We start from the raw sequence: 57671 nt of genomic DNA on the forward strand, positions 1-57671 counted from the left end.
CATCCGATTCGTCATCGGACTGGTCTGGCTCCTCGGCCCGCCCTGCACTAACGCCAGCATTGCTTTCCGGCTCAACCTTCAGAGCACGCTCGAACTGCGCGAGCGCTTTCCGGACGTGAGCCGGTAAATCGTCCTCTTCAACTGTGACCTTCTGGATGCCGATGTCGGCAACCTGCAGCAACGTCTCGATGTCGAGCGGCGACACGGAGCCGTCAACGAGCGACTCGGCGATGCTCCTCAGCCGATTCTCGCGGTGCACGTCTTTCACTGAAACGATGTCAAACGACTCGGTAAGGTCGCGCGCGATCGGTGCAAGAACGTCGTCTCCAATCACTAAGGCGCGGCTGAGTGCGAGCTCCCGATCACTCACGCTGCCGAGCGCCAGGAGCGCACGTTGACTCTTGACGGGCTTCTCACCACGGTGACGCTCAAGCAACGTCCGCCAGCGGAGGGGCGCATCACGGAGCCACTCGCTCACGACGCCCTTGGCATCGACCTCAAAGCCGTACTCATAACGACGTTCCTCGTGGACGAACTGGAGCACGTAAAGGCTCGACTCCTGCCCGGAGTGAGCATCGAGCCGGAACGGTTCTCGCGTGAACGACGACCGGGCTTGCCACAAGGTTGACGAATACTCGATTGCGGCCATGGCGTAGAAGAGTGCATCCAGCACAGCTGACTTACCGGAAGCGTTGGGTCCGAAGATGCCCACGAGGGGGTAAACGTAATCGACCCAGTCCCCACCCTTCACGGCGAGAGTGCGTAGCGACGGCTTGATGAAGTCAATGGTGATCTCGTCACGAATGCTCTTGTGGTTGCGCACAGTGAAGCTCAGAAGGATCATGAAACCATCATAGGGCTCTGAACATCGAACTCTGCACGATTTTCGCTCTGGGCGAGTAGCTCAGCGGTGAGACGTGAAGCCGCTGTGATCGTTCGCGCCCGTTGGCGGGAGAGAGTGCAGGGAGGGAGACAGCGGGGTCGCCAAGGCTGACAGACACGAATCGTCGTGCTCGTGCGCGCCGACTGAGTCCGGAACGCAGCGTCGACGGCGAGCGGCGGCCGCCACGCCGGAGGGCCCGACCGACGGGTTGCGGCGTCGCCTGACCGAAGCCCGATCCACGCCAATGTATGGATGATCGGCCGCTGGTAGCACCGATCACTCGAAACCCATCAACATCGAGCGCCATCCGCCGTCTCACCGTCGGAGAGTTCACCGAGATTAACGCAACGGAACGAGCAACCGTTGCGTCTCCGCACTCGTCCTGAATCGGCCCCGCCCAGTCGTGAACGAAACGCTACCGAGACCGCCTCTGACACCGGGGGCAGAAAAAGCTCGAGCGGTTCATGAACTTCACTCGCACGATCGGTGCCCCGCACCGCTCGCACGGCACGCCCTCACGACCATATGAACGTAGACTCCTCGCGAAGTACCCCGCCTGCCCGTTGACGTTGACGTACTGCGCGTCGAAGCTCGTCCCGCCCTCGGCCAGTGCCTTCGCGAGCACGATCCGCACCTCCGCCAACAGGCGATGGACCGCCCGGGAGGACAGGTGATTCGCGGGTGTCTCCGGATGGATGCGGGCCGCCCAGAGGGACTCGTCCGCGTAGATGTTCCCGATTCCGCTCACCACCCCCTGATCCAGGAGCACGCGTTTGATCGCGCTGCCGCGTCGGGCGAGAGCCGCGCGGAACGCCGCGTCGTCGAACTCCTCGTCCAGGGGATCACGCGCGATGTGCGCGACCTGCGTCGGGATTGGCGACTCCCCGTCGTCGATCAGAGCGTCGACGGCGAGGGATCCGAAGGTGCGCTGATCGGAGAACACGATCGCGAGTTCGCCGTGCGCGGGGTGCTCGATGCCGATGCGCACGCGTTCGTGCCGTTCCGCACCGGCGCCAGGTGCCCGAAGCAGCATCTGCCCGCTCATGCCGAGATGTGCGATCAATGCCGACCGGGAATCGTCGAGCGGGAGCCAGAGGAACTTGCCGCGGCGGGAGGCCGCGGTGAAGCTCCTCCCCTCCAGCCTGCCGACGAAATCGACGACACCGGCCGTGTGGCGGGTGAGCGCACGCTCATCGAAGACGCTGACCGACGTGATCAGAGAACCGACCGCGGCCGGCTCGAGGCCGGCGCGGACGACCTCGACCTCGGGAAGCTCAGGCACGCTCGCTGAGCGTGCGCCAGGCGCTGAGGGCCGCCGCCATCTCAGCCGTCTTCTTGCTGCTGCCGCGGCCGGTCATGCTGACGTCGCCGACAGACACCGTGGCGGTGAAACGGCGGTCGTGATCCGGGCCGCTCGCCTCCACCGAATACTGCGGCGGCGTCGCGCCGACGCGAGCGGCGAGCTCTTGCAGGCTGGTCTTCGGGTCCATGGCCGCGCCGTAGCGTTCCGGATCTGCGAGCAGGGGCTTCGTCAGACGCAGAACGAGTGCGGTGGCAGCCTCCGGGCCGGCCGACAGATACGTGGCGCCGATCACGGCTTCCATCGTGTCGGCCAAGATCGAATCCTTATCCCGACCGCCGGTCTGCTCCTCGCCGCGTCCCAGCAGCAGATGACTGCCGAGTTCGATGCCGCGAGCGACCTCCGCGAGAGCGACGGTGGAGACGACGCTCGCGCGCCGCTTCGCCAGTTCCCCCTCGTCGAGGTCGGGGTGCGTGGTGAAGAGCATCACCGTCACGGCCTGACCCAGCACCGAGTCGCCGAGGAACTCCAGGCGCTCGTTGTGCGGGATCCCGCCGTGCTCGTACGCGTAGGAGCGGTGGGTGAGGGCCAACTCCAGAAGCTCCGCGTCGATATCGACGCGGAGCTTATCTGGGAGAGGTCTCCTCCCCCCGGGGACCTCCGTCACGGTACGCGACTCAGACGTCGGCGACCTTGCGGCCCTTGTACTCGAGGAAGAGCTCGGTGCCCTGCGAGTCGGTGACGACCTTCGCCTGGTGGGGACGGCTGTAGACGACCTGGCCGTTCTCGATGGTCTTCACAAGGGCGACCGGAGCCGCCTTCCACTGCGCGCGGCGCGAGCGGGTGTTCGAACGGGAAACCTTGCGCTTCGGGGGGTTACCAGCCATGACTAGCTCTCTTCTTTCTCGGCGGCACGAGATTCTTCCGTGCCGTCTTGGTCTGTGATGTTCTGGAGCGCGCTCCACCGAGGATCGATGGGAGCCACCTGCTCCGTTCCGGTGCTCATGGCCAGTCGTTCACCCGTTTTCGGGTCGAGACCCGGGCAATCCGGCTGACACACCGGCTGAAAAGGAAGCGACAATACGGCCGCATCCCTGACGAGAGTTTCAAGATCCACGTGGTCGTCTTGAACCTCGAAGTCAGTTTCTTCCTCACCAGGATACGCGAAAAGCTCCTGGAACTCGACTTCGACGGGCCGGGCGATGTCGATCAGGCATCTGCCGCACACTCCGACGTATTCCGCATCGGCGGTTCCGGACACCAGGATGCCCTCGTGGACCGACTCCAGGCGCACATCGAGATCGATGTCGGAGCCCGCTTCGAAGGTGACGATTCCTTCCCCCCACGTCTCTTTGAGAGCCACGGTGAACTCGTGTTCCCGCATCTCTCCCGGACGTCGGACGATGTCACGGACGGGGAGCACGAAAGGGCCGTTCATTCGAGAGCGCACTGTTCCATGCTACTCGGCTGCACCTGCGGCCGGGCTGACCGTCGTCCTCGAGGAGAACTCAGATGCCGCGCCCACCGGTGTCGAGGAAGTCTGCCACCGCGGGAGGAACGAACGGTGTCACGTCGCCGCCGAGCGAGGCGACCTGACGCACCAGCGAGCTCGAGACCATCGCATGAGACGGATCCGGCAGGAGGAACACGGTCTCGATGTCGGCGAGATGGCGGTTGACGATCGCCATCGGCGATTCGTAGGCGACGTCGATCTGCGAGCGGATGCCCTTCACGAGAACGCCAGCGTCGACATCGCGCGCGTAGTCGACGAGGAGACCCATGCTCCACGAACCGATCACGATGTTGCCCGGCATGCCGTCCTCGGCGATCGACCGCTCGAGGAGAGAAAGCCGCTGCGCGATCGGGAGCATCGCCTCTTTGCCGGGGTTGTGCACCACCAGCACGTGCAGTTCGTCATACAGGGCTGCTGCCCGGCGGATCACATCGAGATGACCCAGGGTCGGCGGATCGAAGGAACCCGGGACGACGGCGATCCGGCTGCTCATGCCACCAGCCTAGGGCAGGAACGGAAGTCAGTTCTTCGCGAGCGCCGCACGATCTTCATCGGTCACCCGCCGCGCGATGGCGTCACGAAGACCCGGGTGCTGCTGGAGCGTCGGGTCGGCCGCGAGGATCGTCTCGGCCACCTCACGGGCGCGGGTGATGAGACCCGCATCCTTGACCACGCGCAGCAGCTTGAGCGACGAGCGGACGCCGGCCTGCGCCGCACCGAGCACGTCGCCCTCGCCCCGCAGCTCGAGATCGACCTCGGCGAGAGCGAAACCGTCGAGCGTCGCCGCGACGGCGTCCACACGATCTCGCGCGAGCGAGCCCGACTCGGCCTCGGTGACCAGCAGGCAGAGCCCGGGAACACCGCCTCGACCCACGCGCCCCCGCAACTGGTGCAGCTGGGAGACGCCGAATCGGTCGGCGTCGAGCACGATCATCGTGGACGCGTTCGGGACATCGACGCCGACCTCGATCACCGTGGTGGCCAGCAGCAGGTCGATGTCTCCCCGGGCGAAGGCCTGCATCACGGCATCCTTCTCATCGGACGGCATCCGGCCGTGGAGCACGGCGCGACGGATGCCGCCGAGAGTGGGATGGGTCGCGAGCGCCTCGTCGAGTTGCACCACACCCCAACGGGGACCGGATGCACCCTCCGGCACCAGCGCGGAGGGCTCAGCCGGCTCCGCGGTCTTCTTCGTCGTGTCGATCGCCGCACACACGGCGAACACCTGCCGCCCCTGGGCGATCTCCTCTGCGGCGCGTTCCCAGACGCGGTTGAACCATCCGGGGTGCTCGGCCAGCGGGGCGACGAACGACTCGATGCCCGCGCGACCGGCCGGCATCGTGCGGATGACGGAGGTGTCGAGGTCGCCGAACACGGTCATCGCCACCGTCCGCGGGATGGGGGTCGCCGTGAGCACCAGCGCGTGGGGGCTCGACCCCTTCGCGCGCAGGGCCTCCCGCTGCTCGACGCCGAACCGGTGCTGCTCGTCGACCACGACGAGGCCGAGGTCGGCGAAGGTCGTCTTCTCGCCGAGCAGCGCATGCGTGCCGACGACGATGAGCGCTTGACCGGAGGCGACCCGGAGCGCAGCCTTGCGTCGCTCCGCGGCCGGGAGCTGGCCCGTGAGCAGTGTCGGCATCAGCTGTGGGGCGAGGTCGGGACCGAGCATCTTCGCGATCGAGCGCAGGTGCTGGCCGGCCAGCACCTCTGTCGGAGCGATCAGCGCCGCCTGCCCGCCGCTCTCGGCCACTTGCAGCATCGCCCGCAGCGCGACCAGCGTCTTGCCGGAACCGACCTCACCCTGAACCAGCCGATTCATCGGCCATGAGCCCACGAGATCTGCGGCGATCTGCGCCCCGACGGTCTCCTGATCCGGCGTGAGCGTGTAGGGCATCGCGGCGTCGAACCGCTCGAGAAGGCCGCCCGGCCGAGCGGGCCTCGACGTCGCGGAGAGCGCGCGCACCGCATCGCGCTGCTGCAGGAGCGCCGTCTGCAGCGTGAGCGCCTCGTGCATGCGGAGGGTGCGAACCGCCGGATCGATGTCATTGCGCGTGCGTGGGCGATGGATCCGCTCGAGTGCCTCGTCGGCGGTGAGCAGCTCTTCCTGTTCCCTGATCTCGGCCGTGAGCGGGTCGGGCACCCTCTCGAGATCGTCCAGCACCCGACCGATGAGTCGAGCGATCTGCCATGTCTGGATCGCCGAGGTCGCGGGATAGATCGGAATCGGAACCGCCGCACGCGCATCAGCGCTCCGTCGGGCGGAATCCTCATCGTCGAACAGCTCGTACTCGGGGTGCGCGAACTGGGTGACGCCGTTGAACTCCCCCACCTTGCCGGAGAACACGCCGCGGCGCCCGACGGCGAGGTCTTTGGAACGCCACTCCGCCGCCCCGACGTTCTTCGCGAAGAACGTGAGGGACATCCGCCCGATGCCATCGCCGATGACCACGTCGACCATCGCCCCCGGCCGATTGCGCATGCGTCGGAAGCTCGACGACAGGACCTCGGCGACGATGGTCACCGTCTCGCCGAGGGGAAGGTCGCGGATCGGGGTCAGCTCACCCGGATCGGCGTAGCGCCGCGGGTAGTGCGAGAGCAGGTCGCCCACGTTCTGCATGCCGAAAGCGCGTCCGAGCGTCTTGGCAGACGCCGCACCGAGCGCATCCTCCAACGAGGAATCGAGCGTGAGCGACATGCTCCGAGTCTAGGGAACGCGACCGACACCGCCGGGCACTCGCGCTGTCGTATCGTGAAGTGGTGACGAGGATCATCGCAGGGGCTGCCAGGGGCGCCCGGCTGGAAGTACCGGGGGCCGGCACGCGACCGACCAGCGACCGCGTCCGGGAGTCGCTCTTCGGGGCGCTGGGGGCGCTGAGCGCCATCAGCGGCGCACGCGTCCTCGACCTGTATGCCGGCTCCGGCGCCCTGGGCCTCGAGGCGCTCAGCAGGGGTGCCGTCAGCGCGGACCTCGTCGAGCGCGGCCGTCCGGCTGCGGCCATCGTCCGCCGCAACGCCGCCGTCGTCGCCAAGGCCGGTGGCGTTTCAACCGGTCGGGTGCATGAGGGCACGGTCCATGCGTTCCTGCAGCGCGCGACCGGCCCCTTTGATCTGGTCTTCACCGACCCGCCATACGACCTCGACGACGCGACCATGACGGCCGACCTCGTCGCCCTCGCCCCGCTGCTGTCCGCGGACGCGGTCGTCGTCGTGGAACGAGCACGCCGCTCGACGCCTCCGGACTTCGGCACCGCGGGTCTGGAGCTGTTCCGGGAAAAGTCCTACGGCGACACCACACTCTGGTGGGCGGAGCCCGCGGCGGACGAGAGCTCGTCAGCGGATGGTCAGCCGGAGACCGAGTCCCAGTCCCGATAGGGATCCCATCCGCTGAGGTCGACGGGAAGTCCGTCGCACAGCAGATCGTCGTCGCCGCTCGGGATGACCCGGCCGATCACGCGGAACCCGGGCGGGAGCAGTCCCTCGGGGAACGTCGCGAGCAGTGCATGGTCTTCTCCCCCGGCGATCGCCCGCTCCGGATCTGTGCCCAGCGCCGCCCGGTCGAGAGCGATCGTGACTCCGGATGCCGCCGCCATCCGGCGCGCATCGAGAGCGAGCCCGTCGGAGATGTCCATCATCGCCGTGGCGCCGACCGTCGCCGCCACCGTGCCGAGACCGATCGGGGGCGAGGGGCGCAGCTGCGCGGCCACAGCAGCGGACTCCCCCGCGGCCAGCTGCGCGACATCGACCGGTACCGGGACGTCGCCGTCGCGGAATCGTCCGAACAGCACGGCGAGCCCGCGTGCAGCGTGGCCCAGCTCGCCGGCGACGGCGACGACGTCACCGGGACGAGCGCCGCTGCGGGTGACCGGAGCGCGACCCTCGAGATCCCCGAGTGCCGTCACCGCGATGGTCAGCACATCGGACACCGTGAGGTCTCCGCCGACCACGGCACAGCCCGGCGCCAAAGCGTCACACGCGTCACGGAAGCCGTCGGCGAGACGCTCGACGAACGAGAGACGCAGATCCCGCGGAACAGCCAGCGCGACCAGAAGAGCCGTCGGCCGGGCCCCCATCGCCGCGACATCCGCCAGGTTCACGGCTGCGGCCTTCCAGCCGAGGTCGTACCCACTGGACCACGCGAGGCGGAAGTCGGGTCCGTGCACGAGGGTGTCGGTCGTTGCCACCACGCTGCCCGACGGCGTCGCGATCACGGCCGCATCATCACCCGGCCCGATCAAGGTGTGCGCGGCCGGTGCGGTGCGGGTCAGGATCGCCTGCAGGATGCGTCCTTCGGAGACATCGCCCAGGCGCGGATCATCGGCATCGGGTCGGGAGGGCATGCTGTCAAAGGTAGCCTGGAAGCATGCTCCGTTCCCGTCGCCTCGCTGCCCTCGCAGGCGCGGTGATCCTCTCCGCCGCCCTCGCCGGATGCTCCACGACCGTGCACCTCGAGCCGGCCGATGATGCGAACGATCCGGCCTGCGCCTCGGTCTCGGTGCTGCTGCCGGACAGCGTCGGCGGCTTCGACCGGGTCTGGACGGATGCTCAGGCCACCGGAGCGTGGGGAGAGCCCACCACGGTCGCGCTGCGCTGCGGCGTCGAGCCGCCCGCCCCCTCCGCACTCGTCTGCACGACACTCGGGGGTGTGGACTGGCTGGTCCTCGAGCAGGAGGAGGAGCGGCAGCGCCTGGTCACCTACGGGCGCGAGCCCGCCGTCGAGGTCAACATCCGTCGCGGCGAGCAGGTCGACTTCCAGTCCATCGTGGACTCCATCTCCACGAGCATCCAGTCCGGACTGGCGCCGGCGACGGCGAAGTGCACCGACCGCGTCGAGTTCCCCGCGAGCTGACCGCGGGCGGAGGCGCCGACGTCAGCGGCGCAGACCCGCCTCGATGAGCTCGGTGATCAGTTCGCCGTAGCTCAGGCCGGATGCCACCCAGCACTTCGGGAACATCGAGATCGGCGTGAAGCCCGGCATCGTGTTGAGCTCGTTGACGACCAGCTCGCCCTCGGGCGTCAGGAACATGTCGACGCGGGCGAGTCCCCGGCCGTCGACAGCCTCGAACGCGCGCAGGCCCGCCTCCTGGATGGCCGCGGTCTCGTCTGGACTCACCTCGGCCGGGCAGACGACGTCGACGCCGTCACCGCCGAGGTACTTGCCCTCGAAGTCGTAGAACCCGCGCGAGGTGAGCACGACCTCCCCCGGAAGAGAGGCACGCACGCCTTCGGCGGTCTCCAGCACGGCGACCTCGATCTCGCGGCCGCTCACACCGGTCTCGATGAGCACCTTGTCGTCTTCGGCGAACGCCACAGCCAGTGCCGCATCGAGTTCCTCGGCGACGTCGACCTTGGACACGCCGACGCTCGAGCCCGCACGAGCCGGCTTCACGAACAGCGGCAGGCCGAGGACGGCGGCACGCGCGCGGATGTCCGCTGAATCGCGATCCCAGTCCGCGCGGCGCACGGTCACCCAGGGCGCCACCGAGATGCCCGCGGCCTGAAGGGCGATCTTCATGAAGTGCTTGTCCATGCACAGGGCGGAGTCGAGGACACCGCCGCCGGCGTACGGCACCTCGAGTGTGTCGAAGTACCCCTGGATGGTGCCGTCCTCGCCGTGCTGCCCGTGCAGGATCGGGAGCACGACATCGACGGCGCCGAAGCCCTCGACGGAGCCGTCGACCTGCACGACGCGCAGTGTGCGGTCGCCACCGGGCTCGGGCCACAACACGCGGGTGCCGTTGTCGACGACCTCGGGAAGGTGTGCGGCGTCCAGCGGGAACTTCGCGGGATCGTCGTCTTCCAGGACGAAGGCTCCCTCGCGGGTGATCCCCACCGGGATCACCGTGTAGCGGTCGCGATCAATCGCGCCCAGCACGCCCCCCGCCGTTGCGGAACTGATCGAATGCTCGCTGGAGCGCCCGCCGAAGAGCACCACCACCGTCTGCTTGTCCATGGTTGGTCCTCTCACCCTGCGGGGTGTCGTCGTCCGTCGTCAGGTGGGGTGCGATGTCTCGCGGATCCATCTTGCCGTCGAGCACCATCTTCACCTGCTCGACGATGGGCATGTCGACCTCGGCCTCGCGTGCGAGCTGCAGGATCGGCGCGACCGATGCCAGCCCCTCCGCCGTCTGCTGCATCTGCTTCACGACGTCCTGGAAGCTGTATCCCTGACCGAGCAGGCGCCCGGCCGTGTTGTTGCGGCTCAGCGGCGACTGGCAGGTGGCGATCAGGTCACCGAGGCCGGCGAGCCCCTGCAGCGTCTCCGGATGCGCGCCGTTCGCCACGGCGAAGTCCGTCATCTCGACGAGACCTCTCGTGATGATCGACGCCTTGGTGTTCTCGCCGTAGCCGACGCCATCGACGATGCCGATGGCGACCGCGATCAGGTTCTTGAGCACTCCACCGAACTCGGTGCCGATCACGTCGGTGTTCACGAACGTACGGAAATAGGTGTTGCGAGCGGCACGTGCGACGATCTCGGCCGTCTCCTGGCTGCGCGACGAGATCACGGCAGCGGTCGGCTGCTCGCGGGCGATCTCCAGCGCGAGGTTCGGGCCGGACGCCACGGCGATGCGGTCAGGGTCGCAGCGGAGCTCCTGCTGGATCACCTGACTCATCCGCAGCCCCGTGCCGCGCTCGACGCCCTTCATGAGGCTGATGATCTTCGTGTCGCTGTCGGCGAGCAGCGGACGCAGCGCCTTCAGGTTCTCGCGGAGCGACTGGCTCGGTACCGACAGGTACACCTGTTCGACGCCGTCGAGCGATGTCGCGAGCTCATGAGTGGCGGCCATAGTGCGGGGAAGATTGATGCCGGGCAGGTAGCGGGAGTTGCGCTTGGCCTCGTTGATCTCCTGCGCGAGCTCGGCGCGGCGGGCCCACATCGTCACCTGGGCGCCGCCGTCGGCGAGGATCTTGCCGAAAGTCGTCCCCCAGCTGCCGGCTCCGATGACGGTGACGCGCGGCCCGACAGGCGCTGTTCTCTTAGGAGTCAAGGCGTCCGGTCTCCTTCTGCCCATGGCTTGCCGGGTTCCAGCGCTCGGCCGGCGCCTTCTCGTCACGCAGCTCTTCCAGGAGCGCCGTGATCGCGTTCATCAGCCGGTTCGTCGCCTCGGTGAGCGCCGCCGGTTCGCCCGCGCGTCCGCGCAGGTCCGACACGTCGACAGGATCGCCGACGAGCACTCGCACGGGCTTGCGCAGCGGCCAGAGGCTCAGGCCCTTCTGGTAGCGCCCCATGATCTCCTGGGTACCCCACTGCGCCATCGGGATCAGGGGGATTCCGTCGGCGAGGGCCAGACGCACCGCACCGGACTTGCCGCGCATCGGCCACAGGTCGGGGTCGCGAGTGAGGGTTCCCTCGGGATAGACGATCACTCCGCGACCGTGCTCCACCAGCTCCTCGGACTGCTTCATCGTCTGCCGCGCAGATGCCGCGGAAGAGGCGCGTGCCACCGGGATCATGCCCGTACGACGCAGGAACCAGCCGAGGACGGGGACCTTGAAAAGGCTCTCCTTAGCCATGAACCGCGGCGCACGACCGATCCGCCACACGGCGACCGCCACGATGAGCGGATCGAACTCCGAATAGTGGTTCGGCGCGAGGATGAACGACCCCTCCTGCGGGAGCTTCTCGCCGCCGGAGACGCGGATCTTCGCGATCAGCGCGACCGGCGGGATCACCAGTGCCGCGAGCGGCCAGAAGACGCTCGGTCGCGTCGTCTCCGCCGACCGTCGTGCCATCCGGCTCACCGGATGACGTCGAAGTCGGCGCCGAGCGCGTCGAGCTTGGCGAGGAACTTCTCGTAGCCGCGGCTGAGGATGTCGACTCCCGACACCTGCGACTCGCCGGTGGCCGTGAGGGCCGCGATCACGTGGCTGTAACCGCCACGAAGGTCGGGAACCACGATCTCGGCTCCGTGCAGCGGCGTCGGACCGGTGATGACAGCGGCCTGCTCGAGCTCGCGGCGCGGAACGCGACGCGGTCCCGCCTGCAGTCCGTGCGGGTGCACGACGATGTCGGCGCCCATCTTGACCAGCGCGTCGGTGAAACCCATCCGGTTCTCGTACACCGTCTCGTGCACCACCGAACGCCCGTGGGCCTGCGTCAGCGCCACCACGAGCGGCTGCTGCCAGTCGGTCATGAAGCCGGGGTGCACGTCGGTCTCGACGACGACGGGCTTGATCTCGCCGTCACGGCGGAAGAGGATGCCGTCCTCCTGGATGTCGAACCAGCCGCCCGCCTTGCGGAAGACGTTGAGGAACGTCAGCATCTCCTGCTGCTTGGCTCCGCCGACGAAGATCTCGCCGTCGGTCGCCAGAGCTGCAGATGCCCAGGACGCCGCCTCGTTGCGGTCGAAGATCGACCGGTGGTCGTAGCCGCGGAGCTTCTCGACGCCCTCGATGACGATGACGCGATTCGGCTCGTAGGAGATGATCGCGCCCATCTTCTGGAGGACCGCGATCAGGTCCATGATCTCGGGCTCGATGGCGGCGTTGCGCAGCTCCGTGACGCCCTCGGCTCGGACGGCGGTGAGCAGCACCTGCTCGGTCGCACCGACACTCGGGTAGGGGAGGTGGATGTTCGCCCCGTGCAGTCGGCCTCCGCCGGTGGAGAGGCGGATGCCGCTGGGAAGCTTCTCGACGATGGCGCCGAACTTGCGGAGGGCGTCCAGGTGGAAGTCGATCGGACGGTCTCCGATGCGGCATCCGCCGAGGTCGGGGATGAACGCCTGACCGAGACGGTGCAGGAGCGGTCCGCAGAACAGGATCGGAATGCGCGATGCACCGGCATGCGCGTCGATCTCCTCGAAGTGGGCGGATTCGACGTCGCTCGGGTCGAAGACGAGGGAGCCGGGCTCATCGCCCTCGCTGACACGGACGCCGTGCACCTCGAGCAGCGAGCGCACGACGGCGACGTCGCTGATCGCCGGCACGTCGCGCAGGGTGCTCACGGTCTCGCCGAGGAGCGAGGCGACCATGGCCTTGGTCGCCAGGTTCTTCGCCCCCTTGACGTCGACGCGACCGCGAAGCGGGCGTCCGCCTCGAATGGCGAGGACGTCTCCGGTGAGTGCAGGGACTCCGTCCGGGAGAGCGTCGCGCACAGGTGTCGTCATTCGGAGCCTCACTTCATCTACGGATTTCGGGGGCGGGTTGCCCCTGGGCTCCCCCGCCCCCACCGTCTACTGAACGGGGAGGGTTCGGGGCCGCCACGACTCGCGACGGGCCTCGAACTGCGCGATCTTGTCTTCGTTGCGCAGCGTGAGCCCGATGTCATCGAGCCCTTCGAGGAGCCGCCATCTAGTGTAATCGTCGATCCCGATCTCGGCCTGGACGTCGCCGATCGACGCGGTGCGTGCCTCGAGGTCGACGGTCATCTGAACCCCGGGATTCCGGTCGACCTCGGCCCAGAAACGTTCGAGATCCTCTCCCGAGATCGTCGCCGCGAGCAGACCCTGCTTGCCGGAGTTCCCCCGGAAGATGTCGGCGAAGCGAGGGCTGAGCACGACCTTGAAGCCGAAGTCCCGCAGCGCCCAGACCGCGTGCTCACGGCTGGATCCCGTGCCGAAATCGGGTCCGGCGAGCAGCACCGAGGCACCCTGGAACGGCGCCTGGTTGAGCACGAACTCAGGGTCCTGGCGCCAGCCGTGGAACAGCGCATCCTCGAAACCCGTCTTCGTGACGCGCTTCAGGAAGACAGCCGGGATGATCTGGTCGGTGTCGACGTTCGAGCGCTTCAGCGGTGCCGCGATGCCCGTGTGCGTGATGAACTTCTCCATCAGTTTCCCTCCTGGGTTGCTGAGCCTGTCGAAGCATCCGTCAGGTCGCTCGGGCTCGAAAGCGTGCCGCGGATCGCGGTCGCGGCGGCCACGAGCGGCGACACGAGATGCGTGCGCCCTCCCTTGCCCTGTCGTCCTTCGAAGTTGCGGTTCGACGTGGAAGCACAGCGCTCCCCCGGTGCGAGCTGGTCGGGATTCATGCCCAGACACATCGAACAGCCGGCGAAGCGCCATTCCGCTCCGAAGTCGGTGATGACCTTGTCGAGGCCCTCGGCCTCGGCCTCGAGGCGCACGCGCGCGGACCCGGGGACGACCATGACGCGCACGCCGTCGGCCTTCTTCTTGCCCTGGATGATCGAGGCGAAGGCGCGCAGGTCCTCGATGCGACTGTTGGTGCACGAGCCCATGAAGACCGCGTCCACCGGGACCTCCTTGAGAGGCGTTCCCGGCGTGAGGTCCATGTACTCCAGCGCCCGCTCGGCCGCAGCCCGCTCGTTCGGGTCGGCGATCTCGGCGGGATTCGGCACCGACGACGACAGCGAGCTTCCCTGACCCGGATTCGTCCCCCAGGTCACGAACGGCTCGAGCTCGTCGGCGTCGATGAAGACCTCCGCATCGAACGTCGCGCCCTCGTCGGTCGGCAGGGTGCGCCAGTAGGCCACGGCGTCGTCCCAGTCCGTGCCCTTCGGAGCGTGCGGACGGCCCTCGAGGTAGGCGAACGTGGTCTCGTCGGGAGCGACCATCCCGGCCCGCGCTCCCGCCTCGATCGACATGTTGCAGATCGTCATGCGGCCCTCCATGGAGAGGGCGCGGATGGCGCTGCCGCGATACTCGAGCACGTAGCCCTGACCGCCGCCGGTGCCGATCTTCGCGATCACGGCGAGGATGATGTCCTTCGCGGTGACGCCTTCGCGTAGTGTGCCTTCGACGTTGATCGCCATCGTCTTGAACGGCTTCAGCGGCAGGGTCTGCGTGGCCATGACGTGCTCGACCTCGCTGGTCCCGATGCCGAAGGCCATGGCTCCGAACGCGCCGTGCGTCGAGGTGTGCGAGTCGCCGCAGACCACCGTGATGCCGGGCATCGTCAGTCCGAGCTGGGGTCCCACGACGTGCACGATGCCCTGCTCCGCGTCACCGAGAGAGTGCAGACGCACCCCGAACTCGGCGGCGTTGCGGCGCAGGGTCTCGATCTGCGTGCGGCTGGTCAGATCGGCGATCGGCTTGTGGATCTCCAGCGTCGGGGTGTTGTGGTCCTCGGTCGCGATCGTCAGGTCCAGGCGACGCAGCGGCCGCCCCTCGCTGCGGAGGCCGTCGAACGCCTGCGGGCTGGTGACCTCGTGCACGAGGTGCAGATCGATGTAGATGAGGTCGGGCTCGCCGTTCTCGCCCTTGACGACCAGGTGGTCGTCCCAGACCTTCTCGGCGAGGGTCCGGCGGCGTGCGGAATCGGCACCGTTTGCGGGGGTGGTCATTGCGTGTCTCCTGTGGCTGGCGGTTCGGCCCACGATGGACTCCGCGACGAGGAGGGGCTCAGATCGAGGTCTCGTCGCGGCCGCTAAGAAGAAGGAGCACGGTCCGCATGACGACAGATTACCACCGCTCGGACGCGCTCCGACCCGTCATGACACTCTGTTGACACCCGAACGACTGAGAGGCACCGCATGACCGTCGACACCGCCCGCTTCGCCACCCGTGCGGTCCACGCGGCGAGAAGCCGTGAGACGGCGTCCTCTCGCGCGACCCCGATCTACCTCACGGCAGGCTTCGAGTTCGATGACTTCGATCACGCAGCGGACCACTTCAGCACCGGCACCGGCTTCGGATACACCCGCACGGGCAACCCGACGGTTCGGGCCGTGGAGCGTCAGCTCGCGGCTCTGGAGTCGGGCGCGGACGCGGTGCTGGTCGCGAGCGGACAGGCGGCGGTGGCGACCGCCCTGCTCACCGTCGTGGGCGCCGGCGATCACATCGTCTCCTCCACGCACATCTATGAGGGCACCAGGGGCCTCTTCCTCGACAACCTGGCGCGTCTCGACATCGACGTGACGTTCGTCGAAGACATCTCGGACCCGGATGCCTGGCGTGCGGCGATCCGTCCGAATACGCGCGCGCTGTTCGCCGAGTCACTCGCGAACGCGCGCAACGATGTGCTCGACGTGCGTGCCATCAGCGACATCGCCGATGATTTCGCGATCCCGCTGATCGTGGACAACACCCTGGCGACCCCTGCCCTGCTGCGACCGATCGAGCACGGCGCGGCGATCGTCGTCCACTCCGCGTCGAAGTTCCTGGCCGGCCACGGATCCGTCCTCGGCGGCGTGATCATCGACGACGGTCGCTTCGACGCCGAGCTCGCGGGACACAACGCGCCGCACCTCGTCCTTCCCGGACGCGGCGACGCGCCCAGCGTCTTCGCTCGTCACGGCGGTCGCGCTCGCATCGCCTATGCCCGGGAGTCGGTGGCACCGCGTTTCGGAGCGTCGCCGTCTCCGCTGAACGCCTTCCTGATCGGCCAGGGTGTGGAGACGCTCGGCCTCCGCGTCGAGCGGCAGTCCCGCAACGCCCTCGAGATCGCCCAGTGGCTGGAACAGCACGACGCGGTCGAGAGCGTCGACTACGTCGGGCTTCCCTCGCATCCCGACCATGAGCTCGGGAAGCGGTACCTCGACGGTGGATCGGGGTCGATCTTCACGTTCACCCTGCGCGGCGGGCTCCCCGCGGCACGCCGATTCGTCGAGAACGTGCAGGTCTTCACGCACATGACCCACATCGGCGACGTCCGCTCCCTGGTCCTGCATCCAGGGACGACGAGTCATGCGCAGCGCACCCATGAGGAGCGCGAGGTTCTCGGCGTACGACCGGGAACCCTGCGTCTGTCGATCGGCATCGAGGATGTCGACGATCTCATCGCCGACCTGTCGCACGTGCTCCAGGGCGTGCGGGAGACCGTGGCATGAGCCGCCCCCAGCACTTCGGCTGGTTCCTGGCGCGCGGTTTCGGTCCGCAGGGCTGGGGCTATCCCTCGCTCGACTGGGACTACGACTGGACGCGTCCCGAGGTGTACCAGGACGCTGCTCGCACCCTCGAGCAGGCGGGTTTCGACCTGGTCATCATCGAGGACGCACCGTCGTTGGGGTCGCCGTCCACGATCGACCTGCGGGTCCGCCATGCTTTCGGCGGCCCCAAGCACGATCCGCTCCTCCTCGCTCCGTACCTGTTCCAGGCGACGAGGCACCTGGGCGTGGTGCCGACCGTCAATCCCGCCGCGTATCTGCCATACACCGCGGCGCGCCAGTTCGCGACGCTGCAGCACCTGAGCGGGCATCGGCTCGGTCTCAACGTGGTCACGGACACCGGAAGCGCGCGACACTTCTCCGACGCGCCGCAGCTCGGTCACGACGAGGCGTACGACCGGGCGGAGGAATGGCTCGCCGGCATCCGCGCCCTGTGGCACAGCTGGGACGACGGCGCACTCGTCGCCGACCGAGACACCGGCGTCTACGCAGACGGCGCGAAGTTGCAGCCGGTCCGCCACCGAGGCGAGCACTTCGCCTTCGACGGCCCGCTCAACGCGCTCCCGTTCCCTGACGGGGATCCCGCGATCGTCTCCCCCGGCGGCTCCGGGCGCGGACTCGGCTTCGCGGGCGCGAACTCCGATGTCCAGCTCGCTCTGGCCCCGTTGAACGAGAAGTCCGTCCGCGACTACCGCGCCAGAGTGCACGAGGCGGCGATCGCGAAGGGGCGGCGGCCCGAGGACATCAAGATCCTCTTCGCCATCCAGCCCGTGATCACCTCATCGAGCGAGGAGGCGGATCGCATCGTCGCCGCCTCCGCCCACCCCGACGACGCAGCACTGGTGCAGATCGCCCGCAAGCAGTCCAGCGACCTCGAGACCGACCTGACGTCCCTCGACCTCGACAAGGCGCTCGACCTCTCGATCTTCGGCGCCCACGTCTCGCGCGGAAGCATCCAGCGTCTGATCGGAGACCGCGGCGAGGAGGCCCCGCTGCGCGCCCATCTGACGGCGCTCGCACGCACGGGCCGGATCACGGACCGCTCCGGCTTCGTGGGAACGGCCGAAGAGTTCGCCGACCTGATCGATGAACTCGGCGAGTGGGGCAACGACGGCGTGCTGCTCTGGGGTGATTTTCACCCGGTCACCCTGCACCGCACGCTCGACGAGCTCGTGCCCGTCCTGCGCCGCCGTGGCATCCTCCGTCGCGAGTACGCGGACGGCGGCCTGCAGGCGAACCTGCGCGCGTTCTGAAGCGCGCAGGTCCGCCGCAAGGACTACTCGCTGAGCGCGGCCTTCTTCTCTGCGCGCTTGTCACGCGAGGAGGCGATGAGGCTCGCGACCGTCGCGATGGTCATCGAGGCCAGGATCACGCCGAGCGAGACCATGTTGCTGATGTCGGGAACCCACTCGACGTGCTCTCCGCCGTTGATGAACGGAAGCTCGTTCACGTGCAGCGCGTGCAGGATCAGCTTGATGCCGATGAAGCCGAGGATCACCGCGATGCCGTAGTGCAGGTAGCGGAGGCGATCGAGCAGGTCGCCGAGCAGGAAGTAGAGCTGGCGCAGACCCATGAGCGCGAAGATGTTGGCCGCGAAGACGAGGAAGCCGTTCGTGGTGATCTCGAAGATCGCGGGGATCGAGTCGATCGCGAAGATCAGGTCGGTGACACCGATCGTGATGAAGACGATCACCATGGGCGTCCACATGCGCTTGCCGTTGACCGTGGTGCGGATCTTCGATCCGTCGTACTCCTCGCTGATGTCGACGCGGCGACGCAGCAACCGCACGATGAAGTTCTCACGCTTGACCTCGCCCTCGTGGTCGCCGTCGGGCATGGCCTGACGGATCGCCGTCCAGATGAGGAACGCACCGAAGATGTAGAAGATCGGCGAGAAGTTCTCGACGATCGCCACACCCGCGAGGATGAAGAGGCCACGAAGGATCAGCGCGATGATGATGCCGACCATGAGGACCTGCTGCTGCAGGCGTCGTGGTACCGCGAACTGGGCCATGATCAGGACGAAGACGAAGAGGTTGTCGATCGACAGGCTGTATTCGAGGGCCCAGCCGGTGATGAAGTCGCCGGCGTTCTGCCAGCCGCCGACGTTGCCCAGGAGCACCGCGAACAGCAGTGCGAGGCCCACGTAGAAGACCACCCACAGGGTGGACTCCTTCGTCGAGGGGATGTGCGGCCGCAGCCGGATGAGGAGCAGGTCGCCGATCAGGATGATCGTGAGGACGACCATCGAGGTGATCTCGAACCAGACAGGGATTTCCAAGGGCGCACGGGGCCTTTCGCGGAGGGGTCGGGAATACGTCGAAAGTCTCTCCCCCGCACAGATGTGCGTCGCGCGCCCGGAGCAGCGATGACGGTGCTCGTGATGACGTTACGCGCGGATCCGGGATACTCCCTCTCGCCCGGGCAATGCTACCGGAGCCGCGGCATCTCGGGGAACAGCGAACACGCGAACGCGACGACCGAATCTGAGACGATGAGGCAGCGATCGACACTTCCCTGGTGAGAGACACCGAACGGAATCAGGATGCCCGTGCAGACGAGTGATCAGAAATGGGCGGCGCAGGCCGCGGCCGGCGACGAGAACGCCTTCCGCGAGCTGTACCGCGCACACGTGCGGCCGGTCTACTGGATCGCCCAGGGCATCCTCGCGTCGCCCGCCGACGCGGAGGACGTCACGCAGGAGACGTTCGTCGTCGCCTGGCGCAAGCTCCCCGCCCTCGAGCTCCAGGGCGAGTCGATCCTGCCCTGGCTGGCCACGATCTGCCGCTTCCAGGCCGCGAACCGGCTGCGCCAGCGACGCCGTGACCAGGCGCACACCGCCGACGCCGTCGATGGGACCCTGCTCCCCGACACCGTCAGCGTGGAAGAACAGGTCATCACGGCCGAGCTCGCCGCGCGGATCGCTGCCGAGGTGGGCACCCTGAACGATCTCGACCGCGAGATCTTCCGCCTGTGCGCATCCGAAGGGTATGCGTATCAGGCCGCGGCCGAGGAGCTGGGCATCACGCACGCCGTCGTCCGTAACCGTCTCTCCCGAGTGCGCACCCGGTTGCGCGGCGCCGTGAAGGAAGTGAGAGACGCATGAACGACCAGAGTCCCCGCAGCGATCTGCCCGTGCTGTCGGACGAGACCATCGCCCGCATGGAGACCGCCGTGTTCACCGAGATCGCCGCAGAACGCTCCCCTGCGCATCCGAAGTCCGAGCGCGCCAGGAAGCGCCGCCGGCGCTGGCTCACCGGCGCCGGCATCGCCGCCGCCTTCGTCGTCGGCGTCCTCGTCACTCCCCCGATACTGGGCGCCGTCGGCGGCGGTGCATCGTCGACGGCCGATGGGGGAAGCCTCCCCGGCGGCGTCTCGATGGATTCCTCGTCGTCATCCCCGGATCAGATGTCCGAGTCGGCACCCGAATCGCTTCCCGGGAACGTCTCCGACTCCGCCGTCGTCGGCACCGACAGCGCCGAGGCCGACCGGGAGATCATCGCGACCGCGCAGGCGACCGTCCAGGTGAAGAGCGTCGCGGACGCTGCGTCGGCGATCGCAACGCTCGCGGAGGAGCACGACGGCTACGTCGAGAGCACCGAGGTCGGGAAGTCGGTCGCCGTCGACGGCACATCGGAGCCTGCACCCGCCGACTCGGCGTACGGCTGGATCAGCATCCGCGTGCCCTCCGCCGATCTGCCGGAGGTCATCGCCGCGCTCGGCGAGACCGGTGAGGTCCTCTCGTCGTCCACGTCGAAGCAGGACGTGACGTCGGTTTCCATCGATCTCCAGGCGCGCGTCGACTCGACGCGGGCCTCCGTCGATCGTCTCACCGAGCTGATGTCGCAGTCGGGCAGCGTCTCCGAGCTGATCGAGGCGGAGGTCGCACTGACCGACCGGCAGGCGCAGCTCGAGTCGTATGAGCAGCAGCTCGAGTCCCTGCAGGATCAGGTCGCCATGTCATCGCTTCAGGTGCAACTCACCCGAGAGACGACGGCCACGGCCGACCCCGCGGGATTCGCCGACGGGCTGCTCGCCGGGTGGAACGGCCTCGTCGTCTCGCTCAACGCCCTCGTGATCGCGGCGGGCTTCGTCCTTCCCTGGCTCGCGGTCGTGGGCGTCGTGGTGCTGATCGTGTGGCTGATCCGTCGAGCGCGCCGGAACCGTCGTTCCGCACCCCCGACGAATGCGGAGCAGGCGGGCGCCGAGGACGCCTGACGTCGTCGGGCGAAATCCCCGAAGAGGCCGCTTCCGAGAACAGGAAGCGGCCTCTTCGCATGTGCGGAAAACAAGAAAGCCCCCGGCGAACCGGAGGCTTTCTCATGTTGTGTGACCCCAGCGGGATTCGAACCCGCGTTACCGCCGTGAGAGGGCAGCGTACTAGGCCGCTATACGATGGGGCCGTCTGGCGGACGTTTCCGTCGCGCGACAACCGTTCAAGTATGCCATGGCATTTCTCGGTCCGCCAAATCGACGCCACCCCGACCCGACTCCCGGGCGTGGCGCGCAGAATCCGTTTGCCGTGCGCCGGATGAAGGAGTTGACTCGTCCCATGCGCGTCACCAAGTTCGAACATGCCGCCCTCCGCCTCGATGTCGGCGGGAAGACCCTCCTGATCGACCCGGGCTCCTTCACCGCACCGCTGGTGGATCTCGACAGCCTGGTCGGGATCGTGATCACTCACGAGCACCCCGACCACTGGACGTCCGATCACTTCGACCGCCTCCTGCGCGCCGCGCCGGGCACGCCCATCTTCGCGCCGTCGGGGGTGGCTCGCGCGGCCGAGGGATACGACATCACCGTGGTCTCCCCCGGGGACTCGGTCGAGGTCGGCGACTTCTCACTCCGGTTCTTCGGCGGCACGCACGAGGTCATCCACTCGTCGCTGCCCGTCGTCGAGAACGTCGGTGTGCTGGTGAACGACGAGCTCTACTACCCCGGGGATTCCTATGCGGTACCGGAAGGGATCGCAGTCGGCACGCTCGCCGCGCCGCTCGGCGCGCCCTGGCTGAAGATCGGCGAGGCGATGGACTACGTGCTCGCCGTCGCGCCGCGTCGCGCCTTCGGCACCCACGACATGACGCTCTCGGTCATCGGCAAGAACATGCACCGTCAGCGGCTGCAGTGGGCCACCGAGCAGGGCGGCGGCGAGTTCTTCGTGCTGGAGCCCGGCGAATCGCTCGATCTGTGAGCGGCACGACCCGACGGCTCCTCCCCTCACCGACCGAGCGACTGGTCTTCCGGGAGATGACGGAGAACGACCTGGACCTGATGTCCGATCTCCTCGGCGATCCGGAGGTGATGGCGTTCTATCCGGCGCCGAAGAGCCGCACCGAGACAGCCGAGTGGCTCGCGGGCATGCAGAAGCGGTACCGGGAGCACGGCCACGGATTGTGGATCATCGAGACGCATGCGGGCGCGTTCGTGGGCGACTGCGGGTTGACCTGGCAGTCCGTCAACGGCGATCCGGTGTTGGAGGTCGGCTATCACGTGAGCCCGTCCATGCAGCGCCAGGGGTATGCGACCGAGGCCGCTCGCGCCTGCGTCGAACTCGTCGCCCGTGAGTTCGCGCCGACACTGCTGACCGCGATCATCCACCCCGCCAACGGCGCCTCGCGGGGCGTCGCGGAGAACGTCGGCATGACGCACATCGACGACGACCACGCCCACCCGTGGATCGTGCGCACCGTGATGGGGATGCAAGTCTCTCCCGCCTAGTCGAGTTCGGTGGCACCCTGCGCGGCGCGTACCCTGAGGTCGCGCTCCAGGTGATCGCGCTGCTCGACGATGAGCCGCCGCAGAGCCGCAGGCGCCTCCGTATTCTGGGCGAGCCACTCGTCGACGGCGTGCAACGACTCAGTCGCAGGGAACAGACCGAGCACCAGTCGCCGAGCGATCTCGATGCTGCGATCCCCCCAGACTCCCGCGATACGGGCGAAGTACTCGGCGTCGAACGCCTCGGTCAGATCGCGGCGGCCACCGGCCCGGAATCCTTCGATCTCGGCGTCGAGGTGATCGTTGCTGAGCGAGAGGTCGTTCCACGCGGAGTCCCAGGCCTCGCGCCGGACGGCGGCATCGGGCCGCGACGACCGTGCGCGCCGCGCTGCCGTCCGTCCGCTGCCCGTGTCGTCGCGCTCCTGCTCGGCGCTGATGTCCGCGAGGTCGGCGTGTCCCGTCGTGACGAGCGCCGTCAGCAACTGCCAGCGCAGGTCGGGGTCGACCACGAGACCTGTGGGCACGTCGCCGTCGAGGAGGGCGCGCACCTGCTCGTGGTGCGCGTCGTCGTATGCGGATGCGGTCGCGAGCGCCCGCGCCCACGACAGCTGCGCGTCGCTGCCGGCGTCCGCGGCCTGCAACGCATCCCACACGGCGTCCGTCCAGCTGCGCTGTTCTGCAGCACGGTCGTCGTCCGCGACGAAGTGCCGGATGGCGTACGCGGCGTTCGCGAGGACACCCGTCAAGAGCCCGATGTTGGACTCGGCGGGGCCGTGAGTGCGCACGATCGCCACGTACCGCGCTGCATCGAGCTCTCCGTCTCTCGTGGCGTTCCACAGCGACGACCACACCAGCGCCCGCGCGAGGGGCTCCTCGATCTCCGAGAGCGACGCCTCGACCGTACGCAGAGACCGCTCGTCGAGCCGCGCCTTGGCGTAGGTGAGGTCGTCGTCATTGAGGAGCACCAGATCGGCTTCGGGCAGGTCCAGCGGGGTCCGCTCGCCGATCACGTCGAGTTCCCGTTGCTCGCGCCGGGCGACGCGTCCGTCCTGGCGCTCGTACAGCCCGATGCGCAGTCGGTGCGGGCGCGGATCGGTCTGCACGAGGACGCTGCGGCCCTCGTCATCCTTCTCGGTCCACAGCGTCGACACACCGGAGGTCTGCAGCCATGCCGCCGACCAGTCGCTCATGTCGCGGCCGGAGACGGCGCTGAGCTGCACCAGGAAATCGTCGAGCGTGGTGTTCCCGAACGCGTTCGCCGCGAAGTACCGCCGAGCGCCCTCGAAGAACGCATCATCGCCGACGAAGGCGACCAGCTGCTTGAGGACCGCGGCGCCCTTGGCATACGTGATCCCGTCGAAGTTCAGCTTCGCGGCCTCGAGGTCGGTGATGTCCGCCACGATCGGGTGTGTCGTCGGCAGTTGGTCCTGTTGATATGCCCAGGCCTTGCGGCTCGCGGCGAACTTCACCCAGGCGTCATGGAAACGGGTGGCGACGGCGGAGGCGTGCGCCCCCATGTAGTCGGCGAACGACTCCTTGAGCCAGAGGTCGTCCCACCAGGTCATCGTGACGAGGTCGCCGAACCACATGTGGGCCATCTCGTGCAGGATCGTGTTCGCCCGTGCGGCGCGCTGCGCATCCGTCGCGGCGCCGCGGGAGAGATACGACTCCGTGAACGTCACGAGGCCGGGGTTCTCCATCGCACCGAGGTTGTACTCGGGAACGAAGATCTGGTCGTACTTGCCCCACGGGTACGGGTAGGCGAAGGCGTCGGTGAAGAAGTCCAGTCCCTGCCGGGTGACGTCGAGGATCTCGTCGGCCTCCAGATACGGCGCCAGCGACCGGCGGACGAAGACCCCCAGGCGGATCTGCTGCTCCTCGCGCCGCCACTCGCCGTCGACACGCGTGTAAGGGCCGGCGGCGACCGCCGTGATGTAGCTCGAGATCGGCAGGGTGGGCGCGAACTCCACCCGCTGCACGCCGACGCCGAGGTCGACGTGCGCGGGCGACTGGTTGGAGAGAACCTCCCACTCGGAGGGGGAATCGACGACGAAGGTGTATTCGGCCTTCATGTCGGGCTGCTCGAAGCACGCCATGACGCGACGTGAATCCGCCGGCTCATACTGCGTGTACAGGTACGTCTCGTCGTCGGCCGGGTCGTGGAAGCGGTGCAGTCCCTCGCCGGAACGGCTGTACGCCCCGATCGCTTCCACGCGGACGACGTTGGAGGCGGCGAGACCGGCGAGCGAGATCCGTGCTCCGTCCCACACGACATCCTGGTCGACGCCGTTCACCTCGACACGGCGGACATCTTCGCCGACGAAGTCGAGCCAGGTCGACTCCGCCGCGGCGTCGAACTCGAGCGTCGTCACCGTCGGGAACCCGGTGCGGGCCCGCTCGGGCGCCCCCGTCAGGTCGAGTTCGACGCGGATGCGATGCAGGGTGACCGCGGCGGATCGCGCGGCGGTCTCCTCCCGGGTGAGGTTGGCGGTGTCCATTCCTCCATCCTGGCATCCGGACGAGACGCGGACCGCCCCACCTTCACACCTCAGGCACCGCGCAGGCGATGGCCGATCTCCGCGTAGAGCCGCGCCGAAGCCGCCGCCAGCGTCTCCGCCGTCGCGCCATCGCCCCGCAGAGCTGCGATCGACGAGAGGACGGCGTCGCTACGTGCCACCTCCGCCCGATCACCGGTGGCCTCAGCGATGCTCCGCGCCTCCTCGGCGTGCCGCTTCCCATCGTCGAGCAGGTGGTGGGCGGCCGTCGAGTCGCTCACCGCAGCGCGCACCAGGATCTCGGCCAGCGAGTTCGCCGCCTCGGTCGCGATCAGCGGCGAGCCGGCGCGTTCGGCCTCGCGCAACGTCCGTTCGGCGATGGATCGCGCGCTCACGAAGTCCCCGGCGCGGCCGTCCATCCGTGCTTCCAGGAGGTCGAGGTCCGCCGAGGTCGCGAACTCCCCGGCCGTCTGCAGCGCCTGTCGCGCTGTCGCGCACAGCTCGCGGGCACGCTCGTCGTCGCCCGTCGCCTCGGCCACCAGGGCCAGGGTCCTCCGCACGAACGGCAGCGAGTCGACGCTCGACTCGTCGAGCAGCTCGTGCAGCTCGCCGGCCGCGTCATCGAGCTGCCCCGTGGCCAGGAGGAGCAGCGGCCGGTTGCCGCGGACGACCGCGACGTTGAGGTCATCACCCTCCTCCTGAGCCATCCTCAAGGCCACCGCATAACGGTCGCGTGCCTCCGGGTAGCGGGCGAGGATGCGCAGCGTGTCGGCATGGTTGCCGGTCGCCCGCCCCTCCACGATCCGATCCCCCGCGGCCCGCGCATGACCGATCGCGACCTCGTACGAGCGCAGCGCCTCGTCGAGATGGCTCATCCACCGCTGGACGTTGCCGATCTGATTCCAGGTGCGCGCGAGGGACGCCCCGGTCGCGATGCGTCGCACCCGGTGCAGCGTGATCAGCGCCTCGTCCAGGCGCCCCAGCTTCTCGGCGCAGTGCGCGACGCCCAGTGCGATCTCCGGCACAAGGTCGAGCCCCTCCCCGCGCGCTGCGAGGTCATGCAGACGCAGCGACTCGTTCCACAACGACCACCGGGAGAGTCCGGGGTGCGCCTCGATGGCGAGCTGTTCCACCGCGGAATCGGCGGTGTGCTCTCGCGCCGCCGCCGCCACGGCGAGCACGGTCACGACCTCCCGCGCCGCATAGTCCGGATCCGAGCGGATCCGCGCCAGCACCGCGGCCGCTGCCTTCCGCACGAAAGCCCTGCGCTCCGAGGACGGACGAAGCGAGCGCGATCTCTCCGCGGCGAATGCGAAGACGGTGGCATGGATGTGCAGATGCCCGTCACGGAGCTCCACGAGATGGCGGGCGTGCAGGCGACGCAGATCCGCCTCGGCCGACGGATCGCCGGCAGCGAGCAGCACCCCGGCGTCGACGTCCCTGTCCAACAGCGCAGCGTCTGCGAGCAGATCGGCCTCGCTCGGTGACAGCGAACGGGTGGCGGCTTCGAGCACAGGACGGATCCGCGCATCACGCGGCTCGTGCTCGAAGCGCGACGCGAGATCCTGGAACGACCACCCCTCGTGCTCCCGGACGATCCCCGCGAGCATCACGAGGTCGAGCGGGAGACCACCCCCGACGGCCACGATGCGTCGGAGCGCGCCTGCACGGACGTCGACGTCCGAGCCGGCGAGCGGCTCCGTCCCCTCTACCGGGATGAGATGCGAGAGGAGCCGTTGCGCGTCGGCATCCGTCATCGGCGGAACGACGACACGAGCGACGGTCAGGGTCAGTGGGCGCAGGCGCTGCTCGAGCTCGGCGAGGTCGACCCGGGAGGTGACGAGGAACCGCACCCCCGGGACGATCAGGGCCGCAAGGCGCCGTGCGTCACCCGCATCCTCGACGATCACGGTCGTGCCGCGAGCGACGAGCTGGAGAGTCTCGCGCAGCCGGGGCAGCTCGTAGGGCAGCGAACGGACGCCGAGCGCACCCAGCATGCGTCTCAGGATGTCGATGGGGTCGGCGTACGGACGATCGGGTTCGGATTCGCGCAGCTGCACCGTGAGCACGGATTCCGTGCCGACCAGCGCGGAGGCGAAGGTGCTCTTCCCCGAGCCGGGCAGCCCGGTGAGAACGAGCACGTCCGCCGCGGGCACGGAGGCGAGCAGCGCTTCCCGACCGATCTCCGCACCGGGAGCGTTCCGCGCAGCGTGCGCGACCTCGATGTGCACTCCCGACCGCTCGCCGTTGAGCACGCGCGCCGTCTCGCGCCAGAGCTCGGAATCGGTCTCCTCGCCGCCGAGGGCTCGGACGATGTCTCCGACGAGCCGATCGTCGACCCGTCTCCTGCCAGGACGGAAACAGTCGTAGACCGTGACCTTCGCCGGTTCCGCTCCGCCGCGCAGCCGTCCGATACGCCGGGCGATCTCCGCGTACGAGGGGGACCCGGCATCCGTACGCATCCGCCCCAGCCCGGCGCAGAGCTCATCGAGGGTGCGCGGGGCGGGCATGAGTCGAGCCTATGGCAGGCTGCGGCGGCGTCTGCGCGGAGCTTCGTTCGGACTCGTTCGGGGTCCGACGGCGCCTCGACGCCGGCGCCTAGGCTCGCTCGACGGAGAGGCCGCCCGACCTCCCGGACAAGGAGAGACTCCCTCATGACTACACGCGCAGAGATCGCCGCGAAGCTCGACGACTTCGCGTTCCAGAAGGTGAACTTCGGCGGGTTCCTGATGAACAAGCGCGCGAAGAACTCGCACGCGCTCTGGACCCGAACCTCCGACAAGGGGGTCACGGAGTTGACCATCCTCACCACGCGGGACTTCGGCGAGGGCAACGTGTACGACGTCGCCGCGTTCACCCTCGACGGAACGGTTCCCGCCGACGTCGTCGCCGAGCTCCGGCAGGAGGCGGAGAGTCTCACCGACCGGATCAATCTCCGCGAGCACGGGTATGTGTACACGTGCCTCGAGCCGTGGGACGGCGGGGGCACCATCTGGATCTCGAAGAAGCCGGAGTTCCGCGCATTGAGCCGCATCGATCAGGGCATCTACGTCGTCCCGATCCAGCGTCTCAACGGGCTGAACGAACCCCGCTGGCTCGCCTGGGCACGCGAGAAGGGCCAGCTGAACATCGCCATCGTCTACAAGCCCTGACGGTGCTCGCGCGCTCGGACCCGATGCCCGCCCCGCACGCAGGAACCCGCGTGCGGGGCGGCGTCCGACTGATCACCGCGTCGGCGGCCTACCTGGCGATCGCCGGCAGCGTCGCCTTCTATCTGCTGCCGGTCGGGTTCGGGCTCGACGGCACCGCCCTGCTGCTCGCGCAACTGGGGACGATCGTCGCGGGCGCCGCACTCGTCGTCTCCTCGACCTTCACGATCGTGCAGCATCGGCGGCGACGCGCCAACCTCGAAGCCATCGCGCACACGCTCGGGTGGGCGTACTGCGCAGACGTCGGCGACCGCATCTGGGGTGGATCCATCGATGAGCAGATCGACCGCGGGAGCAGGACCGCCCAGGATCATCTCGATGCGCTCCACACCGATCTCCCGTTCGACAGCGTCGAGCGCATCTTCGTCGTCGGCGATCGAGAGGGAGCGACGACACACGCCGCGCGAGCGGTGCGCATCCCCCTCCCCGCGGAAGCGCCGAGGATCACGCTCCGTTCGCGACGGGGAGGCGGAGCGCTCAGCGTGCTTCCGCGGCGACCGACCGGCCGCTCGCAGCTGCGGCTGGAGGGCGACTTCAGCGACGTGTTCGAGGTGTCGGTTCCGCACGGCTATGAGACCGACGCGCTGTATGTCCTCACCCCCGATCTGATGGCGATCCTCCTCGATGAGAGCGCCGACCTCGATCTGGAGATCGTCGACCGCACGCTGCACCTGTACCTTCCCGCGGTCGACCTCACAAATGAGATCGAGCTCCGCAGGTTCCTCACCGTGATCGCCGCGCTGCACGATCGGTTCGGACGGCGGACGCTGTTGTACCGCGACGAGGCCGCGGAACCTCTCGATCCGCAGTCCTACCGCCGCGAAGGCGACACCCTCACCGAGCGCGCCCGGACCGTGGACACCCGCGTGCGGTGGTGGCCGGTGATCGCCGCGGTGGTCACGCCACTCATCCCGATGCTCATCGCGGTCGTCTGGCTGCAGCTCGCCGGGTGACCTTCTTCGAGATCTCCGGTCCACCCAGGAGCCGTCGGATGGCCGTCTCCGGCGTCACCGAGAGGTCGAGCGTGCGTCCGCGTGCGTACTGGCGGAAGACCCGTGGATCGATGTAGCTGCCGCGCGCGACGGCGGTCGTGTTCCCGAGAGCGGTCGCGGCCGCTTGCACGGCGAGCCGCTCAGCCTGGTCCCGATCCTTGCGCCGGTCGAGCTCGCCGATCCGCGCCAGTGCATCGGCCGCGATGACGGTTCCGTGCAGGGTCCGGAAGTCCTTGGCGGTGAAAGACGCCCCCGTCACCTCGCGAAGATACGAGTTGACCTCGGCCGGGGTGATGCGCACGCGGCGGCGACCGCGTCGATAGGCCAGCAGGAAAGCTGCCGACTTCCCCGCGGCGAAATCGGTCAGCGCGTCGGCGAGGGATTCGTCGGTGATCTCGATCGAGGCGGTTCGGCCGCTCTTCGCGGGGAACGACAACGCCACGTCGCTGCCGGACACGCGCACGTCGCGCCGGCGGAGCGTCGTGAGCCCACGGCTGCCGTGCCGCACGAGGTAACGCTCGGAGCCGATGCGGAGCGCCGCGTCGTCGAGCAGGCGGAAGGCGATCGCCAGAGCGCGCTCCTTGGTCTGCCCCTCTTCCTTGAGCGCCCTGGTCACCTGAGCTCTGGCGCTGGGAAGCGCGGCGGCGAGGTCGAGCGCTCGCACGAACTTGCGCCGGTCACGACTCACGCGCCACAGCGGGTGATACAGATACTGCTTGCGCCCCGCGCCGTCGATCCCCACCGCCTGGATGTGCGCGAGCGGGTCCGCCGCGATCCACACGTCGTGCCACGCGGGCGGGATGACCAGATCGCTGATGCGTTCGCGGTCCGCCTCGGGTGCGGTCTCGCCTGCGGGGTCGACATAGCGGAAGCCCGACCCCGAGCGAACCCGCCGGAACCCCGGATCCTCATCCGGTGCGACTCGAACCAGTCTGGCCATCCGTGTTCCTCCCCTGATGTCGTCTCCGTCGAGGATGCAGGTCCCGGCAAGACAGCGGTAGGGAGTGGCGTCGCACGCCCCGCCGTGCTATTCGATATCCGGGCTTAACGCGGCGAGCGGCATCGTCAGGAGCGAACTGACGATGAATCTTCGGCCGCGGCGTCGGTGACGGATACACCGTTCGCCGCAGGAGTGACGGATCGCTCGAGCACGAGCGCCAGCACTCCGATCGCGAGGCTCCCCGCGATCATCACGCCGATGAACCACTCGTCCAGGCCGCCGCCGAGCATCACACCGGCGACGAGCGGACCCGAGATGGCACCCGCTTGGAAGGCAGCGGAGTTGATGGCGTTGTACCGGCCCCGCGTGCGGTCCGAGGCGAGATCGTTGTAGATGGCGGGGATCGTGGGCTGCATCATCGTCTCGCCGAACGCGAAGATGCCCATGAAGGCGATCACACCGATCGCCGCCGCGAGTGAGCCGGGGAGAAACCCCGTGGCGCCCAGCACCACCCAAGACAGCGCCCAGACGAGCGCCATGAACTGCATGACCCTGGTGCGTCTCTTGCCGGAGATGAGTGCGAGAACGGCGAACTGCAACAGCACGATCACCGCGGTGTTCACGGCGAAGGCCAGACCCACGACCTGGGTCGAGACTTCCGAGACCTGTCGGGCGAAAGCGGGCAGCCCGGCCTCCATCTGCCCGTAGCCGATGAAAATCGCGAGGAACGTGAGAAGCGTGAGCCACAGGACAGCAGGTCGGCGCAGGATCTCGCGATAGCCGCCGACCGGGGGCGCGCCGACCTCGGCCTCATGCTGTGTCCGCACGCGCCGCAGCGGTCCTAGCAGCAGCGCGAGGGGGATCAAGCTGGTCGCGGCATCGACCAGGAAGATCGTCGTGAACGTCGAAGGGTCGGTGACGTCGACGAAGAAGCCGCCGATGATCCCGCCCACGCCGATACCCAGATTTACGAGCGCGAAGTTGACTCCGAAGTATTGTTGGCGCACCTCTCCGTCGACCACGGAGGCGATGAGGGCATTGAATCCGGGCCATGAGACCCCGAAATTCACTCCGATGAGCATCACCGCGACGGCGGCGACGACCGGATGGGTCGCATACGCCAGCAGCGTGCAGCCGGCGATCATCGACAGGAGGCCCACGACCAAGACGCGACGTGCACCGAACCGGTCGATGAGTGTTCCACCGGGGCCCGTCACGATGAGGCCGGTGATCGCGATGAGACTCATCAGCGCACCCGAGACTCCGAGATCGAAGCCGCGTACCTCGTGGAAGTAGATGATGGTGAACGGCAGCGTCATCCCGCGTCCGAGCGTCTGGATCGCCGCGGTCGACAGCAGCCACCGCCCCTCGGTGGGCAAGGCGTTCCAGAAGCTCTTCATTCCGATCACCTCGACATTCTTCCGGATGCCGGGGACATCGCCGACCAGGGCGTTAACGCCCTCCGCCGAAACGGCTGCTGGCCACGGCATCCGACGGAGCCCTCGGCGCCCAGTTTCTGAGGACTCTCGCCCGCATCGAAGAACCGCTGCAGCTGCTCATGTGACGCCGCCCCGCACCAAGAGAACCGACCTCCGGAAACGACGAAACCCCCGCCTGAGCGGGGGTTTTCGTCTTGCTGGGGTACCTGGACTCGAACCAAGAATAACGGAACCAGAAACCGTCGTGTTGCCAATTACACCATACCCCAAGGGCGAAACAGGAGCCTCGCACCGAGAATCAAGCCTACCCGAGCGGCGGCCGAACACCAAAACCACCGGCGTCTGCTGCCGCTCGGGCGCGTCGCGCTCAGCTTCCGAGGAACGCCGACAGAGAGCGCAGACGACGCAGCGACTCCTCCTTGCCGAGGAGCTCCATCGATTCGAACAGCGGCGGAGAGATCCGGCGGCCCGTGATCGCGACGCGGGGCGGGCCGTAGGCAACGCGCGGCTTGAGCTCGAGCCGCTCGACCAACGCGGTCGCCAACGCCTCCTGGATCTTCTCGGGCGTGAACTCCTCCACCGGCTCGAGAGCGCTGACACACGCATCGAGAACCTCGGCGGCATTCGCCGGCAGACCCTTGAGGGCGTCTTCGGCGTAGGACACCTCGTCCTCGAACAGGAAGCCGACCATGCCGGGGACCTCGCCCAGCAGTTGTACGCGCTCCTGCACGAGCGGTGCCACACGGAAGGCCATCACCAGCTGCTCGTGCGTGGGCTCGTCGAAGAGGCCGGCTGCGGCGAGATACGGGATCGTGCGCTCGGCGAAGTCCTTCTCCCCCAGCATCCGGATGTGGTCGCCGTTGATCGACTCGGCCTTCTTCTGGTCGAAGCGGGCCGGGTTCGGGTTCACGTTCACGATGTCGAATGCCGCCGTGAACTCGTCCAGCGAGAAGACGTCGCGGTCGGGGCCGATCGACCAGCCGAGCAGCGCGAGGTAGTTGAGCAGACCCTCCGGAATGAAACCGCGGTCACGGTGCAGGAACAGGTCGGCCTGCGGGTCGCGCTTGGAGAGCTTCTTGTTGCCGGTCTCACCGAGCACGAGCGGCATGTGGGCGAAGCGCGGCACGAACGTCGTGACACCGGCCTCGATCAGCGCCGCATACAGCGACAGCTGGCGCGCGGTCGACGGCATGAGGTCTTCGCCGCGCAGCACGTGTGTGATGCCCATGAGCGCGTCGTCGACGGGATTCACGAACGTGTACAGCGGCACGCCGTTCGGTCGCACGACCACGAAGTCGGGGAACGAACCGGCGGGGAAGGTGACCTCGCCGCGGATGAGGTCGATGTAGGTGAGGTCCTCGTCCGGCACGCGCAGTCGCAGCGCGGGCTGACGCCCCTCGGCGCGGAACGCCGCCTTCTGCTCGTCGGTGAGGTCGCGATCGAAGTTGTCGTAACCGAGCTGCTTGGCACGGCCGGCGGCCTCGTTGCGGGCGTCGATCTCCTCCGCCGTGGAGTAGCTCTCGTACAGCGCTCCGGTGGCGATGAGCTTGTCGATCACGCCGCGGTAGATGTCGTGGCGCTCGGACTGCCGGTAGGGCGCATGCGGTCCGCCGACCTCGACGCCCTCGTCCCAGTCGATCTTGAGCCAGGTGAGCGCGTCGACGAGCTGACGGAAGCTCTCCTCGCTGTCGCGGGCGGCGTCGGTGTCCTCGATGCGGAACACCATCTTCCCGCCGTTGTGGCGCGCGTACGCCCAGTTGTAGAGCGCCGTGCGGACCATGCCGACGTGCGGCAGCCCGGTCGGCGATGGGCAGAAGCGGACGCGGACGTCGGCACCACTGACAGTCGTGGTGAGGGGGTGAGGGGTAGCCATAGCCCTTCGATTCTACGGGGGCGGGGTCGTCTCCGCTGGCGGGTGGTGGGCGCTCAGCCGGCCGTCGCCACGGCTATCGCTGCCCGGTGCTCGAGGGGCAGAACACCACCCGTGCGCCGCTCCTCGATGACGAGGTCGAACGCCGCGCGGAATCGTCGACGATCCCCCGCATTCAGTCCGGTGTATAGAGCGCCCGCACCGGCCACTCCGCCTTCGACCGAGAGCCAGAGCGCATCGGGCTCCGCGTTCCAGGTCCAAACATGCTCGGCGACGGTGACGCGCTCCAGGCCCGCCTCCCGCAGCATCCGCGCGAATCCGTCTGCCGTCCGCTCGAAGTCCTCAGCGCCCGAGAGCTTCGCGCCGGCGAACGGCTCCACCCCGGCGCGTTCCGTGATCTCGGCCCAGAACCACGACGGCGAGAGCGTCCACGTCGTCGCGACCACGGCGCCACGGCTCACGCGTCGCAGCTCGGCTGCCGATCTCTGCGGAGATGCGACGTGATTCAGGACGAAGTTCGCGACGACCACGTCGAACGCGCCGTCCTCGAACGGCAGATCCGGGAGTGCCCCGCTGACCGTGTCGACCTGCGGATGGCGGCGCCGCGACACTGCACGCATCGATGCCTCGGGCTCGCACGACCGGACGATCCACCCCGCATCTGCCCAGGCAGCAGCGAGCCGGCCGTCGCCTGCACCGACATCGAGCAGGCTTCGACCGTTCGACGCGCCGACTGCGCGTTGCATCGTCGAGAAGGTCCCGGCGCAGAGGTCCGCGTATGAGGCGGAGAAGGCCTCGCCGACCCCGGCCCAGTCCTTCATCGGGCGCCGGAGCGGGCCAGCGGAGAAAGCGCGACGATCGCGATGACCAGGATGAACGCCGCCACACCGAGCCCCGCATACTGGAAGTTCGCCAGCACGACCCCGGCCAGCACTGATCCTGCTGCCGCGGACAGGCTCATCAGCGAGTCGCTGCGCCCCTGCCGACGGGTGCGCAGCTCGGGCGCCGAAGCCTCGGTGAGCAGTGCGGCGCCGGCGACCGTCGCCGCACTCCATCCCAGCCCCAGCAGGATGAGCGCGACCATGACGCCCCACGCCTCCGTGCCGGTGAACACCGCGAAAGCCAGTGCGCCGGCGAGCAGCGCCTGCCCCAGCAGCACCACGCGCAGCCGCCCCCAGCGGTCGGCCAGCACGCCGAACACCGGCGACAGGGCGTACATGCCTCCGACATGCAGGGCGATCGTGACTCCCACGAGCGCAGAAACATCGGCCGGGGTGGCCGCCATGCCGTGCGCACCGTGCGCCATGTGCGACAGGTGCACAGGGGTCATTGCCATCACGGATGCCATCACCACGTGGGATCCGGCGACCGCGAAGATCGCGTAGCGGGCCACGCGAGGACGGTCGAGCACCACCGCTCCGGTCGTCGCCGCCGCCACCTTGGCGAGGCGCTGCGCTGCCAGCAGCGGATCCGGTCGGAGGGCGACGATGTACAGCACCAGAGCCGCGCACTGCGCGACGAACGAGAAGAGATAGGAGCCGGTCTGCGGCGGCATGCCCACCGCCTGCCCCACGATCTCTCCGGGTCCGAGGAGCAGGGGCCCGGCGACGCCGCCGATGGTCGTCGACCAGACGACGATCGAGAGATCACGGCCCCGGTGCTGCGGAGCTGCCAGGTCGGTCGCCGCGAATCGGGATTGCAGGTTGCCCGCGTTTCCGGCGCCGATCATCAGGATGCCGGCGAGCAGCAGGGGGAAGACGCGCAGGGAAGCGGCGAGGATGACGACGGCGATGCCGACCAGCGCGAAGAGGTTGCCGAGGGTGAGTGCTCGCCGACGTCCGACGCGCGCGGCGAGCCGTGCGAGCGGGATCGCGCACGCCGCCGCCCCCAGCGTGACCGACGCCGTCGCCAGGCCCGAGAGGGCATCGTTCCCCGAGATGTCCGCGGCCAGGAGCGCACCGAGTGAGACCGTGGCCCCGAAGGCGATGCCGCCGAGAACCTGCCCGACCGACAGCACCAGCACGGTGCGTCGCTGGACCGCCGTCTGCTGCGCCGCCGTCAGGGCGACATCACTCATGGCGCGGGGACGGCGTCGCGCGCGGTGTTGCGCAGGATGCCCAGCCCGGAGATCTCGACCTCGACCACATCGCCCGCCTCGAACGTGCCGACTCCGGCCGGGGTACCGGTCATGATGACGTCACCGGGCAGCAGCGTGAAGACGGCGGAGGCGTACTCGATGATCGCCGGCACCGAGTGGATCATGTCGGTGAGCGGCGCGTGCTGCCGCACCTCGCCGTTCACCCGCGTCTCGATCGTGGCGTTCGCCGGGTCGAAGTCGGTCTCGATCACGGGGCCGAGGGGACAGAACGTGTCGAAGCCCTTCGCGCGGGACCACTGGCCGTCTTTGCGCTGCAGGTCACGAGCAGTCACGTCGTTTCCGATCGTGTAACCCAGCACGTAGTCGAGCGCGTTCTCGGCTTTCACGTTCTTCGCGATCTTCCCGATCACGACGACGAGCTCGCCCTCGTACTCGGTCCGCTCCGAAAGGGTCGGACGCACGATCGCGTCGCCGGGGCCGATCACGGAGGTGTTGGGCTTCAGGAAGAGCAACGGCTCCTCGGGAGCGACTCCCCCCATCTCCGCCGCGTGATCGTGATAGTTCTTGCCGACGCAGACCACCTTCGACCGTGGGATCACCGGGGCGAGCAGAGCAGCATCCGCGAGCGGTACACGCGCGCCGGTGGTCTCGTACCCGGTGAACATCGGGTCTCCGGCGAGCACCACGAGCTCGCGCTCGTCGATGATCCCGTACATGATGGCTTCGTCGTGGCTGAACCGGGCGATCTTCATGGCATCCAGCCTAGCGAGCGCTCCCGCTTCCCCTCGCGGTCCCGCTCCCCCTCGCGCTCCCCGCCCCCTCCCGCTTCTGCTGCCGAGACCCCATGTTGACGCCGAGGCCCCGTGTTTCAGACGACGGTAGGTCGGGGCTTCGACGCGAAGCCGGGGCGTCGGAGCGCATTCACCCCGGCGGGCGAATGCCGAATGCGGCGAGCCGCGCGCCGAGAGCCTCCGCCGTCCGGATGTGCGCCCCGCCCCAGCGAACGACACGCCACCCGGTGACCCCGCGGATGTCGTCCTCACGACGCTTCTCCGCGAGGACGGCGTCTACGGGCGTGGGCGCGAGCCGCAGGTCCGACTCGAGGTATTTGCCCTCACCGTCGAACTCGCCGAATGCCCGGGAGCGGCGGAATCCGAAGTCTGCGAAATAATCCGCTCCCGCTGCGCCCACGATCGGCACCTGAAGCTCGATGTCTCGGAACCCGAGCCGGTGGAGTTGAAGTCTGCTCACGCTCTCGCCCGGCAATTGTGCTCGACCGTCCGCGAAGTCCCCCACCCATCTGGCGCGCCGAACACCACGCAACCCCGCGGCGCACCTCCCTCGGAAATCATCTCGCCAGGCGGAGTCGGCCTCGAGGTCGATGTCATGCCCCCGTACCGAGACGAGCCGAAGAGCAGCATCCGCCGCGGCGACCGCGGCCTCAGGTCGAAGCACTCGGGCGACGTCGAAGACCGTGCGCGCAAGCGACGTGCAGAGCATTCCGTGGTGCCGCACGATGTCCCCGGTGTCGAGCGATATGGCGTGACGCGCGACCCCCGACTCGCTGCGGCTGTGGCGACGACCCCGGATAACTGTGTGGACGACGTCACTGATCGGTCCCACCAACGGCAGACCCCACAGTGCCGCGGCGGAGGCGTGCGAGAACACCGGACCGTCACCTGGGCTCGCTCGCCGGACTGCGACAAGGCGAATCAGCTGCCGTCCCTCCGGCCAAAGGTCCTCCCAGGCGGCACTCTCGATGTAGTGCCCCCGGTGGACACGGCGCAGGGCACCGCGATCGACCGCGCCCCGCAGCGTCCTCTCCGAGAATCCTCGAAGCAGTAGCTCCTCCCGCGACTGCAGCAGGCACTCGGCGCGATCGAGGTCGATTTTTCGTGGCATCCACCATTCTGGCCCCACGGAATGCGGGACAACCCGGGGTCCACAGGCTCGTCCACGCAGATCACCGATGTGCAGGAGGACTGGCGGCCGCCGAGGCCCCGAGTAAACGCCGAGACCCCGCCTTCCTGGAGTTGAGAAGGCGGGGTCTCGACGGAAAGGCGGGGTCTCGGCGGAGGAGCTCAGGCGTCGAGGCGCAGGAGCCAGCCGTGCTTGTCTTCCCGGCGGCCGTACTGGATGTCGGTCAGCTCTTCGCGCAGCGAAAGCGCGAGCTCGCCCAGCGGCTGCGGCTCGTCGAACCCGTCGCCGACGAGTGCGCCGATCGGGGTGACGACCGCGGCCGTCCCGCACGCGAACACCTCGACGATGTCGCCGGAGGCCACACCCTCGCGCCACTCGTCGATCGAGATCGGCCGCTTCTCGACCGTGTAGCCGCGGTCCTCTGCGAGCTGCAGCAGCGAGTCGCGGGTGATGCCCTCGAGGATGCTGTCGGACTCGGGGGTCACCACGCGGCCGTCCTTGAAGACGAAGACGACGTTCATGCCGCCGAGCTCCTCGACGTCGCGCTTCTCGTTCAGGAACACGACCTGGTCGCAGCCCTTCGCGCTGGCCTCGCTCTGCGCGAGGAGGCTCGACGCGTAGTTGCCGCCGGTCTTCGCCTTGCCCGTGCCGCCCTTGCCTGCGCGCGCGTACTCCTCGGAAAGCCAGATGCGCACCGGCTTCACACCACCGGTGAAGTAGGCGCCCGCGGGGCTGGCGATGACGTAGTAGGCGACCTTCTGCGCGGCGCGGACGCCGAGGAAGGCCTCCTTGGCGAACATGAACGGCCGCAGGTAGAGGCTCTGGTCGGCGCCGGACGGCACCCAGCGGCCGTCGACGGCGATCAGCTCACGCAGCGACTGGATGAAGTACTCGGTCGGGAGTTCCGGCAGCGCGAGTCGGCGGGCGCTGGCCTGCAGGCGCGCCGCGTTGCGGTCGGGGCGGAACGTGTGGATCGAGCCGTCGGCGTGGCGGTAGGCCTTGATGCCCTCGAAGATCTCCTGCGCGTAGTGCAGGACGGATGCCGCGGGGTCGAGCGGGATCGGACCGTACGGCTGCACGCGCGGACGGTGCCACCCGCCCTTGGCGGACCAGCAGATGTCGACCATGTGATCGGTGAAGACCACGCCGAAGCCCGGATTCTCCAGCGCCTCGGCGAGACGGTCGGGTGACACAGCGTTCAGGTTCTTCATGACGAGGAACTCCAGTGGAGCCACGGTCGCCTCGGCATCGATGGTCGTCATCTCATCATCCATTCCTCGTGGGTGGGCGCATCTTCGCGCCCGTTCAGCCTACGCCTGCAGTCAGAGGCGTGCAGTGATCGCGGAGCCGATCTCCGCGGTGGTGCGCGCGCCGGAGCGGGCGGCGATATCGGCCTCGACCGCGGCGCTCACGCGAGCAGATTCTTCGGCGAGGCCGAGGTGGTCGAGCAGCAGTGCGATCGAGAGGATCGCGGCGGTCGGGTCGGCCTTCTGCTGGCCAGCGATGTCGGGCGCCGAACCGTGCACGGGCTCGAACATCGAGGGGAACGCGCCGTCGGGGTTGATGTTCCCCGAGGCGGCGAGGCCGATGCCGCCGGTCACGGCTCCGGCGAGGTCGGTGAGGATGTCGCCGAACAGGTTGTCGGTGACGATCACATCGAAGCGCGCGGGATCGGTGACCAGGAAGATCGTGGCTGCGTCGACGTGCAGGTAGTCGACGGCCACGTCGGGGTGCGCGGCGGCGACCTCGTTCACGACGCGCTGCCAGATCGCGCCGGCGTGCACGAGGACATTCGTCTTGTGCACGAGCGTCAGCTTCTTGCGACGGCGCTCGGCGAGCTCGAACGCGTAGCGCACGACACGCTCCACACCGAAGGCCGTGTTCACCGAGGTCTCGTTCGCGACCTCCTGCGGCGTGCCCTTGCGGATCGCGCCCCCGTTGCCGACGTACGGACCCTCCGTGCCCTCGCGGACCACGACGAAGTCGATCTCTCCGGGAGCTGCCAGCGGGCCGGGGGCACCGGTGAAGAGCTTCGACGGCCGCAGGTTCACGTAGTGGTCGAGCGTGAAGCGCAGCTTCAGCAGCAGTCCCCGCTCGATGTTCGCATCCTTCAGGCGCGGGTCGCCCGGAGTGCCGCCGACCGCGCCGAGGAGGATCGCGTCGTTCGCCGAGATCGACGCGAGGTCTTCGTCCGTGAGGGTGTCGCCGGTCTCGAGGAAGCGTCCGGCGCCCAGCGAGAAACGGGTCTTGTCGAAGACCACGCCGCTGGAGGCGGTGACGGCGTCGAGCACCTTCTCCGCCTCGGCGATGACCTCGGGACCGATGCCGTCACCGGGGATGACGGCCAGCTTCACGACACGCGACATGACACTCCTTGCGCACTGCACGGGGATGGACCGGCCGGGCCCGACGAGGTCGAGCGGGCCGGTCCTCCCAGCGTACTGGTCAGTGCGAGGGGGCCTTGCGCAGTGTGACGGCCGCGATGACGCCGGCGACGACCACGAGGCCGGCGCCGATCAGCGACGTCACCATGACGCCCGAGCCGAACGCCGCGGCCGCGGCATCCCAGAGCGCCGTGCCGAGCGCCGCGGGGAGCTCCTGCGCCGCGGTGTAGGCCCCGGCCAGGGTCTCCCCCGCCGCGTGCGCAACGTCGGCCGGCAGCCCCTCCGGAAGCACGAGTGCACCACGGTAGAACGCCGTGATGATGCCGCCCAGCACCGCGGTGCCGAGCACGGCGCCGAGTTCGTAGGCCGTCTCGGAGACGGCACTCGCCGCACCCGCCTTTGCGGCGGGGGCGCTGGAGAGGATCAGCTCGTTGGAGATCGTCTCGGCCGCGCCGATGCCGATGCCGAGCACGACGAAGGCGACCACGAGCGGGAGCACGCCATGCTCATGGGTCGTGAACGCCACGATCAGGTAGCCCGCCACCGAGAACGCGAGTCCGACCGGGATCACGATGTGCGGCGGGACACGGCGCGAGACGGGCACGACCGAGAGGCCGGCGACGATCATCGCGAGCATGCCGGGCACGAGCGCCAAGCCCGCCATCATCGGCGACAGCCCGAGGACCAGCTGCAGATGCTGCGACACGAAGTAGAGGAAGCCGACGAGCGCGACGACGCTGAGCAGGTTCACCAGGATCGCCCCGGAGAACGAACCGCGCCGGAACAGCGCCATGTCGAGCATCGGCGTCCGGGAGCGCAACTGGCGACGGACGAACAGGTACCCCATCCCGAAGCCGAGCAGAGCCCAGGCGCCGGCCGTGAGGCTCGGTCCGTCGACGGCCAGCGACTTGATCGCGTAGACGACGGGGATCATGGTCGCCATCGACAGCGCGATGCTGATCAGGTCGATACGGCCCGGGTTCGGGTCGCGGCTCTCCGGGACGAGCAGCGGTGCCGCGATCAGGAGCGGGATGAGCACGGGGACGGCGATGAGGAAGACCGATCCCCAGGCGAAGTGCTCGAGGAGGAATCCGCCCACGATCGGGCCGAGCGCGGACCCAGCGGAGAACGCCGACGCCCACACCGCGATCGCCATGCGACGCTGGTCGCGGTTCTGGAAGATCGAGCGCAGCAGTGAGAGGGTCGACGGCATCAGCATGGCCCCGAAGAAACCGAGGAGCGCGCGGGCGGCGATGAGCAGCCCCGCCGTGGGCGCGAAGGCAGCGAGGGCCGAGACCGCGGCGAAACCGGTGGCGCCGATCAACAGCATCTTCCGGCGGCCGAAGCGGTCGCCCAACGTGCCCATCGTCACCAGGAGGCCGGCGAGCACAAGCGGGTACACGTCGATGATCCACAGCTGCTCGGCCCCGGTGGGAGCGAGCGCGATGGAGATCTCCGGGAGCGCGAAGCTCAGCACCGTGTTGTCCACCGACACCAGAAGCACCGGCAGCATGAGGACGATCAGGGCCGCCCAGCCTCGGGCTCCGACGCGGGGAGCATCCGTCTCTGTCGTCGGGATCGACGCAGTACGGGTCATGGAACACCTCTCAGAATCTTGATCGCACGGTTAGTGAACCGTCCGGATGGTATAGTAACAGAGTTCCCGCCCCTTCCCTGTGCAGAGGATCCACGATGCCCCGACCTCCCCTCGCCCGCGAGAAGGTGCTCGACGCCTTCGAAGCGATCCTCATCGAAGACGGCGAACGCGCCGCGACGCTCGACGCGACGGCCAAGGCTGCGGGGGTCTCCAAGGGGGGCCTGCTCTATCACTTCGGTTCGAAGGACGAACTCGAAGCCGGGCTGATGGAGCGCCTCGACCGCCTGACGACTCTGGATCTGGAACGGATGTCCGCCGCCGAGGAAGGGCCCGTCGCCTACTACGTGCGCACATCGGTCATGGAGGACGATGCGCTCGACCGCGCGCTCATCGCCGCGACCCGACTCGCCCAGGGCGGATCCGTACCGGCAGCCGACATGCTCCGCGACACCCGACGCCGCTGGGCGGAGACGATCCGTCCGCACGTGCGGGACACGGCGAGCCTCGACCTCGTGATGCTGGTCAGCGACGGCCTCTATTTCAACAATTCGCTCGACGTGCACGGACCCGAGCGATTGGTCCCCCGCAGCGACGAGCTCGCCGAGCTGATCGCGCTGGTCCTGAAGGCGACCGGCTGACCGCACCGGAACACGCAAGAGGGCGGGAGCATCACGCTCCCGCCCTCTTGTCTGAAGCCGCCGATCAGACCTCGGTGATCTCGATCTGACGGAACAGGTCGGCGTCGATCGCGTCGCGCACGTCGTCGAGCAGCTCGTCGGACACCGGGGAGTCCAGCGTCAGCACGCTGAGCGCCTGCGCGCCGGCCGCCTTGCGGGCGATCTGCATACCGGCGATGTTGATGCCCGCCTCGCCGAACTTCTGACCGTAGACCGCGACGATGCCGGGGCGGTCGGTGTAGAGCATCACGACGTGGTGCTTCTCGATCGGCAGCTCGAGCGTGTGGTCGTTGATGCCCACGAGCTTCTCCGTCTGCTTCGGACCGGTGAGCGTGCCGGAGACCGAGAGCTGCGAGCCGTCGGACAGGGCACCGGTGAGCGTGATGACGTTGCGGTACTCGTCGCTCACGTCGTCCTTGAGCAGACGCACGGCGATGCCGCGCTGGTCGGCGAGGAGCGGCGCGTTCACATACGACACCGTCTCGCTGACGATGTTCGTGAAGACACCCTTCAGCGCGGCGAGCTTGAGCACGCTCACGTCGTAGTCGTTGAGCTCGCCGTGCACCTCGACGTCGAGGCTCGTGAGCGGCGAGGTCGCCAGCGAGGCGAAGATCTGACCGAGCTTCTCGACCAGCGAGATGCCGGGGCGCACGTACGGATCGATGACGCCGCCGGCCACGTTGACAGCGTCGGGCACCAGGTCTCCGCCGAGCGCGAGACGCACGGAGCGGGCGACCGAGACGCCGGCCTTCTCCTGTGCTTCTTCGGTGCTCGCGCCGAGGTGAGGCGTGACGACCACGTTGGGAAGCTCGAGCAGCGGACGAGCGGTACCGCCCTCAGCCGGGGGCTCGGACGTGAAGACGTCGAGACCCGCACCGGCGATCTCCCCCGCGACAAGGGCGGCGTGCAGTGCCTCTTCGTCGATGAGGCCACCGCGCGCGACGTTGACGACGAAGGCGGTCGGCTTCATGGCCTTGAACTGCTCGGCGCCGATCATGCCGGTGGTCTCCGGCGTCTTGGGCATGTGGATCGTGAGGAAGTCGGACTCGGCGACGAGCTCATCGAGCGAGAGGAGCTGCACGCCCAGCTGCTGGGCGCGCGCCGAGGTGACGTAGGGGTCGTAGGCCACGACGCGCATGTCGAACGCCGCAAGGCGCGCCGCGACGAGTGCACCGATGCGGCCGAGACCCACGATGCCGACCGTCTTCTCGAAGAGCTCGGCTCCCGTGAAGGAGCTGCGTTTCCACGCACCTGCGGAGAGCGAGGCGTGCGCGGCCGGGATGCGGCGGGCGAGGCTGAGGATGTGGCCGACCGTGAGCTCGGCGGCGGAGACGATGTTGGAGGTCGGCGCGTTGACGACCATGACGCCGGCAGCCGTGGCCGCCTTGATGTCGACGTTGTCGAGGCCGACTCCGGCACGGGCGACGACCTTGAGCTTCGGCGCGTGCGTGAGCGCTTCCTCGTCGATGCGGGTCGCCGAGCGGACGAGCACGGCATCGGCATCCGCCAGCGCCGCGAACAGCGCCTCGCGGTCGGTGCCATCGACGTCACGGACGTCGAAGTCGGGGCCCAGGGCCTCGATGGTGGCGGGAGAGAGTACTTCGGCGATGAGCACGACGGGCTTCGGCACAGTGGATCCTTCGGGGCAGCGCGGCAGGCGGGAGTGGCCGATGCGCCGCACACCATGGGGGCGCGATCGCGTCAACTCTACCCGAGCGCTCGAGGGCCTCCGTGCCGTGTGACCGTGAGCGACTCAGGCGCTCGGCATCGTCAGGCTGAGCGCGATGAGGCTCATCCAGAAGACCGCGACGACGCCGAGTCCCGCGAGGAACACCAGCGCGAGCTCTCCCACATTGCGTCGTCGCCCGATCACGAACGCGAAGGCGAAGACGATGGCGGGAAACGCGACGCCGAACAGAAGTGTCGCCCATCCCCCTCCGGTCAATCCGGTCTGCGCCATCGTGATCAGGTGCGCGACGGCGTTCCACACCGCGTAGGCGTAGAAGAGCCCGGCCAGACCGATGACTAGTCCGACGAGCCAGCGAGGCGAACCCGCCGAGACCTGCTGAGGAGCGGAAGACGCACTCACGATCCGATCACCCCCACGGTGACGAAGGGCCAGGGAACGAGGAGGACCACGCCCGCGAGTAGCACGGCGACGCGGACCCACGCGGCCCTCCCCCGGGTCAGGACCCAGGTCGCGAGGAACCACAGCGCCGGCGCGGCGATCGCCAACACGAACCACGGCAGGAACATCGCGTCGTCGACGAGGAACGAGGCCAGCGGCTTCAGACGTAGCCCGCCGACGATCCAGCCGATCGTGTACAGGAGATAGACGCCGCCGACGATCCCGAGGATCAGGAGCATCGGCGTGCTCAGGCCGGCGGGCTCGTCAGGCGCAGCGGCGGTGACGGTGCCGTCTTCCTCGACCCTCCCCACGTCTTCGCTGCCCCTGCCCACGGCGTTCCAGCCGTGCGGGAGCGCGCGATCCTTCGGCGCTGCGGCCTCGTCGCCCTCCCAGTTGAGGGCGTCGTCGGAATCGGAAGTCATCTCCCCAGAGTAGGACACCCGGTCCACTATGCTCGGGGTTGCCTCGAGCCGGTATGGCGGGCATCGGAGGGAAAAGGGGAGCACCGTGGCCGACAGCGACAAGAAGAACGCCGACGTCGAGCAGCCTGCGGCGAGCAGCACGAATACCGAGCCGCCCGCCGGATGGGTCCCCACTCCTGAGAGCAAGGCGAAGGCGACCCGTTTCCGCTGGATCGCCGCCGGGCTGTGGGCCATCGCGATCGTCGGCGAAGCCGTCGGCATCTTCTGGCTGCTGCGTCAGCGGGAGTTCGTCGGTGAGGACGGGAAGCTCGTCCGTGACCCCGATACCGGCCTGTTGGAAGAGCAGGGCGTCACCGCGACGTTCCCGCAGTGGGCGTTCATCGCCCTCCTCGTGCTGCTGGTCGTGATCGCCGCACTCTCGATCACCGGATCGGTGCTCTGGAAGAAGGCCAACCGCCTCGACCCAGCGCGCAAGTCCGACAAGACTCGGTTCTTCGTGCAGAACCAGCTCGGTGCGATCATCGCGATCGTCGCCTTCCTCCCGCTCGTCATCCTGATCTTCCTCAATAAGGACATGGACAAGGGGCAGAAGACGACGGCCGGCATCGTCGGAGTGGCCCTCGCGGCTCTCGCCGTCGTCCTCGGCGTGGACTTCGCTCCGCCGTCGGTCGAGCAGTACACGGCCGACCAGTCCGCCGTGATCCAGCTGCTCGGCAAGGACGAGGTCGTCTGGGTCGAGGGCGGCAAGGTCTATCACGTCTGCGACGAGGTTTCGGCGATCCAGACCGGCAGCGAGATCATCACCGGCACGACGGCGGAGGCCGTGGAAGCGGGCAAGAACCGACTGACGCTGCAGTTCGCCTCGGAGCTGCGTGCGTGCGACCTTCCCGTTCCCGAGAACGACGAGGAGATCACCGAGGCACTGCGGGCGATCCAGGCGGGGCAGGTCGACACCGTCCTGCCTGCACCGGAGTGGGCGGATTCCGCCGAAGCACCCATCGTGGTCGAGGAAGCCCCGGCCGAGTGACGGCCGGCACTCTCTAGTCGGCGTCGAGCGCTTCGACGAGCCTCTCCTCGGCTGACGAGAGATGTGCGTCGAGAAGGGCGGCCGCACGCTCGCCTTCCCCTGATTCGACCGCGTCGAGGATGTCGGCGTGCTGCGCGGCGATCACTGCGGCATCGAGCAGGCGCCGCCCCTGCACCTGCGCCATGCACAGCCGCACCTCGTCGAGGACACTGCGGTACATCCGACCGGTCCGCTCGCTCTGGAGCGCGTCGATGAGAGCGGTATGGAACCGGAGGTCGGGGCCCACGGTCGCCGGGTCGGGGCCACCGGGCATCGCGAGGATCTCGGCGTTGGCGTCGCGGGCGGCATCGGGAACCGTCCCCATCACGGCGAGCTCGCGCAGCGCCGCACTCTCCAGCCTCACCCTCGTGCGATAGACGTCGCGCACGGTATCGGAGTCGATCCCGACGACGCGTGCGCTTCGATGAGCGGTGCGCACCAGCAGACCGGTGGCGACGAGCTGTTCGATGGCGGCCTTCGCGCTCGGCCGGGCCACGCCGAACGTCTGCGAGACGGCCGCCTCCGTGAGGGGCGCACCGGAGCGGATCTCCCCGCTGAGGATGCGTCCGCGCAACTGAGCGGTGACGGCGTCGACCACGCCGACGATGCCGAGCGGCGCGTCCGAGGTCGTGGTCATCCGGTCAGTCTAACGAACGCCCCGGCGTCGGTACACTTGTCTGACAATCTCTCGACGGAGCAGAGGAGCACCGTGCCGACCACACTCGCCGAACCGCTGGACCCCGCGCTGCTGGGCCCCACGACCGAGGTGCACTCCCGGTCCATCGACCGGTTCGCCCGCGCACACGACGCCTCCCACTACCTGCTCATCCCGGATGCGGTGCTCTCCCCCGCGGATGCCGAGGGCGTCGCGCGCGCATTCGGCGCGGTGCGAGCCGCGGGACGCACGATGACCTTCCGCTCCGGTGGGACGAGCCTCTCGGGTCAGAGTGTCAGCGGCGACATCCTCGTCGATACGCGCAGCCACTTCCGCAGCATCCGTGTGGAGGGCGACGGCGCATTCGTCCGCGTCGGTCCCGGAGCCACGGTTCGCCAGGTCAACACGCGTCTGACACGCCACCGCCGCAAACTCGGCCCGGACCCGGCGAGTGAGATCGCCTGCACGATCGGCGGTGTCGTGGCCAACAACTCCAGCGGCATGGCCTGCGGCATCACCGAGAACTCCTACCAGACCATCGAATCGATGACGATCGTGCTCCCGAGCGGGACGATCCTCGACACTGGACGCCCTGACGCGAACGAGCTGCTCCGCGCCGCGGAACCGGCGATCGCCGACGGGCTCCTGGCTCTGCGCGCACGGCTGCTCGCCTCGCCGGAACACGTCGCCTTCCTCCGGCAGCAGTTCTCGATGAAGAACACCATGGGATATGGCCTCAACGCCCTGCTCGACTTCGACGATCCGGTGCGCATCCTCGAGCACCTCATCATCGGCTCCGAAGGCACTCTCGCATTCGTCGCCGAGGCACGGTTCCGCACCATCGAGGTGCGTCCGGCGATCGCGACCGGGTTGTTGGTGTTCGAGACGCTGTCCGCTGCCATGACCGCGCTTCCCGATCTGACACGTCTCGGCCTCGCGACGATCGAACTCATGGATGCCGCATCGCTCCGCGTCGCACAGGGGCTGAGCGATGTTCCGGCGACCATCGCGGCGATCGACGTCCAGGGGCATGCAGCCCTCCTCGTCGAAGTCCACGCGTCCGATGCCGCGTCCCTCACGGAGGCGACTGCCGCCGCCCAGGCGCATTTCGAGGAGCTGCCGCTGGCCGTGGCGCCCCGGCTCACGACGGACGCCGCCGAGCGCGCCGCCCTGTGGCACGTGCGCAAGGGCCTCTACACCGCGGTGGCCGGAGCGCGTCCCTCCGGCACGACCGCTCTGCTCGAAGACATCGTCGTCCCTGTCCCCCGCCTGCTCGCGACCTGTGAACGTCTGATCGAGCTGTTCGCCGAGCACGGCTACGAGGGCTCGGTCATCTTCGGTCATGCGAAGGACGGGAACGTCCACTTCCTGCTCAACGAGCGCTTCGACGACGCCGACAGCGTGGCCCGCTACCGCCGGTTCACGGACGACCTGGTCGACCTGGTGCTGTCCCAGCAGGGTTCGCTGAAGGCCGAGCACGGAACCGGTCGCATCATGGCGCCGTTCGTGCGCCGCCAGTACGGCGACGAGCTGACGGACATGATGTGGGAGATCAAGCGGCTGCTCGATCCCGACGGCATCCTCAATCCGGGCGTCGTGCTCTCGGATGATCCCGACTCGTACCTGCACGACCTCAAGCGCGTCCCCACGGTCGAGAACGAGGTCGACCGCTGCGTGGAGTGCGGATACTGCGAGCCGACGTGTCCGAGCAAGAGCATCACGCTCACCCCGCGTCAGCGCATCGTGATCCGCCGCGACATGGCCTGGGCCGAAGAGCAGGGCGATACCGAGCTGCTGCGCGAGCTGCAGAAGGACTACGACTACGACGGAGTGCAGACCTGCGCCGTCGACGGCATGTGCGGCGTCGCGTGTCCGGTCGACATCAACACGGGCGACCTGGTGCGCCGACTGCGGGCGGAGCAGTCGAACGCGATCGAGGGAGCCCTGTGGGGCACGGCGGCGAAGCACTGGAGTACGGTCACCCGTGCCGGTGGCGTCGCCCTCACGGTCGCCGACGCGCTGCCGGCTCCGCTGGTCCGTGGCGTGACCCAGGTGGGACGGGCGGTGCTGGGCGCCGACACCCTCCCTCTCTACGACGGCGGACTCCCCCGCGGCGGGTCGAAACCTCCGCGCCCCGAATCCCCGAGCGACGCAAGGGCTGTGTTCTTCGGCGCGTGCATCGGCACCATGTTCGGCGCGGAGGGCGAAGGTCAGGGATCGAGGGACGCGCTGCGAGAGCTGCTGGACCGCGCCGGGATCCCCGTCGTGATCCCGGAGGAGAACGGCGGCCTCTGCTGCGGCACTCCCTGGAAGTCGAAGGGTCACCTCGACGGCTACCGGCTCATGTCCGACCGGGTGCTGGATTCCCTCTGGGAGGCGAGCCGGCAGGGCGAGTTGCCCGTCGTGTGCGACGCGGCATCCTGCACCGAGGGCCTCGATGTGATGCTCGCGCAGTCGGTGGCGGCGAACCCGAAGTACGCCGGGCTCCGGATCGAGGATGCGACGACCTACGTCGCCCGCGAGGTGCTGCCGCGGCTGACCGTGCGCGCGAAGCTTCCGACGGTGGCCGTGCACCCGACGTGCTCGACGACGGCCCTCGGGGCGACCGGAGCTCTGACCGCGATCGCGGCCGCCGTCGCGGACGACGTGTTCATCCCCGAGGGCTGGGGATGCTGCGCCTTCGCCGGTGACCGCGGGATGCTGCATCCGGAACTCACCGCCAGCGCGACCGCGCAGGAGTCCGCGGAGATCGCCGCCGCAGAGAGCGAGCGCGGCGGCTTCGATGCCTTCGTCTCGGCGAACCGGACGTGCGAGATCGGGATGACCAGGGCCACCGGTCGCCCGTACCGCCATGTCATCGAGATCCTCGCGGAACTCACACGACCCTGACCCCCGGCAAACGAAGAACGGGCGCCCCCGAGGGGACGCCCGTTCTTTCGAGAATCGAATCAGCGCGCAGCACTGCCGTCGACGTAGTCCTCGTCCTGCTGCTTCCAGGCGAAGAGCGAACGCAGCTCCTTGCCGGTGACCTCGATCGGGTGCTGCTCCTCCTTGGCACGCAGCGCGAGGAACTCCTCCGCGCCGTTGTCCTGGTCGTCGATGAAGCGCTTCGCGAAGGCGCCCGACTGGATGTCGGCCAGCACGCCCTGCATGCTCTCCTTGACGCGCTCGTCGATGACGCGCGGGCCCGAGACGTAGTCGCCGAACTCGGCGGTGTCGGAGATCGACCAGCGCTGCTTGGCGATGCCGCCCTCCCACATCAGGTCGACGATGAGCTTGAGCTCGTGCAGCACCTCGAAGTAGGCGATCTGCGGCTGGTAGCCCGCCTCGGTCAGCGTCTCGAAGCCCGCCTGCACCAGGTGGCTCACGCCGCCGCAGAGCACGGCCTGCTCGCCGAACAGGTCGGTCTCGGTCTCTTCCGTGAAGGTCGTCTTGATGACGCCGGCGCGGGTGCCGCCGATGGCCTTCGCGTAGGAGAGGGCGAGGTCCCAGGCGTGACCCGATGCGTCGCGCTCCACGGCGATGATGTCCGGGATGCCACGGCCGGCGACGAACTCGCGGCGAACGGTGTGGCCCGGCGCCTTCGGGGCGACCAGGATCACGTCGACACCCTCGGGTGCGTCGATGTAACCGAAGCGGATGTTGAAGCCGTGCGCGAAGGCGAGCGTCTTGCCGGCCGTGAGGTTCGGCGCGATGGACTCGCTGTAGATGATGCGCTGGTGCTGGTCCGGCGCGAGGATCATGATCACGTCGGCCCACTCGGTGGCCTCGGCGACGGTCTTCACGGGGAAGCCGGCCTCTTCGGCCTTCGCGGCGGACTTGGAGCCCTCCTTCAGCGCGATGGCGACCTCGACGCCCGAGTCGCGCAGGTTCTGCGCGTGGGCGTGGCCCTGCGAGCCGTAGCCGACGATCGCGACCTTCTTGCCCTGGATCAGGGACAGGTCTGCGTCGGCGTCGTAGAAGATCTCGGTGCTCACGGTGTGTTTCTCCTTGTTCTTTGCGTTTCGTCTGGCTTCGCGTGCTACATAAGCGGCGAAAAGTGGGGACTCGGGTCGGTCAGCCGCGCAGGACGCGCTCGGTGATGCTCTTGCCGCCGCGCCCGATGGCGAGGAGACCCGACTGCGCGATCTCCTTGATGCCGAAGGGTTCCAGTGCACGGAGCATCGCGTCGACCTTGCCCTTGTCGCCGGTCACCTCGATCACGAGCGCGTCCGAGGCGTAGTCCACCACGGATGCGCGGAAGAGGTTCACCACCTCGATCACGTTCGAGCGCGTGGCGTTGTCGGTGCGGACCTTCACGAGCATGTGCTCGCGCTGGACCGAGGTCGAGAAGTCGAGCTCGACGATCTTGATCACGTTGATCAGCTTGTTGAGCTGCTTCGTGACCTGCTCGAGCGGCAGCTCATCGACGTCGACGACGACCGTGATCCGGGAGATCCCGGGCACCTCGGTCACGCCGACGGCGAGGGAGTCGATGTTGAAGCCGCGACGGGCGAACAGCCCGGCGACACGGGTGAGGAGGCCGGGGGTGTTCTCCACCAGCAGGCTCAGCACATGAGTCGACATGGATCAGTCCTCCTCGTCGAAGGCGGGCGCGTGCTCGCGGGCGTACTGGACATAGCTGTTGCTGACTCCCTGCGGGACCATCGGCCACACCATGGAGTCGGCGCTGACGACGAAGTCGATCACCACGGGGCGGTCGTTCGTCTCGAGCGCGAGCTGGATGGCGGCATCCACCTCTTCCTCCTTCTCCACGCGGATCGCCAGGCACCCGTAGGCCTCGGCGAGCTTCACGAAGTCGGGGATGCGAACAGTGCCGTGCCCGGTGTTGAGGTCGGTGTTCGAGTGGCGGCCGTCGTAGAACAGCGTCTGCCACTGGCGCACCATGCCCAGCGAGGAGTTGTTGATGATCGCGACCTTGATCGGGATGTTGTTGATCGCGCAGGTCGCGAGCTCCTGATTGGTCATCTGGAAGCAGCCGTCGCCGTCGATCGCCCAGACGTGCCGCCCGGGCTCTGCGACCTTCGCACCCATCGCCGCAGGGACCGAGTAGCCCATGGTGCCGGCGCCGCCGGAGTTCAGCCAGGCGTTGGGGCGCTCGTACTTGATGAACTGCGCCGCCCACATCTGGTGTTGGCCGACGCCCGAGGCGTAGATGCCCTCGGGGCCCGTGAGTTCGCCGATGCGCTGGATCACGTACTGCGGGGCGAGGAGCCCGTCGGTGGTCGGCGCGTAGCCGAGCGGGAACTCGGTGCGGAGGCCGTCGAGGTACGACCACCACTCCTCGATGTCGGGCTTCGCGCTGGCCGTCGCACCGCGGAACGCGGCGTCCAAGTCCGTCAGCACATCGCGGACGTCGCCCACGATCGGCACATCCGCGGTGCGGATCTTCGAGATCTCCGCCGGATCGATGTCGACGTGCACGACCTTGGCGTTCGGGGCGAAGAGCGCCGCCTTGCCTGTCACGCGGTCATCGAACCGTGCACCGAGGGAGACGAGGAGGTCGGCCTCCTGGAGCGCCAGCACGGCGGGAACGGTGCCGTGCATGCCGGGCATCCCGAGGTGCTGCGGGTGGGAGTCCGGGAACGCGCCGCGAGCCATCAGCGTGGTGACCACGGGCGCACCAGTGGACTCCGCGAGTTCGAGGAGCTCCGCCGACGCCTTGCCGCGGATCACGCCGCCGCCGACGTACAGCACCGGCTTCTTGGCCTCGGCGAGCAGGGTCGCGGCGGCCTGGATCTGCTTGCCGTGCGCCTTGGTCACCGGTCGGTAGCCGGGGAGATCGATCTTGGGCGGCCACACGAACGGCGCGGTGGCCTGCTGCGCATCCTTCGTGATGTCGACGAGCACCGGACCGGGACGACCGGTGCCGGCGATCTCGTAGGCCGCGGCGATCGCGCCCGGGATGTCGGCAGCGTCCTTCACCAGGAACGAGTGCTTGGTGATCGGCATCGTGATGCCCACGATGTCGGCTTCCTGGAACGCATCGGTTCCCATCAGCGTCGAGAACACCTGGCCGGTGATGGCCAGCATCGGCACCGAGTCCATGTAGGCGTCGGCGATGGCGGTGACGAGGTTCGTGGCACCGGGACCGGAGGTCGCGATGCACACGCCCACCTTGCCCGAAGCCGAGGCGTAGCCCTCGGCCGCGTGCCCGGCCCCCTGCTCGTGCCGCACCAAAATGTGCCGCAGATCCTCGGCATCCATCAGCGGGTCGTACACCGGGAGGATCGCGCCGCCGGGAAGACCGAAGACATCGGTGACACCGAGCAGCTCGAGCGAGCGGACGACGGCCTCGGCGCCGGTGATCTCCGGAGCAGAGGATTGACGGGCGGGCGGCCTCGGCACAGCCGGGGCGGAGTCAGCAGTCATGACTTTCCTTCTGATGATCTGTGGAGGACACCGGACGCCGGGCGGCCGGGTCAGCCGGTGGTCGCTCCCTCGGCGGCGGACCGCACGAGGCGCGAGTACTTGGCAAGAACGCCTCGGGTGTAGCGCGGGGGAAGCGGCTCCCAGCCGGAACGGCGGGAGGCGAGCTCTGCGTCATCGACGAGTAGATCGAGAGAGCGAGCTGCGATATCGACCCGTATCAGATCACCATCGCGCACGAAGGCGATAGGACCTGCGTCCACCGCTTCGGGTGCTATGTGGCCGATGCACAGGCCGGTTGTGCCGCCTGAGAATCGTCCGTCAGTCAAGAGTAGTACATCTTTTCCGAGCCCCGCGCCCTTGATGGCCGCCGTGATGGCGAGCATCTCGCGCATACCCGGTCCGCCCTTGGGGCCTTCGTAGCGGATGACGATGACGGTGCCGGGCTCGATCTCGCCCTCGGCGACGGCGTCCATGGCGGCACGCTCGCGCTCGAACACCCGGGCAGGGCCCTCGAACACGGCGGCATCGAAGCCGGCTGTCTTCACGACGGCGCCCTCGGGAGCCAGCGAGCCGTGCAGGATCGTGAGTCCGCCCGTCGCGTGGATGGGGTTGTCGAACGTGTGGATGACCTCGCCGTCGATCGGCTGCGGGTCGAGGTCGGCGAGGTTCTCGGCGAGCGTCTTGCCCGTGACGGTGAGTGCATCACCGTGCAGGAGGCCCTCGTCGAGCATCGCCTTCATGATCACGGGGATGCCGCCGTGCCGGTCGACGTCGTTCATGACGTACTTGCCGAACGGCTTCATGTCGGCGACGTGGGGAACCTTGTCGCCGATGCGGTTGAAGTCGTGCAGGCTCAGCTCGACGTCGGCCTCGCGCGCGATCGCCAGCAGGTGCAGCACGACATTGGTGGAGCCGCCGAGGGCCATCGCCAGGGCGATCGCATTCTCGAACGCCTCCTTGGTGAGGATGTCGCGCGTCGTGATCCCCTGACGGAGCAGGTTCACGACCGCCTCGCCCGAGCGGTGCGCGAAGTAGTCACGCCGGCGGTCTGCGGCGGGCGGCGCTGCCGACCCCGGGAGGCTGAGTCCGAGCGCCTCGGCGACGGATGCCATCGTGTTGGCGGTGTACATACCGCCACAGGCACCCTCACCCGGGGCGATCGCGCACTCGATGCGCTTGAGGTCCTCTTCGCTCATGAGACCGGCACGGCACGCGCCGACCGCCTCGAACGAGTCGATGATGGTGACGTCCTTCTCGGTGCCGTCGGAGAGCTTGACCCACCCCGGTGCGATCGAGCCGGCGTACAGGAACACGCTCGAGAGGTCGAGGCGGGCGCTCGCCATGAGCATGCCCGGGATCGACTTGTCGCAGCCGGCGAGCAGGACGGAGCCGTCGAGGCGCTCGGCCATCATCACGGTCTCGACGGAGTCCGCGATGACCTCACGCGACACCAGCGAGAAGTGCATGCCCTCGTGGCCCATGGAGATGCCGTCCGAGACGGAGATCGTGCCGAACTGCAGCGGGTACCCGCCGCCCGAGTGCACGCCCTCCTTGGCGCCCTGCGCGAGCCGGTCGAGGCTCAGGTTGCAGGGCGTGATCTCGTTCCAGCTGGACGCGATGCCGATCTGCGGTTTGTCCCAGTCGGCGTCTCCCATCCCGACGGCACGGAGCATGCCTCGGGAGGTCGTGGCCTCGATGCCGTCGGTGACGACGCGGCTACGGGGCTTGATGTCGATGGGCGCGCTATTGGAGGGATCATGCGAGGACATGACGGAAGTCTATTGCTGCGCGGAGGTGCGTTCGTCCGCCAGCGCCTCCAGAAGCGCGGCGATCTGTTGTGGAGTGTCCACACGAAGCGCCGCAGCGCTCTCCCCCGGGCCGACACGCACTCCGAGGTCACCGGGCCCGAGCACGCGCATCGCGTCCTCGTCCGTGACATCGTCGCCGGCGAACAGGATTCCGGTGGCGTCGAAGCGCTCCCGGAGCGCGGACATCGCCGCGTCCTTGCCCTCCGCGCGCGAGGAGAACTCCAGCACGCGGTGTCCGGCTCGACGGCGCCAGTGCGGGAATCGTTCGGCGACGAGAGCGTCGATCTCGGCGAAGACGCGCTTCTCGGTCGCAGGGTCCGCGCGGCGGGTGTGCACGCCCATGCCGAAGGTCTTCGGCTCGAACTCGGCACCCTCGTAGCGCTCGATGATCGGCTTCGCGGCCGCCCACAGCTCTTCGCGCGAGCCGTCCTCGGTGACATCGCCCGCGATGTCGGCGTCCCCCTCGCCGGGGAACCAGTACTGCGCGCCGTGCGAACCCGCCAGCGCGATCGCGGAGTCGTCGGCGTGCTCGGTGATCACGCGCAGGTCGTGCATGCTGCGTCCGGAGACGTAGGCCACGACAGTGTCGGGAAGCGACGCGAGGCGCTCCACCTGGATGGCGACCTCCGGAAGCGCGCGCGCAGCCATCGGGTCGGGCACCAGCGGTGAGGCGGTGCCGTCGAAGTCGAGTGCCACGACCAGGCGCGGCGTCGCCGCCAGGGCGCTCAGGTCGTCGTCGGCGGTTCCGGGGATCCAGGGGCGCGTCACAGGTTCTCCAATCGCAGGGGGTTCGTTCCCAGTATCGCGGCCCCGCGGATGCTCAGCGTCCGCGCACCTCGGACAGGGCGGTGAGGAACGAGGAGGACCAGGCGTTCACATCGTTGTCCAGCACGCGACGACGCAGCGACCTCATGCGCCGCCCCTGCTCGGCCGGGGGCATCTCCACCGCGGTCATGATCGCATCCTTGAGCCCTTCGATGTCGTGCGGGTTGACCCGCACCGCTTGCCGCAGCTCGTCCGCCGCACCGGTGAACTCGCTGAGCACGAGGACGCCGCGATCGTCGACGCGCGTGGCGACGTACTCCTTGGCGACGAGGTTCATGCCGTCGCGCAGCGCAGTGACCAGCATCACGTCGGCGGCCAGGTAGAGCGCGACCATCTCCTCGCGCGGATAGCCCTGGTGCAGGTATCGGATGGCGGAGTGGCCCATCGTGTCGGTGTCACCGTTGATGCGGCTGACCGCGAGCTCGATCTCGTCACGCAGGTGCACGTAGGCGTCGACGCGCTCCCGGCTGGGGCTCGCGACCTGGACGAGCGTGACGTCTTCGACGTTGAGCCGTCCCTCCGCGAGCAGCTCCCCGTAGGCCTTGATGCGGTGGCGGATGCCCTTGGTGTAGTCGAGTCGGTCGACGCCGAGCAGGATGCGCTTGGGGTTGCCGAGGCTCGCGCGGATCTCGGCGGCGCGCGCGCGGACATCCTCGCGCGCTGCGAGCTCGATGTACGGCGTCGTGTCGATGGAGATCGGGAACGCCCGCGCCAGCGCGGTGCGTGACCCCTCGCCCTCTGGGACAGACACGTGGGGCCCCTTGACCTCGTAGCGAAGTCTGCGGCGCACTGCCGTCAGGAAATAGGTGGCGTCCTGAGCCCGCTGGAAGCCGATGACATCGGCACCGAGCAGTCCGCGCAGCACCTGATCGCGCCATGGCAGCTGGGCGTAGAGGCCGTGAGCCGGGAACGGGATGTGGTGGAAGTAGCCGATCGTCACATCCGGCCGCAGTTCGCGCAGCATCTGCGGGACGAGCTGCAGCTGGTAGTCGTGAACCCAGACGGTGCCCTCCTTCGCGACGGCCGCAGCGGCGGACTCGGCGAACCGGCGGTTGACCCGGACGTACGCATCCCACCATTCGCGGTGGTACTGCGGCGGCGCGATCACGTCGTGGTACAGCGGCCAGATCGTGTCGTTCGCGAAGCCCTCGTAGTACTCCGCAACCTCTTGCGCGCTCAGCGCGACGGGAACCAATTCGATGCCACCGGCTTCGAACGGCTCCAGCTCGACATCCGCCTGCCCCGCCCAGCCCACCCACGCACCGTGCACGTTGCGCATCATCGGCTCGAGAGCGGCTACGAGCCCACCGGGCGACGTGCGCCAGACCTCCTCGCCGTCAGGGCCCTCCACCCGGTCGACCGGGAGGCGATTGGCGACGACGACGAAATCTGCGGCGGTCAAGGGGGACTCCTCACATCAGCGATGAATCAAACCTACCCAGGATCGCGGAATACCGTTGCCGGAGGTCAGACCGTCACCGACGAACGGGGGCGCCTCTCACTGCTGAGAGCCCAGTTCGCCACGCCTGCACCGAAGGCGATGAATGCCGCGATCATCGGCAGCAGGAGCGCAGCGGACGTTCCGACGTTCTCGGCGATCTCGCCGGCCACGGCGGCGCCGATCGACTGCCCGACCACGACGCCGGAGCCCAGCATCGTCATGACCGTCGCGGAGCGTCCACGCGGACTGCGCGCGGCCCCGAAGCTGTACTGGGTGACCAGGGTGGGTCCGATGCCGATTCCCATGATCGCCAGCGCGAGCATCATCGTTCCCGGCGAGTCGACGAAGCCGAGCAGAAGCGTTCCGGCGAGCAGGATGCCGGCGAAGACGAGCCACCGTGCGCGCATCGAGAACGACGGAGGAAGCCAGGCGACACCCAGCGCGAGCACCGCCGAACCGACACCCATCACTCCGTAGAGCAGACCCGCCTGCTCGGGCGCACCGCGGTCGGCCATGAACGACGTCAGCGACGTGAGCATCGTCCCGAAGAAGATTCCCACGCCGAGGATGCCGAGGACGACGATGAGCAGCTGTGGCCGGAACAGTTCCGAGACCGCGGACGGCGCCCGCCCATCCGCGTCGCGGTCCTGCGAGACGTGACGTCCGCTGGGGTGCAACGCGAAAGCGCCGACGAAGACGACGGTGAGCACGGCAGCGCCCACCAGCGGAGCCCAGGGCGCGAACGCGGACGCCAGGATGCCGACCAGGAAGGGCCCGAAGACGAACACGGTCTCATCGGCCGCGGACTCGTACGCCATCGTCCCGGACACCGTCTTGGCGCGACGCGCCTCCGGCATCCGATCGGCGATGATGGTCACCAGACGCGAACGCGAGAGCGGAGCGACCTGCGGCGCCGTGGCGCCGATGCCGACCGCCGCCAGCAGCACGAAGCCGTCTGCGGCATCCCCGTAGACCACGAAGGTGAAGAGCAGGAGCATGGCGCCGTTCGCCAGTGCGAGCACGACCAGGACCACCCGCTGGCCGAACCGGTCGGCGGCGGCACCGAGAAGGGGACCGAAGCACGCCGTCCCGAGGCCGACGGCCGCCGACGTGAGCCCGCCCAGCGAGAGCGACCCTC

General features: G+C 68.5%; 51 protein-coding genes and 2 tRNA genes (2 of these 53 only partly in view). 13 read left to right on the forward strand and 40 right to left on the reverse strand.

Annotated features, from left to right (window positions below):
- The 7 genes from AC6CHX_RS03330 to AC6CHX_RS03360 all read right to left on the reverse strand — a co-directional run.
- Positions 1–844, reverse strand: partial view of an AAA family ATPase gene (locus tag AC6CHX_RS03330; protein ID WP_498271620.1) — the 5' portion only. Its footprint begins 530 nt before the window's first position; the window shows 844 of its 1374 coding nt (coding positions 1–844); the start codon lies at positions 842–844; the stop codon falls past the left edge of the window.
- A 454-nt stretch (positions 845–1298) separates the two neighbouring features.
- Positions 1299–2165 carry a bifunctional DNA-formamidopyrimidine glycosylase/DNA-(apurinic or apyrimidinic site) lyase gene (mutM, locus tag AC6CHX_RS03335; protein WP_498271621.1) on the reverse strand — a complete coding sequence of 289 codons (867 nt, stop codon included), beginning with the start codon at positions 2163–2165 and terminating at the stop codon, positions 1299–1301.
- Complete coding sequence (gene rnc / locus AC6CHX_RS03340) at positions 2158–2850, reverse strand: ribonuclease III (protein ID WP_498271622.1); 693 nt, start codon at positions 2848–2850, stop codon at positions 2158–2160. The genes mutM and rnc overlap by 8 nt, the downstream gene beginning before the upstream one ends.
- A 10-nt stretch (positions 2851–2860) precedes the next feature.
- A complete protein-coding gene (gene rpmF / locus AC6CHX_RS03345) occupies positions 2861–3070 on the reverse strand; it encodes a 50S ribosomal protein L32 (protein ID WP_017830754.1) in 210 nt (69 codons plus the stop codon).
- Positions 3071–3072: 2 nt separating this feature from the next.
- On the reverse strand, positions 3073–3621 hold the full coding sequence (locus AC6CHX_RS03350; RefSeq protein ID WP_136044039.1) for a YceD family protein: 549 nt from the start codon (positions 3619–3621) through the stop codon (positions 3073–3075).
- Positions 3622–3691: 70 nt separating this feature from the next.
- Complete coding sequence (coaD, locus tag AC6CHX_RS03355) at positions 3692–4189, reverse strand: pantetheine-phosphate adenylyltransferase (protein WP_136043793.1); 498 nt, start codon at positions 4187–4189, stop codon at positions 3692–3694.
- Positions 4190–4216: 27 nt separating this feature from the next.
- On the reverse strand, positions 4217–6391 hold the full coding sequence (locus AC6CHX_RS03360) for an ATP-dependent DNA helicase RecG (RefSeq protein ID WP_498271623.1): 2175 nt from the start codon (positions 6389–6391) through the stop codon (positions 4217–4219).
- A 62-nt stretch (positions 6392–6453) separates the two neighbouring features.
- Between AC6CHX_RS03360 and rsmD the strand changes: the two genes are divergently transcribed.
- The gene (gene rsmD, locus AC6CHX_RS03365; RefSeq protein WP_498271624.1) at positions 6454–7068 is read left to right on the forward strand and encodes a 16S rRNA (guanine(966)-N(2))-methyltransferase RsmD; all 615 of its coding nucleotides are present in this window, start codon (positions 6454–6456) and stop codon (positions 7066–7068) included.
- Here the strand turns inward: rsmD and thiL are convergent.
- On the reverse strand, positions 7038–8033 hold the full coding sequence (thiL, locus tag AC6CHX_RS03370; protein WP_136043788.1) for a thiamine-phosphate kinase: 996 nt from the start codon (positions 8031–8033) through the stop codon (positions 7038–7040). The two genes, rsmD and thiL, sit on opposite strands and share 31 nt — an antisense overlap.
- A gap of 23 nt (positions 8034–8056) precedes the next feature.
- Here thiL and AC6CHX_RS03375 point away from each other — a divergent pair, with 23 nt between their 5' ends.
- A complete protein-coding gene (locus AC6CHX_RS03375; protein ID WP_136043786.1) occupies positions 8057–8542 on the forward strand; it encodes a DUF3515 family protein in 486 nt (161 codons plus the stop codon).
- Positions 8543–8563: 21 nt separating this feature from the next.
- Here the strand turns inward: AC6CHX_RS03375 and AC6CHX_RS03380 are convergent, their stop codons facing one another.
- The 6 genes from AC6CHX_RS03380 to leuC form a co-directional block, all read right to left on the reverse strand.
- Positions 8564–9646 (reverse strand): D-alanine--D-alanine ligase family protein, encoded by a 1083-nt coding sequence (locus AC6CHX_RS03380; RefSeq protein WP_498271625.1) that lies wholly within the window; start codon positions 9644–9646, stop codon positions 8564–8566.
- Entirely contained in the window at positions 9552–10709 is a 1158-nt protein-coding gene (locus tag AC6CHX_RS03385; RefSeq protein ID WP_498271626.1) for an NAD(P)H-dependent glycerol-3-phosphate dehydrogenase, read from the reverse strand. The genes AC6CHX_RS03380 and AC6CHX_RS03385 overlap by 95 nt, the downstream gene beginning before the upstream one ends.
- Positions 10675–11430 (reverse strand): lysophospholipid acyltransferase family protein, encoded by a 756-nt coding sequence (locus tag AC6CHX_RS03390; protein WP_498271627.1) that lies wholly within the window; start codon positions 11428–11430, stop codon positions 10675–10677. The genes AC6CHX_RS03385 and AC6CHX_RS03390 overlap by 35 nt, the downstream gene beginning before the upstream one ends.
- Positions 11431–11435: 5 nt before the next feature.
- Complete coding sequence (gene murA, locus AC6CHX_RS03395; RefSeq protein ID WP_376105521.1) at positions 11436–12803, reverse strand: UDP-N-acetylglucosamine 1-carboxyvinyltransferase; 1368 nt, start codon at positions 12801–12803, stop codon at positions 11436–11438.
- Between the two features lie 66 nt (positions 12804–12869).
- Complete coding sequence (leuD, locus tag AC6CHX_RS03400) at positions 12870–13466, reverse strand: 3-isopropylmalate dehydratase small subunit (protein WP_498271628.1); 597 nt, start codon at positions 13464–13466, stop codon at positions 12870–12872.
- The gene (leuC, locus tag AC6CHX_RS03405; RefSeq protein ID WP_498271629.1) at positions 13466–14938 is read right to left on the reverse strand and encodes a 3-isopropylmalate dehydratase large subunit; all 1473 of its coding nucleotides are present in this window, start codon (positions 14936–14938) and stop codon (positions 13466–13468) included. Before leuC ends, leuD begins: the two co-directional genes overlap by 1 nt.
- 189 nt (positions 14939–15127) lie before the next feature.
- On the opposite strand from leuC, the gene AC6CHX_RS03410 reads away from it, so the two are divergent.
- Together AC6CHX_RS03410 and AC6CHX_RS03415 are read left to right on the forward strand one after the other, a co-directional pair.
- Entirely contained in the window at positions 15128–16423 is a 1296-nt protein-coding gene (locus tag AC6CHX_RS03410) for an O-acetylhomoserine aminocarboxypropyltransferase/cysteine synthase family protein (RefSeq protein WP_498271630.1), read from the forward strand.
- Complete coding sequence (locus AC6CHX_RS03415) at positions 16420–17733, forward strand: LLM class flavin-dependent oxidoreductase (RefSeq protein ID WP_498271631.1); 1314 nt, start codon at positions 16420–16422, stop codon at positions 17731–17733. Before AC6CHX_RS03410 ends, AC6CHX_RS03415 begins: the two co-directional genes overlap by 4 nt.
- Before the next feature lie 23 nt (positions 17734–17756).
- On the opposite strand, the gene AC6CHX_RS03420 is transcribed toward AC6CHX_RS03415, so the two are convergent.
- Positions 17757–18761: a TerC/Alx family metal homeostasis membrane protein gene (locus AC6CHX_RS03420; RefSeq protein WP_376105508.1), complete on the reverse strand. Its 1005-nt coding sequence runs from the start codon at positions 18759–18761 to the stop codon at positions 17757–17759.
- Between the two features lie 264 nt (positions 18762–19025).
- Here AC6CHX_RS03420 and AC6CHX_RS03425 point away from each other — a divergent pair, with 264 nt between their 5' ends.
- On the forward strand, positions 19026–19586 hold the full coding sequence (locus tag AC6CHX_RS03425; RefSeq protein WP_498271632.1) for an RNA polymerase sigma factor: 561 nt from the start codon (positions 19026–19028) through the stop codon (positions 19584–19586).
- Positions 19583–20698 (forward strand): DUF4349 domain-containing protein, encoded by a 1116-nt coding sequence (locus AC6CHX_RS03430; protein ID WP_498271633.1) that lies wholly within the window; start codon positions 19583–19585, stop codon positions 20696–20698. Before AC6CHX_RS03425 ends, AC6CHX_RS03430 begins: the two co-directional genes overlap by 4 nt.
- 112 nt (positions 20699–20810) lie before the next feature.
- Here AC6CHX_RS03430 and AC6CHX_RS03435 read toward each other — a convergent pair.
- Positions 20811–20883 (reverse strand) — tRNA-Glu (locus AC6CHX_RS03435).
- 149 nt (positions 20884–21032) lie between these two features.
- Between AC6CHX_RS03435 and AC6CHX_RS03440 the strand changes: the two genes are divergently transcribed.
- Both AC6CHX_RS03440 and AC6CHX_RS03445 read left to right on the forward strand, forming a co-directional pair.
- Entirely contained in the window at positions 21033–21671 is a 639-nt protein-coding gene (locus AC6CHX_RS03440; RefSeq protein ID WP_136043770.1) for an MBL fold metallo-hydrolase, read from the forward strand.
- Positions 21668–22198, forward strand: coding sequence for a GNAT family N-acetyltransferase (locus AC6CHX_RS03445; protein WP_498271634.1), 531 nt, complete (start codon positions 21668–21670; stop codon positions 22196–22198). The genes AC6CHX_RS03440 and AC6CHX_RS03445 overlap by 4 nt, the downstream gene beginning before the upstream one ends.
- On the opposite strand, the gene pepN is transcribed toward AC6CHX_RS03445, so the two are convergent.
- Positions 22195–24693 (reverse strand): aminopeptidase N, encoded by a 2499-nt coding sequence (pepN, locus tag AC6CHX_RS03450; RefSeq protein ID WP_498271635.1) that lies wholly within the window; start codon positions 24691–24693, stop codon positions 22195–22197. The genes AC6CHX_RS03445 and pepN overlap by 4 nt on opposite strands.
- Before the next feature lie 50 nt (positions 24694–24743).
- Entirely contained in the window at positions 24744–27200 is a 2457-nt protein-coding gene (locus tag AC6CHX_RS03455) for a tetratricopeptide repeat protein (RefSeq protein WP_498271636.1), read from the reverse strand.
- Between the two features lie 144 nt (positions 27201–27344).
- On the opposite strand from AC6CHX_RS03455, the gene AC6CHX_RS03460 reads away from it, so the two are divergent.
- On the forward strand, positions 27345–27842 hold the full coding sequence (locus AC6CHX_RS03460; protein WP_136043767.1) for a hypothetical protein: 498 nt from the start codon (positions 27345–27347) through the stop codon (positions 27840–27842).
- A gap of 2 nt (positions 27843–27844) precedes the next feature.
- A complete protein-coding gene (locus tag AC6CHX_RS03465; protein WP_498271637.1) occupies positions 27845–28852 on the forward strand; it encodes a hypothetical protein in 1008 nt (335 codons plus the stop codon).
- Here AC6CHX_RS03465 and AC6CHX_RS03470 read toward each other — a convergent pair.
- The 11 genes from AC6CHX_RS03470 to AC6CHX_RS03520 all read right to left on the reverse strand — a co-directional run bounded on the left by AC6CHX_RS03470 (position 28818) and on the right by AC6CHX_RS03520 (position 41139).
- A complete protein-coding gene (locus tag AC6CHX_RS03470) occupies positions 28818–29831 on the reverse strand; it encodes a DNA topoisomerase IB (protein ID WP_136043765.1) in 1014 nt (337 codons plus the stop codon). The genes AC6CHX_RS03465 and AC6CHX_RS03470 overlap by 35 nt on opposite strands.
- Before the next feature lie 125 nt (positions 29832–29956).
- Positions 29957–31231, reverse strand: a complete 1275-nt coding sequence (locus tag AC6CHX_RS03475) for an MFS transporter (RefSeq protein WP_498272025.1) — start codon at positions 31229–31231, stop codon at positions 29957–29959.
- 236 nt (positions 31232–31467) lie between these two features.
- Positions 31468–31539, reverse strand: a tRNA-Gln gene (locus tag AC6CHX_RS03480).
- 98 nt (positions 31540–31637) lie between these two features.
- Entirely contained in the window at positions 31638–33143 is a 1506-nt protein-coding gene (gene gltX, locus AC6CHX_RS03485; protein ID WP_498271638.1) for a glutamate--tRNA ligase, read from the reverse strand.
- Between the two features lie 53 nt (positions 33144–33196).
- Entirely contained in the window at positions 33197–33886 is a 690-nt protein-coding gene (locus tag AC6CHX_RS03490) for a class I SAM-dependent methyltransferase (RefSeq protein ID WP_498271639.1), read from the reverse strand.
- Between the two features lie 71 nt (positions 33887–33957).
- Positions 33958–35217, reverse strand: a complete 1260-nt coding sequence (locus AC6CHX_RS03495; RefSeq protein ID WP_498271640.1) for an MFS transporter — start codon at positions 35215–35217, stop codon at positions 33958–33960.
- Positions 35214–35990, reverse strand: coding sequence for a fumarylacetoacetate hydrolase family protein (locus AC6CHX_RS03500; protein WP_452325670.1), 777 nt, complete (start codon positions 35988–35990; stop codon positions 35214–35216). The genes AC6CHX_RS03495 and AC6CHX_RS03500 overlap by 4 nt, the downstream gene beginning before the upstream one ends.
- 169 nt (positions 35991–36159) lie before the next feature.
- Positions 36160–36489 (reverse strand): hypothetical protein, encoded by a 330-nt coding sequence (locus AC6CHX_RS03505; protein ID WP_452325671.1) that lies wholly within the window; start codon positions 36487–36489, stop codon positions 36160–36162.
- Positions 36490–37319: 830 nt separating this feature from the next.
- A complete protein-coding gene (locus tag AC6CHX_RS03510) occupies positions 37320–38420 on the reverse strand; it encodes a branched-chain amino acid aminotransferase (protein ID WP_136043758.1) in 1101 nt (366 codons plus the stop codon).
- 60 nt (positions 38421–38480) lie between these two features.
- Complete coding sequence (locus AC6CHX_RS03515; protein ID WP_498271641.1) at positions 38481–39524, reverse strand: 3-isopropylmalate dehydrogenase; 1044 nt, start codon at positions 39522–39524, stop codon at positions 38481–38483.
- Between the two features lie 79 nt (positions 39525–39603).
- Positions 39604–41139, reverse strand: a complete 1536-nt coding sequence (locus AC6CHX_RS03520) for an MFS transporter (RefSeq protein ID WP_136043756.1) — start codon at positions 41137–41139, stop codon at positions 39604–39606.
- A 95-nt stretch (positions 41140–41234) separates the two neighbouring features.
- Here AC6CHX_RS03520 and AC6CHX_RS03525 point away from each other — a divergent pair, with 95 nt between their 5' ends.
- On the forward strand, positions 41235–41777 hold the full coding sequence (locus tag AC6CHX_RS03525) for a TetR/AcrR family transcriptional regulator (protein ID WP_498271642.1): 543 nt from the start codon (positions 41235–41237) through the stop codon (positions 41775–41777).
- Between the two features lie 64 nt (positions 41778–41841).
- Here AC6CHX_RS03525 and serA read toward each other — a convergent pair whose 3' ends face one another.
- The 3 genes from serA to AC6CHX_RS03540 form a co-directional block, all read right to left on the reverse strand.
- The gene (serA, locus tag AC6CHX_RS03530) at positions 41842–43446 is read right to left on the reverse strand and encodes a phosphoglycerate dehydrogenase (protein ID WP_136043754.1); all 1605 of its coding nucleotides are present in this window, start codon (positions 43444–43446) and stop codon (positions 41842–41844) included.
- A gap of 123 nt (positions 43447–43569) precedes the next feature.
- Complete coding sequence (locus AC6CHX_RS03535; RefSeq protein WP_376105347.1) at positions 43570–43905, reverse strand: hypothetical protein; 336 nt, start codon at positions 43903–43905, stop codon at positions 43570–43572.
- Positions 43902–44366, reverse strand: coding sequence for a hypothetical protein (locus tag AC6CHX_RS03540; protein WP_498271643.1), 465 nt, complete (start codon positions 44364–44366; stop codon positions 43902–43904). Before AC6CHX_RS03540 ends, AC6CHX_RS03535 begins: the two co-directional genes overlap by 4 nt.
- 85 nt (positions 44367–44451) lie before the next feature.
- On the opposite strand from AC6CHX_RS03540, the gene AC6CHX_RS03545 reads away from it, so the two are divergent.
- The gene (locus AC6CHX_RS03545; RefSeq protein WP_498271644.1) at positions 44452–45393 is read left to right on the forward strand and encodes a hypothetical protein; all 942 of its coding nucleotides are present in this window, start codon (positions 44452–44454) and stop codon (positions 45391–45393) included.
- 13 nt (positions 45394–45406) lie between these two features.
- Here the strand turns inward: AC6CHX_RS03545 and AC6CHX_RS03550 are convergent, their stop codons facing one another.
- A complete protein-coding gene (locus tag AC6CHX_RS03550; protein WP_498271645.1) occupies positions 45407–46069 on the reverse strand; it encodes a GntR family transcriptional regulator in 663 nt (220 codons plus the stop codon).
- A gap of 72 nt (positions 46070–46141) precedes the next feature.
- On the opposite strand from AC6CHX_RS03550, the gene AC6CHX_RS03555 reads away from it, so the two are divergent.
- Entirely contained in the window at positions 46142–48976 is a 2835-nt protein-coding gene (locus AC6CHX_RS03555; protein ID WP_498271646.1) for an FAD-binding and (Fe-S)-binding domain-containing protein, read from the forward strand.
- A 59-nt stretch (positions 48977–49035) separates the two neighbouring features.
- On the opposite strand, the gene ilvC is transcribed toward AC6CHX_RS03555, so the two are convergent.
- The 7 genes from ilvC to AC6CHX_RS03590 all read right to left on the reverse strand — a co-directional run.
- Positions 49036–50244 carry a ketol-acid reductoisomerase gene (gene ilvC / locus AC6CHX_RS03560; protein WP_498271647.1) on the reverse strand — a complete coding sequence of 403 codons (1209 nt, stop codon included), beginning with the start codon at positions 50242–50244 and terminating at the stop codon, positions 49036–49038.
- Entirely contained in the window at positions 50144–50653 is a 510-nt protein-coding gene (gene ilvN / locus AC6CHX_RS03565; RefSeq protein WP_091027442.1) for an acetolactate synthase small subunit, read from the reverse strand. Before ilvN ends, ilvC begins: the two co-directional genes overlap by 101 nt.
- A gap of 3 nt (positions 50654–50656) precedes the next feature.
- Positions 50657–52459: an acetolactate synthase large subunit gene (locus tag AC6CHX_RS03570; RefSeq protein ID WP_136043748.1), complete on the reverse strand. Its 1803-nt coding sequence runs from the start codon at positions 52457–52459 to the stop codon at positions 50657–50659.
- A 50-nt stretch (positions 52460–52509) separates the two neighbouring features.
- Entirely contained in the window at positions 52510–54228 is a 1719-nt protein-coding gene (gene ilvD / locus AC6CHX_RS03575; RefSeq protein WP_091027444.1) for a dihydroxy-acid dehydratase, read from the reverse strand.
- A 9-nt stretch (positions 54229–54237) separates the two neighbouring features.
- The gene (gene otsB, locus AC6CHX_RS03580; RefSeq protein WP_498271648.1) at positions 54238–55035 is read right to left on the reverse strand and encodes a trehalose-phosphatase; all 798 of its coding nucleotides are present in this window, start codon (positions 55033–55035) and stop codon (positions 54238–54240) included.
- 52 nt (positions 55036–55087) lie between these two features.
- A complete protein-coding gene (locus tag AC6CHX_RS03585; RefSeq protein ID WP_498271649.1) occupies positions 55088–56494 on the reverse strand; it encodes an alpha,alpha-trehalose-phosphate synthase (UDP-forming) in 1407 nt (468 codons plus the stop codon).
- Positions 56495–56559: 65 nt separating this feature from the next.
- Positions 56560–57671 carry the 3' portion of an MFS transporter gene (locus AC6CHX_RS03590; RefSeq protein ID WP_498271650.1) on the reverse strand. The gene runs 151 nt beyond the window's last position, so 1112 of the gene's 1263 nt are visible here — the last part of the coding sequence; the start codon falls outside the window, past its right edge; it ends in the stop codon at positions 56560–56562.

The sequence above is a fragment of the Microbacterium sp. GQ128 genome, from assembly GCF_059758615.1.

Excerpts from the sequence above, each read along its gene's own strand:
- rpmF (WP_017830754.1), bottom strand. The coding sequence starts at position 3,070 with ATGGCTGGTAACCCCCCGAAGCGCAAGGTTTCCCGTTCGAACACCCGC.
- AC6CHX_RS03350 (WP_136044039.1), bottom strand. The coding sequence starts at position 3,621 with ATGAACGGCCCTTTCGTGCTCCCCGTCCGTGACATCGTCCGACGTCCG.
- coaD (WP_136043793.1), bottom strand. The coding sequence starts at position 4,189 with ATGAGCAGCCGGATCGCCGTCGTCCCGGGTTCCTTCGATCCGCCGACC.
- AC6CHX_RS03360 (WP_498271623.1), bottom strand. The coding sequence starts at position 6,391 with ATGTCGCTCACGCTCGATTCCTCGTTGGAGGATGCGCTCGGTGCGGCG.
- thiL (WP_136043788.1), bottom strand. The coding sequence starts at position 8,033 with ATGCCCTCCCGACCCGATGCCGATGATCCGCGCCTGGGCGATGTCTCC.
- AC6CHX_RS03375 (WP_136043786.1), top strand. The coding sequence starts at position 8,057 with ATGCTCCGTTCCCGTCGCCTCGCTGCCCTCGCAGGCGCGGTGATCCTC.
- AC6CHX_RS03380 (WP_498271625.1), bottom strand. The coding sequence starts at position 9,646 with ATGGACAAGCAGACGGTGGTGGTGCTCTTCGGCGGGCGCTCCAGCGAG.
- AC6CHX_RS03385 (WP_498271626.1), bottom strand. The coding sequence starts at position 10,709 with ATGGGCAGAAGGAGACCGGACGCCTTGACTCCTAAGAGAACAGCGCCT.
- AC6CHX_RS03390 (WP_498271627.1), bottom strand. The coding sequence starts at position 11,430 with ATGGCACGACGGTCGGCGGAGACGACGCGACCGAGCGTCTTCTGGCCG.
- murA (WP_376105521.1), bottom strand. The coding sequence starts at position 12,803 with ATGACGACACCTGTGCGCGACGCTCTCCCGGACGGAGTCCCTGCACTC.
- leuD (WP_498271628.1), bottom strand. The coding sequence starts at position 13,466 with ATGGAGAAGTTCATCACGCACACGGGCATCGCGGCACCGCTGAAGCGC.
- leuC (WP_498271629.1), bottom strand. The coding sequence starts at position 14,938 with ATGACCACCCCCGCAAACGGTGCCGATTCCGCACGCCGCCGGACCCTC.
- AC6CHX_RS03410 (WP_498271630.1), top strand. The coding sequence starts at position 15,128 with ATGACCGTCGACACCGCCCGCTTCGCCACCCGTGCGGTCCACGCGGCG.
- AC6CHX_RS03415 (WP_498271631.1), top strand. The coding sequence starts at position 16,420 with ATGAGCCGCCCCCAGCACTTCGGCTGGTTCCTGGCGCGCGGTTTCGGT.
- AC6CHX_RS03425 (WP_498271632.1), top strand. The coding sequence starts at position 19,026 with ATGCCCGTGCAGACGAGTGATCAGAAATGGGCGGCGCAGGCCGCGGCC.
- AC6CHX_RS03430 (WP_498271633.1), top strand. The coding sequence starts at position 19,583 with ATGAACGACCAGAGTCCCCGCAGCGATCTGCCCGTGCTGTCGGACGAG.
- AC6CHX_RS03440 (WP_136043770.1), top strand. The coding sequence starts at position 21,033 with ATGCGCGTCACCAAGTTCGAACATGCCGCCCTCCGCCTCGATGTCGGC.
- pepN (WP_498271635.1), bottom strand. The coding sequence starts at position 24,693 with ATGGACACCGCCAACCTCACCCGGGAGGAGACCGCCGCGCGATCCGCC.
- AC6CHX_RS03455 (WP_498271636.1), bottom strand. The coding sequence starts at position 27,200 with ATGCCCGCCCCGCGCACCCTCGATGAGCTCTGCGCCGGGCTGGGGCGG.
- AC6CHX_RS03460 (WP_136043767.1), top strand. The coding sequence starts at position 27,345 with ATGACTACACGCGCAGAGATCGCCGCGAAGCTCGACGACTTCGCGTTC.
- AC6CHX_RS03470 (WP_136043765.1), bottom strand. The coding sequence starts at position 29,831 with ATGGCCAGACTGGTTCGAGTCGCACCGGATGAGGATCCGGGGTTCCGG.
- AC6CHX_RS03475 (WP_498272025.1), bottom strand. The coding sequence starts at position 31,231 with ATGAAGAGCTTCTGGAACGCCTTGCCCACCGAGGGGCGGTGGCTGCTG.
- gltX (WP_498271638.1), bottom strand. The coding sequence starts at position 33,143 with ATGGCTACCCCTCACCCCCTCACCACGACTGTCAGTGGTGCCGACGTC.
- AC6CHX_RS03490 (WP_498271639.1), bottom strand. The coding sequence starts at position 33,886 with ATGCAACGCGCAGTCGGCGCGTCGAACGGTCGAAGCCTGCTCGATGTC.
- AC6CHX_RS03495 (WP_498271640.1), bottom strand. The coding sequence starts at position 35,217 with ATGAGTGATGTCGCCCTGACGGCGGCGCAGCAGACGGCGGTCCAGCGA.
- AC6CHX_RS03500 (WP_452325670.1), bottom strand. The coding sequence starts at position 35,990 with ATGAAGATCGCCCGGTTCAGCCACGACGAAGCCATCATGTACGGGATC.
- AC6CHX_RS03510 (WP_136043758.1), bottom strand. The coding sequence starts at position 38,420 with ATGACGACCATCGATGCCGAGGCGACCGTGGCTCCACTGGAGTTCCTC.
- AC6CHX_RS03515 (WP_498271641.1), bottom strand. The coding sequence starts at position 39,524 with ATGTCGCGTGTCGTGAAGCTGGCCGTCATCCCCGGTGACGGCATCGGT.
- AC6CHX_RS03520 (WP_136043756.1), bottom strand. The coding sequence starts at position 41,139 with ATGACCCGTACTGCGTCGATCCCGACGACAGAGACGGATGCTCCCCGC.
- AC6CHX_RS03525 (WP_498271642.1), top strand. The coding sequence starts at position 41,235 with ATGCCCCGACCTCCCCTCGCCCGCGAGAAGGTGCTCGACGCCTTCGAA.
- AC6CHX_RS03540 (WP_498271643.1), bottom strand. The coding sequence starts at position 44,366 with ATGACTTCCGATTCCGACGACGCCCTCAACTGGGAGGGCGACGAGGCC.
- AC6CHX_RS03550 (WP_498271645.1), bottom strand. The coding sequence starts at position 46,069 with ATGACCACGACCTCGGACGCGCCGCTCGGCATCGTCGGCGTGGTCGAC.
- ilvN (WP_091027442.1), bottom strand. The coding sequence starts at position 50,653 with ATGTCGACTCATGTGCTGAGCCTGCTGGTGGAGAACACCCCCGGCCTC.
- AC6CHX_RS03570 (WP_136043748.1), bottom strand. The coding sequence starts at position 52,459 with ATGACTGCTGACTCCGCCCCGGCTGTGCCGAGGCCGCCCGCCCGTCAA.
- ilvD (WP_091027444.1), bottom strand. The coding sequence starts at position 54,228 with ATGTCCTCGCATGATCCCTCCAATAGCGCGCCCATCGACATCAAGCCC.